Source organism: Sutcliffiella horikoshii (assembly GCF_044809035.1).
GTDB classification, from domain to species: domain Bacteria; phylum Bacillota; class Bacilli; order Bacillales; family Bacillaceae_I; genus Sutcliffiella_A; species Sutcliffiella_A horikoshii_G.
The window spans coordinates 2,690,812-2,748,482 of the sequence record NZ_CP085237.1; the positions used below are offsets into that span (position 1 = coordinate 2,690,812).

Annotated in this window: 59 protein-coding genes, 2 pseudogenes and 2 other annotated features (2 of these 63 only partly in view); of the genes and pseudogenes, 7 read left to right on the plus strand and 54 right to left on the minus strand. The window is 39.8% G+C overall.

What is annotated here, in order from left to right; genetic code table 11:
• The 9 genes from LG307_RS14055 to LG307_RS14095 form a co-directional block, all read right to left on the minus strand.
• Positions 1 to 196: the beginning of an NAD(P)-dependent alcohol dehydrogenase gene (locus LG307_RS14055; protein ID WP_404443055.1), read on the minus strand. 773 nt of this gene lie to the left of the window's left edge; the window shows 196 of its 969 coding nt (coding positions 1-196); it begins with the start codon at positions 194 to 196; the stop codon falls past the left edge of the window.
• Positions 197 to 509: 313 nt separating this feature from the next.
• Positions 510 to 1,850 (minus strand): dihydrolipoamide acetyltransferase family protein, encoded by a 1,341-nt coding sequence (locus LG307_RS14060; protein WP_404443058.1) that lies wholly within the window; start codon positions 1,848 to 1,850, stop codon positions 510 to 512.
• 221 nt (positions 1,851 to 2,071) lie between these two features.
• On the minus strand, positions 2,072 to 3,055 hold the full coding sequence (locus LG307_RS14065; protein ID WP_064098284.1) for an alpha-ketoacid dehydrogenase subunit beta: 984 nt from the start codon (positions 3,053 to 3,055) through the stop codon (positions 2,072 to 2,074).
• 12 nt (positions 3,056 to 3,067) lie between these two features.
• Positions 3,068 to 4,060: a thiamine pyrophosphate-dependent dehydrogenase E1 component subunit alpha gene (locus tag LG307_RS14070; RefSeq protein WP_404443061.1), complete on the minus strand. Its 993-nt coding sequence runs from the start codon at positions 4,058 to 4,060 to the stop codon at positions 3,068 to 3,070.
• Between the two features lie 60 nt (positions 4,061 to 4,120).
• On the minus strand, positions 4,121 to 5,545 hold the full coding sequence (gene lpdA / locus LG307_RS14075; protein WP_404443064.1) for a dihydrolipoyl dehydrogenase: 1,425 nt from the start codon (positions 5,543 to 5,545) through the stop codon (positions 4,121 to 4,123).
• 16 nt (positions 5,546 to 5,561) lie between these two features.
• Positions 5,562 to 6,689 (minus strand): butyrate kinase, encoded by a 1,128-nt coding sequence (gene buk / locus LG307_RS14080; protein WP_404443067.1) that lies wholly within the window; start codon positions 6,687 to 6,689, stop codon positions 5,562 to 5,564.
• A gap of 76 nt (positions 6,690 to 6,765) precedes the next feature.
• A complete protein-coding gene (bcd, locus tag LG307_RS14085) occupies positions 6,766 to 7,869 on the minus strand; it encodes a branched-chain amino acid dehydrogenase (protein WP_404443069.1) in 1,104 nt (367 codons plus the stop codon).
• 50 nt (positions 7,870 to 7,919) lie between these two features.
• Positions 7,920 to 8,819, minus strand: a complete 900-nt coding sequence (yqiS, locus tag LG307_RS14090; protein ID WP_404443072.1) for a phosphate butyryltransferase — start codon at positions 8,817 to 8,819, stop codon at positions 7,920 to 7,922.
• Between the two features lie 135 nt (positions 8,820 to 8,954).
• Positions 8,955 to 11,006, minus strand: a complete 2,052-nt coding sequence (locus LG307_RS14095) for a sigma 54-interacting transcriptional regulator (protein ID WP_404443075.1) — start codon at positions 11,004 to 11,006, stop codon at positions 8,955 to 8,957.
• Positions 11,007 to 11,193: 187 nt separating this feature from the next.
• Here LG307_RS14095 and LG307_RS14100 point away from each other — a divergent pair, with 187 nt between their 5' ends.
• The gene (locus tag LG307_RS14100) at positions 11,194 to 11,436 is read left to right on the plus strand and encodes a DUF2627 domain-containing protein (RefSeq protein ID WP_404443077.1); all 243 of its coding nucleotides are present in this window, start codon (positions 11,194 to 11,196) and stop codon (positions 11,434 to 11,436) included.
• 27 nt (positions 11,437 to 11,463) lie between these two features.
• Here LG307_RS14100 and LG307_RS14105 read toward each other — a convergent pair whose 3' ends face one another.
• Complete coding sequence (locus tag LG307_RS14105; protein WP_404443080.1) at positions 11,464 to 12,189, minus strand: glycerophosphodiester phosphodiesterase; 726 nt, start codon at positions 12,187 to 12,189, stop codon at positions 11,464 to 11,466.
• Positions 12,190 to 12,281: 92 nt separating this feature from the next.
• Here LG307_RS14105 and LG307_RS14110 point away from each other — a divergent pair, with 92 nt between their 5' ends.
• Positions 12,282 to 12,437 carry a YycC family protein gene (locus LG307_RS14110; RefSeq protein WP_404443083.1) on the plus strand — a complete coding sequence of 52 codons (156 nt, stop codon included), beginning with the start codon at positions 12,282 to 12,284 and terminating at the stop codon, positions 12,435 to 12,437.
• Positions 12,438 to 12,569: 132 nt separating this feature from the next.
• Here the strand turns inward: LG307_RS14110 and spo0A are convergent, their stop codons facing one another.
• The 15 genes from spo0A to accB all read right to left on the minus strand — a co-directional run bounded on the left by spo0A (position 12,570) and on the right by accB (position 28,168).
• On the minus strand, positions 12,570 to 13,358 hold the full coding sequence (gene spo0A / locus LG307_RS14115; protein WP_404443086.1) for a sporulation transcription factor Spo0A: 789 nt from the start codon (positions 13,356 to 13,358) through the stop codon (positions 12,570 to 12,572).
• Between the two features lie 273 nt (positions 13,359 to 13,631).
• Positions 13,632 to 14,927 carry a SpoIVB peptidase gene (spoIVB, locus tag LG307_RS14120; RefSeq protein ID WP_404443089.1) on the minus strand — a complete coding sequence of 432 codons (1,296 nt, stop codon included), beginning with the start codon at positions 14,925 to 14,927 and terminating at the stop codon, positions 13,632 to 13,634.
• A gap of 278 nt (positions 14,928 to 15,205) precedes the next feature.
• Positions 15,206 to 16,912: a DNA repair protein RecN gene (gene recN, locus LG307_RS14125; protein ID WP_404443092.1), complete on the minus strand. Its 1,707-nt coding sequence runs from the start codon at positions 16,910 to 16,912 to the stop codon at positions 15,206 to 15,208.
• A gap of 22 nt (positions 16,913 to 16,934) precedes the next feature.
• A complete protein-coding gene (gene ahrC, locus LG307_RS14130) occupies positions 16,935 to 17,384 on the minus strand; it encodes a transcriptional regulator AhrC/ArgR (protein ID WP_404443095.1) in 450 nt (149 codons plus the stop codon).
• Between the two features lie 101 nt (positions 17,385 to 17,485).
• Positions 17,486 to 18,322 carry a TlyA family RNA methyltransferase gene (locus LG307_RS14135; protein WP_404443097.1) on the minus strand — a complete coding sequence of 279 codons (837 nt, stop codon included), beginning with the start codon at positions 18,320 to 18,322 and terminating at the stop codon, positions 17,486 to 17,488.
• Between the two features lie 6 nt (positions 18,323 to 18,328).
• Positions 18,329 to 20,221, minus strand: a complete 1,893-nt coding sequence (gene dxs, locus LG307_RS14140) for a 1-deoxy-D-xylulose-5-phosphate synthase (RefSeq protein ID WP_404443100.1) — start codon at positions 20,219 to 20,221, stop codon at positions 18,329 to 18,331.
• Between the two features lie 22 nt (positions 20,222 to 20,243).
• On the minus strand, positions 20,244 to 20,843 hold the full coding sequence (locus LG307_RS14145) for a hypothetical protein (RefSeq protein WP_404443103.1): 600 nt from the start codon (positions 20,841 to 20,843) through the stop codon (positions 20,244 to 20,246).
• A 770-nt stretch (positions 20,844 to 21,613) separates the two neighbouring features.
• Positions 21,614 to 22,498, minus strand: coding sequence for a polyprenyl synthetase family protein (locus LG307_RS14150; RefSeq protein ID WP_404450464.1), 885 nt, complete (start codon positions 22,496 to 22,498; stop codon positions 21,614 to 21,616).
• 12 nt (positions 22,499 to 22,510) lie between these two features.
• Complete coding sequence (locus LG307_RS14155) at positions 22,511 to 22,747, minus strand: exodeoxyribonuclease VII small subunit (protein WP_404443106.1); 237 nt, start codon at positions 22,745 to 22,747, stop codon at positions 22,511 to 22,513.
• Entirely contained in the window at positions 22,744 to 24,096 is a 1,353-nt protein-coding gene (gene xseA, locus LG307_RS14160; protein ID WP_404443108.1) for an exodeoxyribonuclease VII large subunit, read from the minus strand. Before xseA ends, LG307_RS14155 begins: the two co-directional genes overlap by 4 nt.
• 84 nt (positions 24,097 to 24,180) lie before the next feature.
• A complete protein-coding gene (gene folD / locus LG307_RS14165) occupies positions 24,181 to 25,056 on the minus strand; it encodes a bifunctional methylenetetrahydrofolate dehydrogenase/methenyltetrahydrofolate cyclohydrolase FolD (protein WP_404443111.1) in 876 nt (291 codons plus the stop codon).
• Positions 25,057 to 25,083: 27 nt separating this feature from the next.
• Entirely contained in the window at positions 25,084 to 25,485 is a 402-nt protein-coding gene (gene nusB, locus LG307_RS14170; RefSeq protein ID WP_404443114.1) for a transcription antitermination factor NusB, read from the minus strand.
• Positions 25,486 to 25,866: 381 nt separating this feature from the next.
• Positions 25,867 to 26,271, minus strand: a complete 405-nt coding sequence (locus tag LG307_RS14175) for an Asp23/Gls24 family envelope stress response protein (protein WP_404443117.1) — start codon at positions 26,269 to 26,271, stop codon at positions 25,867 to 25,869.
• Between the two features lie 21 nt (positions 26,272 to 26,292).
• On the minus strand, positions 26,293 to 27,645 hold the full coding sequence (accC, locus tag LG307_RS14180) for an acetyl-CoA carboxylase biotin carboxylase subunit (RefSeq protein ID WP_404443119.1): 1,353 nt from the start codon (positions 27,643 to 27,645) through the stop codon (positions 26,293 to 26,295).
• Between the two features lie 16 nt (positions 27,646 to 27,661).
• A complete protein-coding gene (gene accB, locus LG307_RS14185) occupies positions 27,662 to 28,168 on the minus strand; it encodes an acetyl-CoA carboxylase biotin carboxyl carrier protein (protein WP_404443122.1) in 507 nt (168 codons plus the stop codon).
• A 1,062-nt stretch (positions 28,169 to 29,230) separates the two neighbouring features.
• Here accB and LG307_RS14190 point away from each other — a divergent pair.
• Positions 29,231 to 30,211 carry a nuclease-related domain-containing protein gene (locus LG307_RS14190; protein ID WP_404443124.1) on the plus strand — a complete coding sequence of 327 codons (981 nt, stop codon included), beginning with the start codon at positions 29,231 to 29,233 and terminating at the stop codon, positions 30,209 to 30,211.
• 54 nt (positions 30,212 to 30,265) lie between these two features.
• Here LG307_RS14190 and LG307_RS14195 read toward each other — a convergent pair whose 3' ends face one another.
• The 16 genes and pseudogenes from LG307_RS14195 to lysS all read right to left on the minus strand — a co-directional run.
• On the minus strand, positions 30,266 to 30,937 hold the full coding sequence (locus tag LG307_RS14195) for a SpoIIIAH-like family protein (protein WP_404443127.1): 672 nt from the start codon (positions 30,935 to 30,937) through the stop codon (positions 30,266 to 30,268).
• A gap of 4 nt (positions 30,938 to 30,941) precedes the next feature.
• Positions 30,942 to 31,610 (minus strand): stage III sporulation protein AG, encoded by a 669-nt coding sequence (gene spoIIIAG / locus LG307_RS14200; RefSeq protein WP_404443130.1) that lies wholly within the window; start codon positions 31,608 to 31,610, stop codon positions 30,942 to 30,944.
• Between the two features lie 6 nt (positions 31,611 to 31,616).
• The gene (gene spoIIIAF / locus LG307_RS14205) at positions 31,617 to 32,240 is read right to left on the minus strand and encodes a stage III sporulation protein AF (RefSeq protein WP_404443132.1); all 624 of its coding nucleotides are present in this window, start codon (positions 32,238 to 32,240) and stop codon (positions 31,617 to 31,619) included.
• A gap of 12 nt (positions 32,241 to 32,252) precedes the next feature.
• Entirely contained in the window at positions 32,253 to 33,425 is a 1,173-nt protein-coding gene (gene spoIIIAE, locus LG307_RS14210) for a stage III sporulation protein AE (RefSeq protein ID WP_404443135.1), read from the minus strand.
• 25 nt (positions 33,426 to 33,450) lie between these two features.
• Positions 33,451 to 33,840: a stage III sporulation protein AD gene (spoIIIAD, locus tag LG307_RS14215; protein WP_404450465.1), complete on the minus strand. Its 390-nt coding sequence runs from the start codon at positions 33,838 to 33,840 to the stop codon at positions 33,451 to 33,453.
• A 16-nt stretch (positions 33,841 to 33,856) separates the two neighbouring features.
• Positions 33,857 to 34,060 (minus strand): stage III sporulation protein AC, encoded by a 204-nt coding sequence (spoIIIAC, locus tag LG307_RS14220; RefSeq protein ID WP_010194848.1) that lies wholly within the window; start codon positions 34,058 to 34,060, stop codon positions 33,857 to 33,859.
• A gap of 219 nt (positions 34,061 to 34,279) precedes the next feature.
• Positions 34,280 to 34,795 carry a stage III sporulation protein SpoIIIAB gene (gene spoIIIAB / locus LG307_RS14225; protein WP_404443138.1) on the minus strand — a complete coding sequence of 172 codons (516 nt, stop codon included), beginning with the start codon at positions 34,793 to 34,795 and terminating at the stop codon, positions 34,280 to 34,282.
• Positions 34,792 to 35,724 (minus strand): stage III sporulation protein AA, encoded by a 933-nt coding sequence (spoIIIAA, locus tag LG307_RS14230; RefSeq protein ID WP_404443141.1) that lies wholly within the window; start codon positions 35,722 to 35,724, stop codon positions 34,792 to 34,794. Before spoIIIAA ends, spoIIIAB begins: the two co-directional genes overlap by 4 nt.
• A gap of 77 nt (positions 35,725 to 35,801) precedes the next feature.
• On the minus strand, positions 35,802 to 36,083 hold the full coding sequence (locus tag LG307_RS14235) for a YqhV family protein (protein ID WP_404443144.1): 282 nt from the start codon (positions 36,081 to 36,083) through the stop codon (positions 35,802 to 35,804).
• A gap of 117 nt (positions 36,084 to 36,200) precedes the next feature.
• Positions 36,201 to 36,911 carry a nitroreductase family protein gene (locus tag LG307_RS14240; protein ID WP_404443147.1) on the minus strand — a complete coding sequence of 237 codons (711 nt, stop codon included), beginning with the start codon at positions 36,909 to 36,911 and terminating at the stop codon, positions 36,201 to 36,203.
• A 109-nt stretch (positions 36,912 to 37,020) separates the two neighbouring features.
• Entirely contained in the window at positions 37,021 to 37,434 is a 414-nt protein-coding gene (locus LG307_RS14245) for an RrF2 family transcriptional regulator (RefSeq protein WP_404443149.1), read from the minus strand.
• 112 nt (positions 37,435 to 37,546) lie between these two features.
• Positions 37,547 to 37,837, minus strand: a complete 291-nt coding sequence (locus LG307_RS14250) for an RNA polymerase alpha subunit C-terminal domain-containing protein (RefSeq protein ID WP_404443152.1) — start codon at positions 37,835 to 37,837, stop codon at positions 37,547 to 37,549.
• 97 nt (positions 37,838 to 37,934) lie between these two features.
• Positions 37,935 to 39,572: a methionine--tRNA ligase gene (gene metG, locus LG307_RS14255; RefSeq protein ID WP_404443155.1), complete on the minus strand. Its 1,638-nt coding sequence runs from the start codon at positions 39,570 to 39,572 to the stop codon at positions 37,935 to 37,937.
• Between the two features lie 55 nt (positions 39,573 to 39,627).
• Positions 39,628 to 39,899, minus strand: a binding site (T-box leader).
• Positions 39,900 to 40,095: 196 nt separating this feature from the next.
• Positions 40,096 to 40,827, minus strand: a complete 732-nt coding sequence (locus tag LG307_RS14260; protein WP_404443158.1) for a class I SAM-dependent methyltransferase — start codon at positions 40,825 to 40,827, stop codon at positions 40,096 to 40,098.
• 30 nt (positions 40,828 to 40,857) lie between these two features.
• Entirely contained in the window at positions 40,858 to 41,313 is a 456-nt protein-coding gene (locus LG307_RS14265; RefSeq protein WP_404443161.1) for a GNAT family N-acetyltransferase, read from the minus strand.
• Between the two features lie 152 nt (positions 41,314 to 41,465).
• Positions 41,466 to 42,788, minus strand: a pseudogene (gene lysS, locus LG307_RS14270) (lysine--tRNA ligase); the annotation flags it as partial.
• A 216-nt stretch (positions 42,789 to 43,004) separates the two neighbouring features.
• Positions 43,005 to 43,271 (minus strand) — a binding site (T-box leader).
• 151 nt (positions 43,272 to 43,422) lie between these two features.
• On the opposite strand from lysS, the gene mraY reads away from it, so the two are divergent.
• The gene (gene mraY, locus LG307_RS14275; protein ID WP_404443163.1) at positions 43,423 to 44,379 is read left to right on the plus strand and encodes a phospho-N-acetylmuramoyl-pentapeptide-transferase; all 957 of its coding nucleotides are present in this window, start codon (positions 43,423 to 43,425) and stop codon (positions 44,377 to 44,379) included.
• A 264-nt stretch (positions 44,380 to 44,643) separates the two neighbouring features.
• On the opposite strand, the gene LG307_RS14280 is transcribed toward mraY, so the two are convergent.
• The 13 genes and pseudogenes from LG307_RS14280 to LG307_RS14340 all read right to left on the minus strand — a co-directional run bounded on the left by LG307_RS14280 (position 44,644) and on the right by LG307_RS14340 (position 54,186).
• Entirely contained in the window at positions 44,644 to 45,795 is a 1,152-nt protein-coding gene (locus LG307_RS14280; RefSeq protein ID WP_404443166.1) for a PstS family phosphate ABC transporter substrate-binding protein, read from the minus strand.
• A gap of 129 nt (positions 45,796 to 45,924) precedes the next feature.
• A complete protein-coding gene (locus LG307_RS14285; protein ID WP_404443169.1) occupies positions 45,925 to 46,518 on the minus strand; it encodes a kinase in 594 nt (197 codons plus the stop codon).
• Between the two features lie 38 nt (positions 46,519 to 46,556).
• Positions 46,557 to 47,018 carry a hypothetical protein gene (locus tag LG307_RS14290; RefSeq protein ID WP_404443172.1) on the minus strand — a complete coding sequence of 154 codons (462 nt, stop codon included), beginning with the start codon at positions 47,016 to 47,018 and terminating at the stop codon, positions 46,557 to 46,559.
• Between the two features lie 15 nt (positions 47,019 to 47,033).
• Positions 47,034 to 47,999 (minus strand): zinc-binding alcohol dehydrogenase family protein, encoded by a 966-nt coding sequence (locus LG307_RS14295; protein ID WP_404443175.1) that lies wholly within the window; start codon positions 47,997 to 47,999, stop codon positions 47,034 to 47,036.
• The gene (locus LG307_RS14300) at positions 47,977 to 48,747 is read right to left on the minus strand and encodes an alpha/beta fold hydrolase (protein WP_404443177.1); all 771 of its coding nucleotides are present in this window, start codon (positions 48,745 to 48,747) and stop codon (positions 47,977 to 47,979) included. The genes LG307_RS14295 and LG307_RS14300 overlap by 23 nt, the downstream gene beginning before the upstream one ends.
• Positions 48,748 to 48,822: 75 nt before the next feature.
• Positions 48,823 to 49,239 carry a flavoprotein gene (locus tag LG307_RS14305; protein ID WP_404443179.1) on the minus strand — a complete coding sequence of 139 codons (417 nt, stop codon included), beginning with the start codon at positions 49,237 to 49,239 and terminating at the stop codon, positions 48,823 to 48,825.
• Between the two features lie 41 nt (positions 49,240 to 49,280).
• Positions 49,281 to 49,727: an NUDIX domain-containing protein gene (locus LG307_RS14310; RefSeq protein ID WP_404443182.1), complete on the minus strand. Its 447-nt coding sequence runs from the start codon at positions 49,725 to 49,727 to the stop codon at positions 49,281 to 49,283.
• A gap of 15 nt (positions 49,728 to 49,742) precedes the next feature.
• Positions 49,743 to 50,219 carry a GNAT family N-acetyltransferase gene (locus LG307_RS14315; RefSeq protein WP_404443185.1) on the minus strand — a complete coding sequence of 159 codons (477 nt, stop codon included), beginning with the start codon at positions 50,217 to 50,219 and terminating at the stop codon, positions 49,743 to 49,745.
• 108 nt (positions 50,220 to 50,327) lie between these two features.
• A complete protein-coding gene (locus tag LG307_RS14320; protein ID WP_404443188.1) occupies positions 50,328 to 50,774 on the minus strand; it encodes a hypothetical protein in 447 nt (148 codons plus the stop codon).
• Between the two features lie 80 nt (positions 50,775 to 50,854).
• Positions 50,855 to 51,319, minus strand: coding sequence for a cell division protein (locus tag LG307_RS14325; RefSeq protein WP_404443190.1), 465 nt, complete (start codon positions 51,317 to 51,319; stop codon positions 50,855 to 50,857).
• Positions 51,320 to 51,637: 318 nt separating this feature from the next.
• Entirely contained in the window at positions 51,638 to 52,360 is a 723-nt protein-coding gene (locus LG307_RS14330; RefSeq protein ID WP_404443193.1) for a hypothetical protein, read from the minus strand.
• Positions 52,361 to 52,401: 41 nt separating this feature from the next.
• Positions 52,402 to 52,950 (minus strand): annotated as a pseudogene (locus tag LG307_RS14335) (DUF3267 domain-containing protein).
• A gap of 384 nt (positions 52,951 to 53,334) precedes the next feature.
• Positions 53,335 to 54,186 carry an SDR family oxidoreductase gene (locus LG307_RS14340; RefSeq protein ID WP_404443196.1) on the minus strand — a complete coding sequence of 284 codons (852 nt, stop codon included), beginning with the start codon at positions 54,184 to 54,186 and terminating at the stop codon, positions 53,335 to 53,337.
• 189 nt (positions 54,187 to 54,375) lie between these two features.
• On the opposite strand from LG307_RS14340, the gene LG307_RS14345 reads away from it, so the two are divergent.
• The 3 genes in view from LG307_RS14345 to LG307_RS14355 are tightly spaced (at most 22 nt apart) and all read left to right on the plus strand, a layout consistent with a single transcriptional unit that may run on beyond the window.
• Positions 54,376 to 55,812, plus strand: coding sequence for a spore germination protein (locus LG307_RS14345; protein ID WP_404443199.1), 1,437 nt, complete (start codon positions 54,376 to 54,378; stop codon positions 55,810 to 55,812).
• 22 nt (positions 55,813 to 55,834) lie between these two features.
• Positions 55,835 to 57,004 (plus strand): Ger(x)C family spore germination protein, encoded by a 1,170-nt coding sequence (locus tag LG307_RS14350; protein WP_404443201.1) that lies wholly within the window; start codon positions 55,835 to 55,837, stop codon positions 57,002 to 57,004.
• 5 nt (positions 57,005 to 57,009) lie between these two features.
• Positions 57,010 to 57,671 carry the 5' portion of an endospore germination permease gene (locus tag LG307_RS14355; RefSeq protein WP_404443204.1) on the plus strand. The gene runs 445 nt beyond the window's last position, so the window shows 662 of its 1,107 coding nt (coding positions 1-662); the start codon lies at positions 57,010 to 57,012; the stop codon falls past the right edge of the window.

Here is a 57,671-nt window from a genome sequence, read left to right on the forward strand (position 1 = left end):
TCTTTTTGGGACGAGTCAGCCCAAAGAACAATTTAACAGCAACCGGCTCCGCTTTTCGCAATCGCCAGTCTGCTGCATTTACCGCTGTCGCCACTATTTTAACTAGTATTTCATTATCTTTTGGAACAGGTTTATCGACCTCTTTCAATTGAAGTACTTCTGGTGGACCATATTTGGTATACACAACAGCTTTCATGTGCTGCCTCCCTTGGATCAGAGTTTTTTATTTGCCTGCAATCATTGTATGTTGATTCACAGGAAAATAAGTCAGCCTGTGAAAAATCTCCCGGTCCATATGGCGTCCAAAAAGCTTTTCGGGCGATTCAAGAGGTCTTTCGGGCGATAATTCGGAAAAACGGGCGATTTTTAAAATTTACTGGCGAAAATGGACGGCAATCGGGCGATATTTTGATTTTACGGGCGATTTTCACGAATAATCGGGCGAAAGCAAAAAAACCGACAAAGCCTTCCACTCAAGGAAGACTTTATCGGTCGTCGGTTCCAAACTATTAATAAATCGACGTATTCTCTTTAGACATTTTCTCGATGATTTCTTTGACGCGAGCTAGGAAGCGTCCGCATACAAGACCATCAAGTACTCGGTGATCAAGAGACATACATAGGTTCACCATATCACGAACAGCGATCATGCCGTGGTCCATTACTACTGGACGTTTCACGATGGATTCCACTTGTAGGATTGCCGCTTGTGGGTAATTGATGATACCTTGCGATTGCACAGAACCGAATGAACCAGTGTTGTTGACAGTAAATGTTCCACCTTGCATTTCTGCGGATGTTAATTTACCAGCGCGAACTTTATTGGCAAGTTCTGTGATTTCACGCGCGATACCTTTGATTGTTTTTTCATCAGCATTGCGGATAACCGGCACATAAAGTGCGTCGTCAGTTGCAACGGCGATGGAGATGTTGATGTCTTTCTTCTGGACGATTTTGTCGCCAGCCCACATAGAGTTGATTTGCGGGAATTCTTTCAATGCTTGCGCAACAGCTTTTACGAAGAATGCGAAGAAAGTAAGGTTGTAGCCTTCTTTTTTCTTGAATTCGCTCTTCAGGGAGTTGCGGTATTCTACAAGGTTTGTAGCGTCCACTTCAATCATGGTCCAAGCATGTGGTGCTTCGTGCTTGCTGCGCAGCATGTTGGCAGCGATCGCTTTACGAACGCCTGTTACAGGGATTTCGATGTCGCCTGCTTCCACTGGTACGTTTACTGGTTGAGCAGCCTTTGGTGCACTTGCTGCTGCCGGTGCAGATGGAGCCGCTGGTGCAGCTTTCGGAGCTTCCGCTGCTGGAGTTTGAGTTGCTGCCGGCTTGGAATCTGCAGTCGGGATGTTACCGGAATCGATCACCGCTTGGATGTCTTTTCTTGTAATACGTCCGCCTGCTCCACTTCCTTTTACTTGCTCAAGATCTACATTGTTTTCTTGTGCAAGACGAAGTACTGCTGGAGAGTAGCGACGTTTGTTTGGTGCGTCTGCATCTTCTTGTACAGCTGGTGTTGATGAAGCTTCGGATTTCGCTGCGGATGCAGCTGCTGGTGCACTTTCTTCTTTCGGTGCGTCAGCAGTTGCTTCAGCTGCTCCGCCACCTTCTGTTTCGATATAGCAGATGATTTCTCCTACTGCTAGTGTGTCACCATCTTCTGCTACAAGTTCTTTGATTGTTCCTGTAAAAGAAGATGGGATTTCTGCGTTAACTTTATCTGTCATGACCTCTGCTAACGGGTCGTATTTGTTTACTTTGTCGCCAACGCTAACGATCCAGCGGCTGATTGTTCCTTCAGTTACGCTTTCTCCAAGCTGTGGCATTGTAATTTTTTCTACTGCCATGATGAGAACCTCCTTTAATCGGTGGGCTCTGTTGAACTTTGCAGTTGATCTCCATTCCAGGAGCTTGCTTTCCGCGGGCGGTCCGGGAGCCTCCTCAGGCTACGCCTTGCGGGGTCTCCCATGTCCCTTCCTCCCGCAGGAGTCAAGCTCCTTCCACTACGATCAACTGCAAGGAAAATCAACATTACCATTCATTCACTCTTCCACTTAAAAATCAGATTTTAGTATTGAGCTAGCTCACGCATTGCTTTTTCTACTTTGTCCGGGTTAACCATGAAGTATTTTTCCATAGTCGGTGCATATGGCATTGCAGGTACATCTGGTCCAGCAAGGCGCATGATTGGTGCATCAAGGTCGAATAAGCAGTTTTCTGCAATGATGGCAGATACTTCACTCATGATGCTTCCTTCTTTTGTATCTTCTGTAAGTAGAAGTACTTTTCCTGTTTTAGAAGCAGCTTCCATGATTGCTTCCTTATCAAGCGGGTAAACCGTACGTAAATCCAGGATGTGTGCCGAAATTCCGTCTTGTGCAAGACGCTCTGCCGCTTGCAGTGCAAAATGTACGCATAGACCGTACGTGATAACCGTGATGTCTTCGCCTTCGCGTTTTACGTCTGCTTTACCGATTGGCAGTACGTAATCATCTGTAGGTACTTCTCCTTTGATCAGGCGGTATGCACGTTTATGCTCGAAGAATAGAACTGGATCTTCATCACGGATTGCCGCTTTCAATAATCCTTTCACATCATAAGGAGTGGAAGGCATCACAATTTTTAAACCAGGTTGGTTTGCGAATACTGCTTCTACGGATTGGGAGTGGTAAAGTGCACCGTGAACTCCCCCGCCATATGGCGCGCGAACAACTAGCGGACAAGTCCAGTCGTTGTTGGAACGATAACGGATCTTCGCCGCTTCTGAAATGATTTGGTTGACTGCAGGCATGATGAAGTCAGCGAATTGCATTTCTGCAATTGGACGCATGCCATACATTGCTGCACCGATTGCTACACCTGCGATTGCTGATTCTGCAAGAGGTGTGTCGATAACTTTATCTTCACCGAATTGATCATATAGGCCCGTAGTCGCTTTGAATACTCCACCTTTTCTTCCAACGTCTTCCCCAAGTACAAATACTTTAGAATCACGTTCCATCTCTTCACGGATGGCCATTGTTACTGCATCTATATAAGAAATAACTGCCATGATAGTTCCCCCTTACTCTGCGTAGACATGCTTCATTGCGGATTCAGCATCTGCATATGGAGCATTTTCTGCGTATTCTGTTGCGTCGTTTACTTCTTTTGCAATTTTATCGTTGATTTCTTTTTCTTTTTCATCTGTTAGAACGCCTGCTTCTTTCAAGTAAGCTGCAAAGCTGATGATTGGATCTTTCGCTTTTGCTGCATCCACTTCGTCACGCTCACGGTATGCACGGTCATCATCGTCACTGGAGTGAGGAGTCAAACGGTAAGAGATTGCTTCTACAAGAGTCGGGCCATCTCCACGGCGACCGCGATCTGCTGCTTCTTTAACTGCCGCATATACTTCAAGTGGGTCGTTTCCATCTACTGTAATACCAGGCATTCCGTATCCGATTGCACGGTCTGAGATTTTTTCACATGCCACTTGTTTTTCGTAAGGAACAGAAATTGCATATTTGTTGTTTTCGCACATGAAGATAACAGGTAGCTTGTGAACCGCTGCATAGTTAGCGCCTTCATGGAAGTCCCCTTGGTTGGAAGAACCTTCACCAAACGTTACAAAAGTACAAAGGTCTTTTCCTTCTAAACGGCCACCGAGTGCCACTCCAACTGCGTGTGGTACTTGTGTTGTTACAGGTGAGGAACCTGTTACGATACGGTTCTTCTTTTGACCAAAGTGACCAGGCATCTGGCGTCCGCCAGAGTTTGGATCTTCCGCTTTTGCGAAACCGGAAAGCATTAATTCCTTTGCTGTCATACCGAAAGTAAGAACAACTCCCATGTCGCGGTAGTATGGTAACACGTAGTCTTTTTCACGGTCTAATGCGAATGCTGCTCCTACTTGAGCTGCTTCTTGACCTTGGCAAGAGATAACGAATGGGATTTTCCCAGCACGGTTTAGTAACCACATGCGCTCGTCAATGCGGCGCGCTAATAACATTGTTTCAAACATTTCTAGTACGTTTTCATCTGTAAGCCCTAGAGCTTGGTGACGATTTTCTGCCATTTAAGTTTACCTCCTATATGTAGAGAGTAGGGAGCGTAACTTAGCTCCCATATCATTTTCTTAAGAATGTATTGCTTTCCCATCCACTGCAAGAGCAGCTTCACCGATTGCTTCGGATAGGGATGGATGCGGGTGAATAGTGTGTCCGATTTCCCACGGAGTTGCGTCAAGGACGCGCGCTAGGCCAGCTTCTGATATCATGTCCGTAACGTGCGGCCCGATCATGTGGACACCTAGTATGTCATCGTTTTCTTTGTTGACAACAAGTTTTACAAAACCGTCAGACTCTCCGTAAACAAGCGCTTTTCCGATTGCACGGAAAGAGAACTTACCTGTTTTTATTTCAAATCCTTTTTCTTTTGCTTCTTCTTCCGTGTAACCAACAGATGCCACTTCAGGGCTCGAGTAGACACACTTAGAAATCATGGAATAATCGATTGGAGCAGGATTTTCGTTTGCAATATGCTCCACAGCTACGATTCCTTCATGAGAAGCAACGTGTGCAAGCTGCAAGCCGCCAATTACATCACCGATTGCGTAAATGTGGGACTCTTTTGTTTGGAAACGGTCATTGGTTGTAATGAACCCTTTCTCTACTTGAATGTCTGTGTTCTCAATGCCAATACCTTCCACGTTAGCTTGGCGCCCAACAGATACAAGCATTTTTTCAGCAGTAAAGGATTTCTCTTCCCCTTTATGCTCGGCTTTGATCGTTACAGATCCATCTGCTTTTTCAAGAGTCTCTGGTAATACCTTCGCACTTGTCACCACTTTGATGCCACGCTTTTTCAAGAGACGTTGCATTTCTTTGGAAACTTCCTTATCTTCTGTAGGCAATACGCGATCAGCATACTCAAGAACAGTTACTTCTACTCCGAAATCATCTAACATGGATGCCCACTCGATACCGATTACGCCTCCACCTACAATGATGATGGATTTTGGAAGTTCCTCGAGTATTAATGCTTCATCAGAGGTCATGACTTGCGCGCCGTCAATTTCAAGTCCAGGAAGTGAACGTGGACGAGAACCTGTTGCAACGATTACGTTTTTCGGGATTAACATCTCGTTTTCGTCACCATTTTCAAACTCAACGGAGATTGTCCCTGGCATCGGAGAGAAGATAGAAGGCCCTAAGATTCGGCCAGTTCCGTAAAATACATCGATTTTCCCTTGCTTCATCAGGTGCTGTACGCCGCCATGAAGCTGGTCGATAATTTTTTGTTTACGCTCTTGCACTTTGAAAAAGTCCAGCTTCACTTCACCTGAGATTACGCCGAACTCTTCACTGTTCTTGGTTTGAGCAAATACTTCTGCACTGCGAAGTAACGCTTTACTTGGGATACAACCTGCATGCAGGCAAGTTCCGCCAATTTTCTTCTTTTCTACTACTGCTGTTTTTAAGCCAAGTTGAGATGCACGAATAGCCGCGACATACCCGCCTGTTCCGCCACCTAGGATGACTAAATCATATTCTTGTGCCATTATTCCTTGCTCCCTTCTAGCTCTGTACTACTTTTGTATCTACGACCGTTCCTGGATATTCTTTTGCTTGTTCTTCACCACGTAAAACGCGCAATGCACCTTCTGTTAGAGCCTGCAATTCGTTCTCGCCCGGATGTACAATGACATCTGCAATCCAGCTGATTCGCTCGGATATCTGTTTGACAAATCCTTTTCCATAAGCAAGTCCGCCAGTCAAAATGATCGCATCTACTTTCCCTGCCAGAACAGCACTTGCAGATCCGATCTCTTTTGCAACTTGATATGCCATTGCATCAAATACTAAAGCGGCTTTTTCATCACCTGCTTCTATCATTTGTTCCACTTTAACTGCATCATTTGTGCCAAGGTATCCTACAAGTCCACCTTGTCCTACTAGCTTTTTCATGATTTCATCACGGTAATAGTCACCAGAGAAACATAATGAAACAAGATCACCAGCTGGAACCGTCCCGGCACGTTCTGGGCTGAATGGGCCGTCTCCATGAAGCCCGTTATTCACATCGACAACCCGACCGCCAATATGCGTACCTACAGTAATCCCACCACCCATGTGGGTTACGATAAGGTTTAAATCTTCATACTTTTTACCAAGTTCCTTTGCCACTCTGCGTGCAACTGCTTTTTGGTTCAGAGCATGGAAGATACTTTTGCGCTCAATTAAAGAGAAACCTGTGATACGTGCGATGTCAGAAAGTTCATCCACAACAACGGGATCGACGATAAAGGACGGGATATTTAGGCCAGTTGCTATCTCATACGCGATGATTCCACCTAAATTGGATGCGTGCTGACCTGCAAAGCCAATCTTTAAATCATGTAGCATTTCTTTGTTAACTGCGTATGTTCCGCCTTCAATTGGACGAAGAAGTCCACCGCGGCCACACACTGCGCTAAGCTTGGAAATATTGATTCCTTCTTGATCCAATGTTTCAAGAATGGTGGTCTTTCTGAATTCATATTGATCAAAGATACTTGCAAAGGAATTAATCGTTTCGCTATCGTGACGTAATGTTTTCTCAAAAACAGAGCGTTCATTATCAAATACGCCGATTTTCGTTGATGTAGATCCTGGGTTGATGACAAGTATGCGATATTCCTTTTCTAACACTGTTGAAACCTCCATTTCAGACGGACGGCAAACGAGTGACTATTAGGTTCACCGCGTTTGCCCCTTCTGAGAAACTTAATTTAGTTATATATTAGCGTCCGTTACGACGGCTTAAAATATGATGTCCGTTTTGTAAAAATTGACTGCGAGAATTTTTCATTCTTTCAATACGCTCTTCAGCAAGACGATCTGCTGCACGGTAAGTTGGGATACCGTCACGTTTTGCAATTTCAATAACTCTCTCAATGTTGTCGTAAATTCCTTCTACTTTTTTCATTGCACGCTCACGGTTGTAACCGTAAAGTTCATCCGCTACGTTAATAACCCCACCTGCATTGATTACATAGTCAGGTGCATATACGATGCCCATTTCATGGATGATATCGCCGTGCTTTGTATCAAGCAATTGGTTATTAGCTGCACCGGCAATTACTTTTGCTTTTAATTGAGGAATTGTTTCGTCGTTGATTGTCGCGCCAAGTGCACATGGAGCATAAATGTCGCATTCAACACCATAGATGTCATTGATATCTACTGCTCTTGCACCGAACTCTTCCACTGCACGGTTTACTGCTTCTTTATTAATATCGGTTACGATAAGCTGCGCCCCTTCTTCGTGAAGGTGACGGCAAAGATTGTATGCTACGTTACCTACACCTTGGACTGCGACAACTTTACCTTCTAATGAATCAGTTCCGAATGCTTCTTTCGCTGCAGCTTTCATTCCGCGGTACACCCCAAATGCTGTTACAGGAGATGGGTTACCAGAAGATCCGAAAGCAGGTGATACGCCAGTTACATAGTCTGTTTCTTCATAGATTAAGTCCATGTCAGCAACTGTTGTTCCAACATCTTCTGCTGTGATGTAACGTCCGTTCAATCCTTGGATGTAACGGCCGAAAGCGCGGAACATTTCTTCGTTTTTGTCAGTACGAGGGTCACCGATGATAACTGTTTTACCACCGCCTAGGTTTAATCCAGCTGCAGCGTTTTTGTATGTCATTCCTTTTGCAAGGCGAAGTGCATCCTCAATTGCTGCACCTTCGTTTGCGTAAGTCCACATGCGTGTACCGCCAAGTGCTGGCCCAAGTGTTGTATCATGTATCGCAATAATTGCTTTTAATCCTGATTGTTTGTCTTGGCAGATCACCAATTGCTCGTAGTCGTAAGTCTCCATATATTTGAAAATTTCCATGATAAAATTCCTCCCCAAGATAGTAAATGATTTTAGTTTAAGAATTTGATTTATTTAACAGAACAAACTGCAAGTGCTAGTGAGTTTAGTTTACTCTCCGCGGAGTCAGCTCTGGATGTTAATACGATTGGTGCTTTAGCGCCGGCAATGATTGCTCCGACTTTTGCTTTTGCAAAGTAAATCAAAGATTTATATAGAACATTCCCTGCTTCAATGGTTGGAACAAACAGGATGTCTGCTTGTCCTGCCACATCGCTTTGGATTCCTTTGTGTTCAGCAGCAAGTGCTGAAACGGCATTGTCCAATGCTAGTGGGCCATCAATGATGCAGTCCTTGATTTGACCTCTATTATTCATTTGTGTAAGTAAGGCTGCATCAACTGTTGCTTGCATTGCTGGGTTTACAACTTCCACAGCCGCCAGTGGAGCCACTTTCGGAAGTTCAATCCCTAATGCTCTTGCAACTTGAACAGAGTTTTGAACAATCTGCACCTTTTGTTGAAGGTCAGGTGCCACATTCATTGCTGCATCTGTTACAAAGATTAATTGTTCATAGCCTGGCACTTCAAATGCGGCAACATGCGATAAGACATTCCCTGTACGCAAGCCATATTCTTTATTCAACACTTCTTTTAGAATAGTTGCTGTCGGGACATTTCCTTTCATCAATACATCCGCATCGCCGCTTGATACAGCTTTCACTGCAAGTTCTGATGCCTTTTTAGCACCATCGGCGGACACTATTTTCAGTGCTGGATGTGATGTGTCCACATTATGTGCTTTCAATAATGTTAGTATTTTCTCCTCATGCCCAAACAGAATAAAGGAAGCCAACTGTTTGTCTAAGGCATGAGAAACCGCTTCGATCACTTCTTCATCTTCGGCAGCTGCAATTGCTACTACTTTAGAAGTGAGTTGGGTTGCTTTGGTGATAAGTTCCTCTAGTTTCATTTTCTCAACCCTTCCTTTCTACTCCAATATTATCTATGCAAGAAGCGTGCCAACTTCATTTTAATGAAAACGCTTTATTTTATCGGATAAAAATACGCAAAAATATTCACACCATGCAAATTCTTGCACGCAACATTATTCAATCATAAATTTTTCCATTTTATAATAAAGGTTCCTGATGGAAACTCCGAGCTCTTTTGCTGTCTTGGTTTTGTTTCCTTTATTCTTCTTCAATGTCTTCTGAATTATTTTCGCTTCATATCCTTCTAACATTTCCGCTAAAGTGTAATCACTGCTAACAGCTTCAGTAGAATCCTGCACCACCTTGTCTCCATTGGTAGCAAGATCTGGAATATGTTCCGTGTCGATAAACACTTCGTTAAATTTCATGAAAATAATGGCTCGTCCGAGAACATTTTCAAGTTCCCTTACATTTCCCGGCCAATCGTATGCGGCAAGGTGATTGATTGCACGGGGAGTCAATCCCTCCACATTCCTGCCGTAATCCTGATTAATCTTTCTGATAAGATGTTCACTCAACGCCTCTATATCTTCTTTTCTCTTCCGAAGCGGAGGGATGTGGATAGGCATCCTATTTAATCGATAATAAAGATCTTCACGGAAGGACCCGTCCGCTATTCCCTTTTCAAGGTTAACATTCGTGGCAGCTATGATCCTGACGTTAATGGATATCGCTTTCGTACCACCAACACGCATGATTTCATTTTCTTGTAGAACCCTTAATAGTTTAGCTTGTGTATTAGCAGACAATTCTCCAATTTCATCGAGGAAAATACTACCGTTGTTCGCTTCTTCAAAAAGCCCCTTTTTCCCACCTCGTTTAGCACCAGAAAAAGCACCTTCTTCATAGCCGAACAGCTCACTTTCGAGTAAAGATTCAGAAAGCGCCGCGCAATTCACTCTAATGAACTTGTTGTATTTTCGATTGCTTGCGTTATGAATAGCATGGGCAAAAAGTTCCTTACCTGTGCCTGACTCCCCTCGCAATAAAACAGTGGCTGGCGTTTTAGCCCCCAACTTTGCTTGTTCTATGGCAAGGCTCATTTCCTCTGAGGATCCGATGATATCTTCAAAAGAATATTTCGCTTCAAGCGTTCTTATAATCTGCCTTGCACGGTCCAACTCAGTGGTAAGCGTCTGAATCTCAGAGACGTCATGGATGACACCCACACTTCCCTTTAACTTGCCGTCCACTATGATGGGCGCAACATTTACAATAACCTCTTTTTTCGATGGACCAACCTTTAAGTTCACCCCACGGACAGCTCTTCTGGTTTCAAGTACCTTCATATGCATACTGTCACCTTCATAAATGTCTGCTGTCGCTGGCTTCCCGATGATTTGTTGTTCCTCAAGCCCGGTGAGCCTGGAGTATGCAGGGTTTATCATCAAACCCCTACCGAATTCATCTACTACAGAAATGGCTTCATCGGAGGATTGGATGATTGCTTCAAGCATGGTCTGTATCCCTTTAAGATTCGTTACTTCCTCTGCAAGGTTCATAACTTCTGTAATATCTTTAAAAACAGCAAAAGCTCCAATTACCATCCCATCCTCATCAATAAGGGGAGATCTTGTGGTAATGATCTTTTTTCCATTTTCAAGCAGCATTTCTTTGTTCTTTTCTACCTTTTGCGTATGTATCACATCTTGCAATCTGCTTGTCGGAACATTTTCCAAGATATGTTGACCAAGCATATGCGCTTTTTTAATTCCTACTATTTTTTCAGCACTCTTGTTATAGATAATGACCTTCCCGTATTGATCGACCACCATCAATCCATCATGCAAAAGATTGAAAATGAGATCACGTTTATGGGATTCGTATTTCATTTTAGCAATCAGTTCTTCTTTTTCTTCCACCAACGTCGCTGTAATGTGAGCTACCGTTCCCGGCACAAGAACCGTTTTCGGATTCTTAGCCTCACGAATTTCACGAAATACTTCGTCTGAACCAGTCGCTTCAATGATGATGTCAATCTTCTCAGACAGGAAATCCTTCCAATCTTGTCCGACTGTTATCCCCATGTCTTTGGCAAGCTCCAAGCCAGGTGCCGCCTGGTTAATGTCGACTACAGCAAGCAAATCAAACATTCCTGAATGCGTTAACATTTTTAAAATCGCAGAGCCACCTTTACCAGCACCAACCACTAATATCGTCTGCATATAAAACCCCTCTACACCTGAAACATATATTTCGCATATCTAGTAAATTGAAAGAAAATTCACAGTCTTCTTTAAAAGGTATGAAATTTCTTGCACACTTTTATCTTAAATCACTTTTCTCTTCTATGCAAGATAATTTCTGCTATAATGGAAACGGAAAGTTTTGAAAGTGAGGGCACCAACTGATATGCAACGTATAATGGCTTTAATAATTTTATTGATCCCAGGAATTCTTGCCGTATATGGAATAAAACTAATGCGTGATATGGTATTTAATATTGCACACCCATTAATCCCTTCATTAACCTTACAGTTCATTATTGGATTCTTATTTTTCTTAATTGGATTATGGTTTGTCGCCGGATTTATATTTCATCGCGACCGCAAGCGAAACAATGTACAAAAGAGATTTCAGAAAAAACAAGAATAAAAAAACCGGCTGTCGATGCAGCCGGTTTTAATTTTGATATTTTAACTGTACAGCTTTTTTAGGATAATCCGTGAAGAACCCTGCACACCCCTCATCAAACAATCTTTTCATCACTTTCTCATCGTTAACTGTAAAAGGCCTGACAGGAACCCCCGCATGTTGGGAGCGCTGAATGATGCTCGTTGTTGCAGCTTTGATATGCGGATGAATCCCACTGCCTCCAACCCATTTAGTATAATCCCACGGCTTATAAATACCTTCCATATATAAGATAGCCTTTTCTATGTTTGGTGCTAATGTATTCAATCGAGCAATGCTGTAATGATTAAAGCTTGAAAAAATAATTAAATGATCCATTTTGTATTTGTCTACCAATGCGAGCACTTTTTCCTCCATACCCGCGTAAGGAAGGACGCTGTTTTTTAATTCAATATTGACAATCGTCTGCTTCCTTGATGCCCACTCTAACACCTCTTCTAAAGTGGGGATTTCTGCATGTTTATATTGTTTCTTAAATTTATGTACGGCATTTAATTGTTTTAATTCACGTAAGGTTAAGTCTTGCACAAATCCTTTTCCATCTGTTGTTCTGTTTACTTTTTCATCATGTATGACAACAGGATTGCCGTCTTTACTTAATTGGACATCTAATTCAATGCCATCTGCCCCATCTTTATATGCCTGTTCAAAGCTGATCATCGTATTTTCCGGATGAGTTCCAGCGGATCCCCTATGGCCGAATATTTTCGTCATTTTTTCACACCTTTCTTCTTGAAACATGTCAGAATTAATTGTAAACGTACGTATTATTTAGTAAAATTTTTAAATGAAGCGAGGTGAACCATATGCGCCCATTACAAATTTCCGCTGAAACAGCCCAAAAGCTTGCTAAGGCTTTAGATGTCCCCATGGAACAAGTTATGCATTTACCACAGCACATCCTTATTCAAAAGCTTGTAGAAATTGAACGTAATGAATCCAGAAATAATAATGAAGAGTAATCATCACTTTTATTATACAAAAATAAATCCTGCTCATTGTAAAGCTTTCATTAATATGTAACATAAACAAACCCAACATACAATTTTGCATGTTGGGTTTTCGTATGCTAATATTTCTTATTTCTTACCCTCTCAAGAAGCTCTGTGCTCTAATCTTAATTTATCGGCTACCATCGCAATGAACTCACTATTTGTAGGCTTTGCTTTTGTCATAGACACTGTATAACCGAATAGAGAAGAGATGCTGTCGATATTTCCACGCGACCAGGCAACTTCAATTGCATGGCGAATAGCACGTTCTACACGGCTCGCAGTGGTATTATATTTCTTAGCGATATCAGGATACAGAACCTTTGTGATGGACCCTAACAGCTCGATATCATTATATACCATCGAAATCGCTTCGCGTAAGTATAGGTAACCTTTTATGTGAGCAGGTACTCCAATTTCATGAATGATGCTTGTAATGTTCGCATCAAGATTTCTACCTTTGGATTCCGGGCTGGAGGAACGAACAGAAGAACTGGATCTCTTAAGGATAGGGGAGCTCTTTCCGCTTACTTGACGGATGTTGCCTACAAGATTCTCCATATCAAATGGTTTCAAAATAAAATAGGAAGCCCCTAAGTCTACCGCTTTTTTCGTTACATCTTCCTGGCCAAAAGCCGTTAACATGATAACATTAGGAGATTTCTCGAGATTTAACCCTCGCATTTTTTCCAGAACTCCCAAACCGTCGAGATGAGGCATGATAATGTCTAGCACTAATACGTCCGGATTTTTATCTTGAAGCAACTGAAGACATTCTTGACCATTGTGAGCTACCCCTACAACTTCCATGTCCTCTTGCGCTGAAATATACTCTTCCAATAGACCGACCAATTCCCGATTGTCGTCAACGACACATACTTTAATTTTCATATAACTAGTTTCCTCCTCAGTCCCTATACTTTCTACAAAGCATGAAGCCTTTAATTTTATTCTAAATGTTAAATTCGACAATGCAACCTCTTTTCCTTTAAAAAATTTAAAAAACCGTAAAAATTATATAAAATCTTTATTTTTCTCCAGAATACTCTTAAATTCGACGAAAACCGCAATCTATTACATTTATTGGATGATTTGTCGAATAATCTTTGTTCATTCCATCATAACGCAAACGGAATCAAAACAAAAGAAAAAAAGCGAGCTGAATTAGCCCACTTTCTTCTCTTTGTCATTCTGATAAATATCAATTCCCGCTTCATTTAGCATCCATTCAATATGAACGCCATAACCGCTTGTTGGATCGTTTACGAAAACATGTGTTACGGCTCCGATTACTTTACCGTTTTGAATAATAGGACTCCCACTCATTCCTTGAACAATTCCCCCTGTTTTCTCCAATAGTTCAGGGTCCGTAATCTTTATGACCATGCCTTTGGTGGCAGGGAATTTTTGCGGAATGCTGCTGAGTACTTCTACATCAAATTCTTCCACCTTATCACCATCGACCACTGTCAAAATTTTCGCTGGTCCTTCCTTCACTTCTGATGATAATGCGATTGGCAAGGCTTTATCCATAATGCCGTTTTCGATATCTTTATGCAAGGTACCAAATATCCCGAACGGACTATTTCTTGAAATATCACCTATGGCTGAACGGTCGCTTGAAAATCTTGCAAGCTTTTCTCCCGGAACCCCATTACTGCCCTTGTCAATGGAAGTAACCGTGGATCGAACAATTTGTCCGTCTTGGACAATAATTGGCTTCTTTGTATCCATATCGGATATTACGTGCCCTAACGCTCCATATTTCATGGTAATCGGATCATAAAATGTCATGGTTCCAATACCTGCAGCAGAATCCCTTATATATAATCCAATTCTGAAGGAGCTTTCTTGCTTGTCTTTTAAAGGAATTAATTTCGTCTCAATGGTTTCTTTATCTCGTGTGATGACAACATCAAGGGGGTTTCCGGTTACACCGGACTCTTGTACGAATGGAGCAACGTCACTCATCTGTTCAATGGTTTTCCCATTAATCTTGGTAATAATATCACCAACCTGAATGCCTGCAATCTCTCCTGGTGATCTCTTGCCTTCTTCTGTGTCTACTTGGTGATGACCTACTACTAATACACCTAAAGTATTTAGTTTCACTCCGATTGATTGACCACCCGGATACACTTTATATTCAGGTATGACATTTACATTGACTTGCTTAACCGGGATACCTGCGAGTTGTAATACAACTTGCCCTTCTCCGGCCTGCTTACCTTGAAATGCTAACGTTTTATTGGTTGCCTCAATCCCGAGAGAGGAGGAAGAATCTTCATCAACTTTGGCAGTCACCGGAACAGATGACTGGAAATGTAATCCTTGACCTTCAAACATCGTTATTTTATTCGGGATTTGGACATACTCATTAAATGGTTGACTTACACATAATACCATGACTGAAACAAGGAGAAATACACCAACAATTTTTCTAATTATATCTTCTCTCAAACATTTTCACTCTCCTCGGTCCTATCCCACACCATTCATGGCTACATTATATAATTTTGCCTTGTCCGGCTACATTTATAACAACGATATTAATTTAAATGCTACCCATTATGGATAGTTATGTAATTTTAGGAGAATGGGGATAAATTTTGAGTAAATAAGGATGAGGGATTTTATGCAAGAGAAATGTTGAAACACATAAAAATTGCAGATTCTTAACAAAAAAAATTAAAAAACCGTCCACAACTACAAATGTGAACGGTCCATACTCTTATTCTTTAGCCCTGCTTAATACTCCCCGCTATCTCCAATAACTCACGGGCATGCTCCTTCGTCAAAGAAGTAATCTCGACACCAGAAATCATCCGGCCAATTTCACGGACCTTTTCGTCCTGATCCAACCCACGCACCTTCGTTTTTGTGCGCTCACCGGATACTTCCTTGCTGATGAAAAGATGGGTGTCTGACATAGCCGCGACTTGAGGTAAGTGGGAGATACAAAGTACTTGCGAATCAACCGAGACCTGATATATCTTCTCGGCGATAGCCTGTGCCACCCTGCCGCTGACTCCTGTATCAACCTCATCAAAAATAATGGAAGTGATTCCTTGATGTCTGGAGAAAATACTCTTCAAAGCAAGCATAATCCTTGAAAGCTCTCCGCCAGAGGCGACTTTTGCCATTGGCTTTAACGGTTCTCCCGGGTTTGTAGTAAGGTAGAACTCCACAACATCCACACCATTTTTACCAAACACGACCTCACCGGATGCCTTTTCTTTTTTCACATCCATGTTCACATCAAAGATCGCTTTTTCCAAATACAGATCTTTTAGCTCTTTATGGATGCTTTTCATCAATTTCTCGGAAGCTTTTCTACGTGCATCAGTTAGAGATTTTGCTTCAAGTGCAAGATCTTGTTTGAGCGACTCTAATGACTCCTGAAGTTGATGTATGTGCGAATCACGGTTTTGGAGCGTCTCTAGTTCCTCTTCTATCTTAGAAGCATATTCCAAAACTTCAGCAACCGTAGAGCCGTATTTCCGTTTTAGCTGTTTAATCTCATTTAACCTTCCTTCAATAAAATCAAGACGGTTTGGATCAAATTCAAGCTGATCTATTTCATCTCTAATGCGGTAAGAGAGCTCTTCCAATTGATAATAAGAATTAGAGATAATTTCGTGAACATCTTTAAGTTTTTTATCGATTTCCTCCAGACCCTCGGATTCAGACATGGCTTGTCCGACCCAATCAAGCCCCTTTTGTTCACCATGCATCGCATAGTAACAGTTGTTAAGCGATTGATATAGACGTTCGTAGTTGCTGATTTTATTTCGTTCCTCGAGCAGCTCATCCTCTTCATTCACGGTTAATTGCGCGTTGCTGATTTCTTCTGCCTGGAACTGCAATAAATCAAGGCGATGCGCAACCTTTTGTTCATTTTCTGTGAGTTCTAGCAACCTTTTTTCGACGTCCTTAAAAGATGTATAAATATTTCTATATTCTTTAAGTTCCTTTTGCACAGCCACTCCGCCAAACTGATCTAAAAGAGATAGGTGCAAATCTGGGTCCATTAGTTCTTGATGTTCATGCTGCCCATGAATATCCACCAATGTTTGCCCGACTTCCCTTAACAGGGCAATGGTCACAAGCTTGCCGTTAACACGGCAGACACTTTTGCCGGTTGCATGGATTTCTCGTCTTAAGACGACCATTTCATCTTCAATTTCTATACCAAGTTCCTGACAAACTTTATAAGCAGGATGATTGGTATCCTCAAGAAGGAATAGCCCCTCCAACTCTGCTCTTTTTTCACCAAAACGGACAAATTCGTGGGAGCCTCTTCCACCTGCCAATAAGTGAATGGCATCGATGATTATGGATTTACCTGCTCCGGTTTCCCCTGTTAAAACGGTTAGCCCCTTGTCAAAAGAAACTGAAAGGGATTCAATAATAGCAAAATTCTTTATGGTCAACTCTGCAATCATACCATCACATCCTCGCGTGATTTTATAACATATTTATAATACGATCGGAAAGTTCTTTTGCATCCTCCGGCGTGCGGCAAATGATTAAACATGTATCATCTCCGCAGATTGTTCCGAGGATTTCCGACCAATCCAGGTTATCAATCAATACACCAATAGCATTGGCATTACCTGGCATTGTTTTCATGACAATCATGTGGCCGGCGATGTCTATTTTAACGAATGCATCCATTAAAGAGCGTTTTAGTTTTTGCAAAGGATTGAACCGTTGATCTGCCGGAAGGCTATATTTATATCTGCCGTCTAGAAGCGGAACTTTTACGAGGTGAAGTTCTTTGATGTCTCTTGAAACAGTAGCTTGGGTTACATTGAACCCCAAACTTTTTAAACGATCGACAAGCTCGTCCTGTGTTTCAATTTCGCTATTTGTAATCAATTCTCTGATTTTTATGTGTCTTTGGCCCTTTGTCATGTTGGCACCCCTTAAATGATCTATATACCTTTTTTACCTAGCTTTATGTTAATGGAAACCTTTCAATATGTAAAAGAAAAAAGGAACAACCATCGTAATAGTTATTCCCCTTTTTCAACCTTCAATTGTTGGTGAGCATCTGCAACAAGATCCGATACAGAAGTGCCGAGATGGTTTGCGGCATTTTCTTCTGAATGCCCGTTCCACTGCAGATGAAGGAGGAATTCAATGTTCCCCTCTCCCCCTTTAATTGGAGAGTAAGAGGCATTCATCACGTCATATCCTTCCTTCAAGCTGAAATCAATGATTTTCTCCATCACCGCTTCGTGTGTCTTCGGTTCGCGGACAATACCTTTTTTCCCGACCTGGTCTCTTCCTGCCTCAAACTGAGGCTTAACAAGAGCTACCACGTTGCTTCCTGAAACAAGCAGAGTTTTTAAGACCGGTAAGATTAATTTCAGTGAAATAAATGATACATCGATGCTTGCAAAATCTGGCATACCTTCGTTCAGATCCACCGGAGTAACGTACCTGAAATTTGTTCGTTCCATCACGACAACTCGCTCATCTTGACGAAGTTTCCACGCAAGTTGATTGTACCCCACATCAAGGGCGTAGCTTAGCTTTGCACCATTTTGCAAAGCACAATCGGTGAATCCGCCCGTAGAAGCACCTATATCTAGAAGTATCTTGTCTTTCACATCCAAGTCAAAGACTTTTAACGCTTTTTCTAGCTTTAATCCGCCTCGACTTACATATGGCAAGACATTGCCTTTTACCGTCAAAGGTGCATCCATTGCTACTTTTTCTCCTGGCTTGTCCAGGCGTTGTTCATTTGAATATACAAGTCCTGCCATAATAGAGCGCTTCGCTTTTTCCCGTGTTTCCACAAGCCCACGCTCCACTAAAAGTACATCTACTCTTTCTTTTTTCGCCATATATCCTTAAGCCCTTTTTTGTTTTCTTCTAGCTGCAATCAATTTAACGTTTTCTACGACTTTTTCTGTTGTTAAATCTATTTCCTGTAGCAGCTCCTTCACGCTTCCATGTTCAATAAAGCGATCAGGAATTCCCATTCTTACAACACGGTTCGTATAGCCATGATCGCTTGCAAACTCAACAACCGCACTACCGAATCCGCCTTGAAGAACAGCTTCTTCAATCGTTACAAAAGGAATGCCTGACTTGAAGAGGTCATGCAATAACGCCTCATCCATCGGTTTAATGAATCTTGCATTCACCACTTTCACCGACAGGTTTTCTTTTTTAAGATAATCAGTAGCTTCAAGTGCCATTCCAATTGTCGTTCCGAATGTCAAGATGACCGCGTCAGTTCCCTCTTTCAGAACCTCCCATGAACCAATTGGAAGCTCTTTTAATTCCTCATCCATTTTGACGCCTAAACCGTTGCCGCGCGGATAGCGAAGCGCAATAGGGCCATCATCATATTTATTAGCTGTATACACCATATGCTGGCCTTCGTTTTCATCTTTTGGCATCATAAGCACCATATTTGGTAAATGTCTTAAAAAGGCGATGTCAAAAACACCTTGATGCGTTTCGCCATCTTCCCCAACCAAACCGGAACGGTCAATTCCAAAGAATACATTTAAGTTTTGTCGGCATACATCATGGACGACTTGATCGTATCCACGTTGCAAGAAGGTAGAATAGATTGCTAAAAATGGTTTCATTCCTTGTGTTGCAAGACCTGCAGCCATCGTGACAGCATGCTGTTCTGCGATTCCCACATCAAACATACGGTTTGGGAATTCTTTTGCAAAAGTCTCGAGCTTGGACCCAACAGGCATGGCAGGTGTTAAAGCAACGATTCGCTCGTCTTCACGCGCAAGCCTTCGGACCGTTTCACTCACCACACTACTCCACGCAGGCGGTCCGCCAACAGGCTTAAGGAAATCACCTGTGTCAATTTTATATGGACCGGTTCCGTGCCATGTACCAATTGTGTCCAGTTCAGCAGGCTCATAGCCTTTTCCTTTTTTCGTAACCACATGAATCAAGACAGGCCCTTCTGTCTTCTTAGCATATTTAAGATTTTCAATTAAATCGTTATAATTATGTCCATCAATAGGTCCTAAGTACGTAAAACCTAGTTCTTCGAAAAACATCCCGCTGACAACGAGGTATTTCAAACTGTCTTTGATGCGCTCAGCCGTTGACGCCAGTTTCCCGCCAACTGCAGGTATTTTCTTAAGAAGCACTTCCAGTTCGTCTTTTACCCAATTGTATTTACCGGCCGTACGCATTCTTCCAAGCGCGCTGTGCAAGGCTCCGACATTTGGTGCAATGGACATTTCATTATCATTCAAAATGACAATCATGTCTTTCTTTTCGTGCCCGATATGATTCAAGGCTTCCAGTGCCATTCCGCCAGTCAGAGCGCCATCGCCGATAATCGGAATAACATATTCGTCGGTACCTTTAATGTCTCTCGCAGCAGCCATTCCCATCGCTCCGGAAAGAGAGGTGGAAGAATGTCCGGTCTCCCAAACGTCATGCTCGCTCTCATTTCTTTTCGGAAACCCACAGAGACCTTTGTATTTACGCAAAGTACCAAAATCACAGGCTCTTCCAGTAAGGATTTTATGAACGTATGCTTGGTGCCCAACGTCCCATAAAAACTTGTCTCTAGGGCTGTCAAATACTTTGTGAAGGGCAACAGTAAGTTCAACCACTCCAAGATTAGGCCCTATATGGCCGCCTGATGTGGAGAGCTGTTCAATCAGAAAACGTCTGATATCTTCACTAAGGCTCTCCAATTCCTCTATAGACATCTTCTTTAAAAATTGCGGATTTTCAATCTTTGTAAGATCCAAAAGGGATCACTCTCTTTCCTTGCTAATTTCGCTTATTTTTACGCTTTTTATTTTCTTTCAACACAACGATGTTAAACTTGTCTTCCAGTATATAAAACAGCCTTCCCACTTGGAACAGGATTGGTGTCGAGTATCGAATTGCCATGGACTTTCCAAATGCCTTTCCTCCAACAGTAACCGCCGCGACAACACTCGTGAATACGACTGCTACAATATAGTGAAACAAGGAGTCCTCTGTTTGCCCCACTGATATGGTGAAGGAAATGACAACGATTGCTGATGCGGTCCCGCTGATAATCCCAGAAATATCGCCGATAACGTCATTACAAAAACTTGCAAACCTATCCGCATTCCTGACAATCTGAATCGCCTGCTTGGAACCGTTTACCCTTTCTGCCGCCATGGCATGAAACGGAATTTCATCTGCTGCCGTAGAGGCAATACCAAGCATGTCGAAAAAGATCCCGATGAAGACGATGATAAAGACAATGACCATTCCCACTGCCCATGTTACTCCTGAAAGCAGGTAGGTGGAAACGATTGAAAAAATAGCCGCTAACACGAGTGTGATAACGGCGATAGCTAAACTCCAATTTATTGCATCTTTCCATTTATTAACCATAGTATAAAATCCCAACTCTATATAAGTAAGCTTTTGTAGTTATCCTACATTTTATTATAGACAATAATTATTAATCCACCAAACTTCAATCGTTTATTATGTAAAAGTGGTCATGCATTGAGTAAAAACTGCGGCTTAGGTCCAGTAGGTTTTCCCAAGCAAGTACCAGATGTCGCCATACTGGCGGTTTCCCTTTAAACCTGCCTTAGCCGTGTCGCCAGCGACTAGACTGGATTACCACTTAGTCCGCACTATAATCCCCAATACATGTCTTAATTTCAGAACAGTCTAGGAGTTTTCCTCTACAGCCCTTAAACCTTGTCTTAGCCTCTTTTGCAGAACGGATTTCATATGGAATACATAGATAGATTCACTGGCCTAGCGAATAGATCCCATACCATAATCCCCTCCGACTCCACTCAAGGCAGGCTACGCTGTTTATGTCCAACCCAGTTAGACATATTACAGGTTTATCACCATTCCACCACTTGCTCCCCTAGGGGATAAACAAGGATAAGAATGGGCCTCCACGGAAGTAGGGTCTTCGCCCACATGCCATTGTGGATCGCCCTACTGCCTTAACTCCCAGCATCAACCCAAGGCTGGGCGCCTCAAGCCGACACAAGGAACTTCATCGATGTGCCCTTTAGCGGATTTTTAGGCCCGCCTTCAGAAAAGGTGGACTGACTAGAATACTGCACCACTCATTTGTACCATATACTATACCACAAAAAGAGGAAATGCTCAATTTTAGCCGCTCTTTTTGTCGATTAATGGTCCCTTTTGGCAATTAAGTCGCAAAGTTGCACCAAAAGATCCGACTCCAACGGAATCTCACCTAGTATATGTTTTGCTTCTTTTATATGATATTCCAGTTTTTCTTTTGCGCCATTCATTGTTAAAAGGGACGGATAGGTTACTTTTTCATTTAATGTATCAGAACCTACCGGCTTGCCGATTTTAGTCGCATCCCCTTCGATATCGAGTATGTCATCCCTGATTTGGAATGCAAGGCCCAAGTGGTCTGCGAAAAGTTCTAACTTGGCTATCTGTTCCTCTGTAGCATCGCCTAGTATGGCGCCTGCCACTATACTGTAGCCGAGAAGTTTCCCAGTTTTATTTCTATGTATATATTCAAGGTCTTGAAGCGAAAGTTGTGCTCCTTCTCCCTCCATATCCGCAACCTGTCCTCCAACCATCCCTCTTGGCCCTGAAGCTTTTGCTAATTCCTTCATGAGGGTGACAACTTTTATGGAATCAACGCCATGGTTCAACAAATCTTCCATCACTTCAAAGCTGTGCGTCAACAGGGCATCCCCAGCCAAAATGGCCATTGCCTCGCCGAAAACCTTGTGGTTCGTTGGTTTTCCCCGTCTGAAATCATCGTCGTCCATACTCGGAAGATCATCGTGCACTAAAGAGTATGTGTGGATCATCTCCACCGCACAAGCAACTGGCATTCCGAGTTCTTCTTGTTTACCAAAAGACTTCAATGTCGCAAGTACTAACAGTGGTCTGAGTCTTTTCCCTCCTGCTTTTAGGGAATAGTTCATGGATTCAATTAAAACTTCCGGTGCTTCAACAGAATTCATATAAGAATAGAGGGCATCCTCCACCAATTTCTTTCTATCTTTCATAAAAGTTTGTAAATCCATCACCTGTGACAATTAAGCTTCATCCTCCTGTACTTGGAATGACTCCAACTCGCCGTTTTCTTTTAAAATATGTTCCATTTCTTCCTCTACATGTGAAAGCTTGTCGTGGCAAAGCTTGGACAATTTCATTCCTTCTTTATAAAAAGAGATCGCTTCTTCCAATGGAACATCTCCTTCTTCCAGCTTTTCCACAATAGTCTCCAACTCTTTCATTGCTTCTTCAAATGTAACTTCCTTTTTTTCAGTCATTTATGTTTTCGCTCCTTTACTTCTTGAATTTCACATTCCAACCGACCATCTTGAAGGTGAACCTGTATGGTATCTCCTTTTTCCGCCTGGCTGACATTTTTTATAATGGTGCCGTCTTCCTGGTAAGCAAGGCTGTATCCTCTGTTCATAATCTTAAGGGGGCTTAACGCATCCATTTTAGATATTTTATGTTGAAATTCCCATTGTTTCTTTTGTAACGTTTGTTGCATCTGCTTGGTTAGCAACTTCGTCCGCTGTTCTAGTGTAAGCTTTTCTGCTTCCCATTGCTTTTTCGGGTGGTTTCTAGCAAGCCTTCCAGATAACTGCTCCCAGTTTACATGCTTACGTTCCACCATTCTTTTCATGGCCGTTTCTAAGTCATCCATGGTCCGATCAAGGTCCTGTTGCTTTTGCGCATAAAGATTTTTAGGGAATCGGAACGCATATGATTTTTGCAGTGCTGTCAGCCTGTCCTTGTAATGCTGCATCAATTTGTTCGAAGCCCTATGCAACCTAAATTTCCGGTCTGAAAGGCGCTCCATCAATTCGTTTATATGCGGAACAGCCAATTCTGCCGCTGCAGTTGGGGTCGGTGCACGCATATCCGCTACAAAGTCCGCAATCGTAAAGTCTGTTTCATGACCTACTGCAGAAATGATCGGCAACTTAGATGCAAAAATCTCTCTTGCTACGATTTCTTCGTTAAAGGCCCAAAGTTCCTCAATCGACCCTCCACCACGCCCCACAATAAGAACATCGAGTTCAGGCTGAATGTTTGCGGTTTGAATTGCCTTTACAATGGATGGTGCTGCATTTACCCCTTGCACTAGAGCAGGAATAACGATTATTTTCGTCAATGGATATCTCCTTTTCAAGGTGGTGATGATATCCCTGACAGCCGCTCCCGTTGGCGAGGTGATGACCCCTACAGCACGGGGGTATTTTGGCAACGTTTTTTTGTATTCAGAGGCAAACAAACCTTCCTGGGAAAGTTTCTTTTTCAACTCTTCATACGCTAAAAACAGGCTGCCGACACCATCTGGTTGCATTTCTTTTATGTACATCTGATAGGAGCCATTTGCTTCATAAACCGTTATTTCTCCACGAACAAGCACCTTCATCCCTTCTTGTGGTTTGAAGGCAAGGTTGCGGTTTTGACCTGCAAACATGACAACCTGAAGGCGTGCGTTTTGGTCTTTAAGCGTAAAGTACATATGCCCTCTGCTATGTTGTTTGAAATTGGATATTTCCCCTTTTAGCCACACATCTTGCAAATGAGGGTCCACATCAAATTTTCTTTTTATGTATTTCGTTAGAGCAGTAACCGTTAAGTACCTGCGTTCACTCATATAAGTTAACTCCTTTTTGAAGCATGGTAATACGAAAAAAAGACGGAAGAACCTTAAGTCCCATCCATCTTCTAAGATACCATATTAACTGGAAAACGTCTTGTTTTCACTTGCCTCGTTTTGGGCTGATTGTAACGTATTGTGTAAAAGCATCGTAATCGTCATCGGACCTACCCCTCCAGGTACAGGTGTGATAAAGCTTGCTTTTTCTTTCACCGCTTCAAAATCCACATCTCCACACAGTTTGCCTGTATCAAGCCTGTTGACTCCAACATCAATTACTATTGCCCCATCCTTTACATATTCAGGACCGATTAGTTTGGCACGTCCAACAGCCGCAATCAAAATATCAGCCTGTTTAGTAATGGAAGCCAAATCCTTGGTGCGAGAATGACAATACGTAACGGTAGCATCTTCTTTCAGCAGTAATTGACCGACCGGCTTGCCCACAATATTACTTCTTCCGATCACGACAACATGCTTACCGGAAATAGAAACATCAAGGGATTTAATCATTTCCACAATTCCATAAGGCGTACAAGGAAGGAATGATTTTTGATCGATCATCATTCTACCGATATTAACAGGATGAAACCCATCCACATCTTTATTAGGGGATATATGTTCAATAATAGCCAGTTCATCAATATGATCAGGCAAAGGTAACTGCACCAAAATGCCATGAACAGAAGCATCGTCGTTAAAGTAGGTTATCCTCTCCAACAGTTCATTTTGTGTAATAGAACTAGGATACTTTTCCAAAATACTTCGAATTCCTGCTTCCTCACAAGCCTTCTGTTTCGCTCTAACATAGGATTGAGATGCTGGGTCTTGTCCTACTAAAATTACAGCCAAGCTTGGTTGGATATTCTTTTCTGTATGTAGCTCAGAAACCTTTTCCTTAATAAAAGCTCTCTTTTCCATTGCAAGATCTTTACCTGATACTATTACTGCTGACATGAATAGCTCCCCCTTTTATGCTACTACTTATGCATTATTTTCAATGGTAGTTTTTACTTTAGAAAGGACGGCGTTGATGAATCCGCTTGATTTGTCATCACCAAATGTTTTGGCAAGCTCGATTGCTTCATTCATGCTGACATTTACCGGGATTTCTTCAACAAACATCATTTCAAATACAGTCATGCGAAGAATGGTACGGTCCACTGTACCAAGACGAGCAAGTGACCATTTTTCCAAGTGGGCTTTCAACGTGGAATCGATTTCTTCCTGATGCTCTTTCGTACCAAGCACGATACTGGTTAAGAATTCATCTGGTTTTTCTCCTTCTTCTAATACGTTTGCGATTGCTTCGTCCGGCGCTATGTCACTTATATCCATTTGAAAAATGGCTTGAAGCGCCTTTTCTCTTGATTCACTACGTTTCATTGTTCGATCTCCTTATCGTGCCTATACTAGTATAAAAAGATAATAGCACATTTTTATCAAAAAACACATGTTTTTCATTCGTTTTTTACCTTATTTACATACAAAATTATCACATATTCATTAAATGTTCGGAATTAACCGTTTTCATTCTATGCTCTGGGGGAGCTTGAAAGGTGTAATTCTTCTATTTAACTATGTCAGTTTCATCTTTACCGAGATAATACCCCACTATACTTTTCAATAAAGTCTAGTTAAAAGTAGCGACTAAAATTGTACCTAATTATGTGGGGGAACACAAGGGAAACTTGGGACCGTACCTTTCTTTAGCAAAAAAAATTGTAGACACCCTTCTAATGAGAGTGCCTACAAGGTGGAGTCATATTAAATTTCTTGTTCTACTTCTACATCATTTTTTTGTGCTTCAAACTGTACTCCGACTACGTGAATATTAACTTCTGTGATTTCCAAAGCAGTCATATTCAACAATGCTTGACGGATATTATCTTGTACTTTTTGGGCAACTGTCGGGATGGAAATACCAAACTGCATCACACAGAATACATCCACTTTAATGCCTTCTTCAGAAAGATCGACTTTTACGCCTTTTCCGTGGTTCTTTTTCCCGAGTCTCTCTACCACACCGGCAGCAAAGTTACCGCGCATCGCCATAACGCCTTCCACTTCGGAAGCAGCAATACCAGCAATAACTTCAATGACTTCTGGAGCAATTTCGACTTTGCCAAGTGAATTGTTGTTTTCCATTTCCAATAAGTTTCTTTCGCTCATAATTAACCCTCCTAAAAATAGTTAAGAATTCATGACATCATATTTCTCAAGAAATTTCGTATTAAAGTCCCCATCTTTGAACTTTTCGTGATCCATTAGTTTCAGATGGAAAGGAATCGTAGTATGAACGCCTTCAATAATAAATTCGCTTAACGCACGTTTCATTCGTGAGACAGCTTCTTCACGTGTTGCTCCATAAGTGATTAGCTTTGCCACCATGGAATCGTAATATGGCGGTATGCTATAACCGGGGTAAACAGCGGAATCCACCCGAACTCCAAGACCACCTGGCGGAAGGTACATCCCAATCTTCCCAGGAGAAGGCATAAAGTTCTTTTCAGGATTTTCAGCATTGATACGGCACTCAATCGACCATCCGTTGAAAACGACATCTTCTTGCTTCAGAGATAATGTTTCCCCAGATGCGACCCGAATCATTTCTTTTATTAGATCCACCCCTGTTACCATTTCGGTTACAGGATGCTCTACTTGGATACGGGTGTTCATTTCCATGAAGTAGAATTTTCTATTCTGATAGTCATAAATAAATTCTATCGTACCTGCACCCATATAGTCCACTGCTTCAGCAGCTTTTACTGCCGCATCACCCATTTGAGCACGAATTTCTTCGTCTAGTACAGGTGACGGAGTTTCTTCTACAAGCTTTTGCAGACGGCGTTGGATGGAACAATCACGCTCACCCAGGTGGATGGTATTCCCGTGACCATCTGCCATTACTTGAATTTCGACGTGGCGGAAATCTTCAATGAATTTTTCTAAATACACGCCTGGATTACCGAAGGCAGTTGCTGCTTCCTGCTGTGTAATGGAAATGCCTTTTTTTAGTTCTTCTTCATTTCTGGCAACACGGATACCTTTTCCTCCACCGCCTGCCGTAGCTTTAATGATAACAGGATAACCAATATCATTAGCAATTGTAATGCCATCGTTAATATTTTCAATGATCCCTTGAGAACCGGGAACAATGGGAACACCAGCTTTACGCATCGTTTCACGCGCAACATCTTTCGTACCCATCTTGCTAATCGCTTCAGGACTTGGCCCTACAAATGTAATGTTACATTCTCGGCAAAGCTCGGCAAAATCTGCGTTCTCCGCTAGGAATCCGTATCCAGGGTGGATGGCATCCGACGCCGTAAGTTTTGCCACGCTGATGATGTTGGTAAAATTAAGATAGCTGTCTTTGGAAGTTTTCGGTCCCACACAATACGCTTCATCTGCCAACTGCACATGAAGGGATTCTTTATCCGCTTCCGAATACACCGCTACTGTCTCGATATCCATTTCTTTACATGCACGAATGATTCGTACCGCTATTTCTCCTCTATTGGCAATCAATAATTTTTTTATCATGAGTGTCGCCCCCTCCTTATACTGTTTTTACAAGGAATAAAGGTTGACCATATTCTACTAATTGGCCATTATCAACCAGAACCTCGACAATTTCGCCTTTGACTTCTGCTTCTATTTCATTAAACAGCTTCATCGCTTCTACGATACAAACGACAGAGCTTTCGCCCACTTTGTCCCCTTCTTGCACATATGCCGCTTGATCAGGTGATGGAGAAGCATAAAATGTTCCAACCATCGGGGATGTGATTTTATGTAAGTTTGCGTCTTCCTGTTTAGGTGCCGCTGTTTCTTGTTTAGTTTCTGCAGCTGGCGTTTGAGCTTGCTGAACAGGTGCTTGTGGTGCTTGAGCCTGTTGTGGTGCCGCTTGTGGTGCTGGTGCAGCTACTTGTTGGGTGCTCACGACAGTTTGCGCCGCATGCTTCTTCATTTTAATTTTGGAACCTTCATTTTCATACGTGAATTCATCTATATTGGATTGGTCAATCAACTTAATAATTTCTCTGATTTCTTGGATCTTTAACATATTTGGTTCACTCCTCGGTCCTTTTGATGATTAGTTGCTGCCTAGCTGTTGATTTGTTGTTGCCTGGCTGTTGCTATGTACATTTTAACAAAGTAGTTCATATTCATCATACGATACAAGCTCCTGAAATTCAACTAAAAATAGTAATAGATATTATTACCTAGTGCTAAGTTCGGGTGTTGCGGTGAATTTCTGGTGAGTGTTGCTTTGTATAAGTGAATGAAAACGCTTTAGTTATTATTATAGGGGATTTTGGGTGTGGTGGATAGGGGGTTAGGGAGATGCAGCACTCATTTAGAGTGGGAGATGTGGAGGTTGTCCGAAGATTTGCGGATTTTGACTGAAGTTTTCGGAAAGTTGACCGAAGATTTTGCGTAGTTGACCGAAGTTTCAGGAAAGTTGTCCGAACCAATTTTTTAAGTGGCCGAACATCTGAAATTCTTGTCCGAACTACTACGTCTAATTGTCCGAACCCATGTATAAATCAGTATAAAAATGTCCGAAGTCACGAAGAGTGTGGCCGAACCATTTTAAACGCGATTAAAACACCCTTATTTCTTTTGTTCTTCACAAATTTTACGTTAATTCCCACAAAAGTTAAGCAGCACACTGTCACCAACGTCTGATTTTCGCTAAATGTCCGAAGTTTTCCGGAAATTGACCGAAGATTTTAGAAAGTTGACCGAAGTTTCTACATAGTTGACCAAAGTTTCCCGAAAGTTGACCGAACCAATTTTCCAAATGACCGAACACCGCGAATTCTTGTCCGAACGACTACCTCTATTTGTCCGAACACTTCTCCAAATCAGGACTATAATGTCCGAAGTTACGAATAATTTGTCCGAACCAATTTAATCACCCCAAAAACACCCTCATTTCATAAGTTTTTCCGCGAATTCCACACGATTTTTCATCAAAAGTTCAAAAGACTAATTTGCTAAAAGCTTTCAACTAAACCCCTTCTCCCAAAATAAAAAGATTTTAAAAAAATTGTCATATCTTGCAGGAGTAACCTTCCACTTTGTCAAAACTTATTACATAAATAAAAGGAGTTGTATGCCTATGATCATATTGAAAGAGCGTGAAATGTCTTTGAAAATCAAAGTATTAGAAGCTTTAAGTCGGCGCCTGCCTGCCTCACACCACATGTTGCCGAGAATACAATCAGATCTTGGGAAAAACATAGCTGGTTTTAAAGGAGAAGAGTCACTCAACTACTACTTGGAATTGTTACCCGACACAGCGGGAGAGTTTTATGTTTTACAAGATATAAGGCTACCATTTAAAATGCATCACTTTCAAATTGACACACTTTTAATCTTTCCTACTTTTCTCCTCATATTAGATGCGAAGTATATGAAGGGAACCCTCGAGTTTGACCCAGCCTTTCAACAACTCATTCAAAAAATCACCGAAAATGAAGTCGAGAAAGCTATCACCTACTCCGATCCTATTATCCAAGTGCAGACCCAACTCAGTAAATTCAAAACCTGGCTAAAAGAGTTGAAAATCCCACCTGGCCCTAGTGAAAGTTTAGTAGTTATTGCGAACTCACGGGCAGAAATTAGATGTATTTCTCACCCCAATCTCGTAAAAAACATGGTAGTACGCAATTCAGGCGTTGAATCAAAAGTTAAAGAATTCACACAAAAACACACTAAATTAATTTGGGATGCAAAAGGTTTGCGTAAACTAAGCTCGCTTATTATCAAAAAGAACGAGCCTATCACCTTTATAGATCTGGAGAAAGATTATGGGGTAACTTCGAATTGTATACTCAAGGGTGTGGAGTGCCCGAAATGTCTTAATATTGGTTGTGAGAAAGTATTTGGTACTTGGCTTTGTCAAAAATGCAACAACACTTGTAGAGATGCACATCGGAAACTTTTAACAGATTATAAGTTATTAGTTGGCCCTACTATCACTGTTTCCGAGTTTCAAATGATAACAGGAATAATAAATGAACGTACTGCTAGACGTTTATTGCTTTCATCTGGTCTTTCATATGCTGGTAACACAAGTCAAAGAGTCTACTATCTATAACAAAAAACCGAAACCCCCACTATCCCAGGGCTTCGGCACTTTGCCTAACTTATATTATTCGCCGCCTTCTTCTGTTGCTGGTGGGAAGTCGAATGCGATGTCTTCGTTACGTACGTCTTTGAATTCTTGGCGTACCATGTGATAGATATCGTTTGCCATTTGAGGTGAGTGTGCTGCCGTTTTGACTGTAATTTTGATTTTTCCGTCAGTTACGCGAACAAGTGCATCATCTACGTCCTTGTGGGAACGGATGGTGGATTCTAGGATCAGTTCTTTTTCAGAGATTTGAGCAAGTTCGTTGTATTGGTCGACCGCTTTGGAGATTTCTTCTGCCGGAAGGTCTGTACTTGCCATCATTTCTTTTAATTCTGCACGGTGAACGCTGCGAAGGTTTTCCAGTTCATAGCGCATTTCTGCTAATGTCTCGTCTGAAGAGATGTATTTGACTACAGCACTGCCATCTTCCTCTGTAGCTTCTTCCCCTTCAACGCCTTCTGCACCTTCTGTTCCATCAGTTTCTTCTGTTCCTTCTTCACCATCAGTTCCAGCTGCTTCGCCTTCTTCACCGCCGTGATTTTCAGCGGTTTCCGTGGCTGCCGGTTGTTCTGTGGCATCGTTTGCCAGTTGTTCGCCGGCTTGTTGATCACCGATAAAGTAGTAAGCAGATAAGACAAATACTAGACTTAGCATGGTTAGTAACCAGACAGTTTGTTTTTTTAATAACATGGATTTATTCCCCCTCGGTTTTTTTCGGAAGTACGGCCACTTTGTGCTGTGGTACGTCTAGCACTCTGGTGACAGCTTCCAATATCATTTGTTTAACATGTATATTTTCAGCGCCCTTAGCTACAATCAGAACTCCGCGTATGACCGGTTTTTTGGTTTCGGTTACCACCGGAATTTCTTGTTCATTCTTCCTGATGACGAGGACTTGTTCTTCTTCTGAGGTATCAGTGACATCGCGTTTCCCACCTTGCTGGTCAGTTTCGACGGTTGTTTGCTGTGAGGTGGTTGTGTTTGTCTGAAAGACTTTCTTTTCGGAGGCATCGATATTTACGACGACAGAGACGTCATTAACTCCGGTGATTGCTTCCAGTGCATCTTTCAACTGATTCTCAAAGCTTGCCTCGTAATCAGAGATAGTAGAAGGTGCGTTGGCATCGTCATTGTGTCCAAACACTGGTTCATCTTCTGTTTCTTGCTGTTTCATGGCTGGCAAAATGCCGCCGTCTGGAGAGTTTGCAGTATCCTCTCCAAAGAACAGATTTCCGAATAAAATGGTCCCTACACCAATGACGAGTATGACCGTCATGTATTGGTATTTTGCTTTTTTATCTTTTGACTGATTGTTAAGCAGAGATTTTAGCCATGGAATGAATGCCTGGTTTTTCTTTTCCACCTTGTACTAATCCCCCCCTTCGACTGCTACTGAAATATTGGTTGGTTGTAGTTGCCAACGATCTGCTAGGAAATTTGCTATTTTTCCTTCTTCTTTTGAGGAAGGAGCTGGTTCCTTTTGTCTGGAGGTGTCAATTTGAACAGGTGTTACAACTTGAATGGCTGTCTCTTCTTCTGCTTGTTCGAGTAGAATCACAACGGACTCTATATTTTCCTCTATGGGCATTTCTGTAAGCTGGTCCTCATTTTTCACGACAATTTGTAAGTCTTTCACGGTTAAACCATAGCTTCCCTTCAACTCCTCCTCCACATCTTCTTTCATTAGGACAGCCGCTTTATTTAAAATGTATGCAGCATGGGAGGCTTGTATTTCTTTTTTCTTCATTTCTATTAAATTTTCTGTGTTTTCTTTTGATGTGTAAGAAGAATGCGTGGTCATCTTAGCAAAAAGTTCATCCATATCTGTTGATAACAGCTTTAGGATGGGGGTAAGAATGACGATGATCAGAAGAAGACCAATCACTAGTTTCGTATATTTCTGCATGGAAGAATTCGGAAGCAACATTTCTACCACGGTTGCTAAAAGGATAAATAGAATAATACTGGTTATCCATTCCGTTAAGTAACTCATCGTATTCCCCCCTTACCTGACCATGACGGTTATATTTCCAGCTGCAATGATGACCGTAATGCTTAAAAAGAACATAAAGGATACAATGGCCAGCGCAGCAAAAATATAGATAATACTTTTGCTGATAATATCGAGACATTTAATGACGGTCCCACCACCTAGAGGTTGAAGCAACGCCGCAGCAAGTTTATAGATAATTGCTATAGAAAGAATTTTTACTGCCGGGAATGCAGCCAGTAAAATTAGCGTGGCAACACCGAGGATCCCGACTGTATTTTTCAGTAATACAGAAGCTGTGATAACGGTATCTGTCGCGTCTGTAAACATTCTGCCAATCACAGGAATAAAGTTCCCGGTCACAAATTTGGCTGTTCGAATAGCGATCCCGTCTGTCACCGCTGCCGTTGCACCTTGTACGGAAATAACCCCAAGGAATACGGTTAAGTAGATACCTAGAATTCCGATGCTTACATTTCGCAATAATTGTGCAAGCTGGGTTACTTTGTAATGCTCACTTAGTGTGCTGACAATGCTTAAGATTGCTGAAAGAAACAAGAGCGGAAGCACGACATATTGGATCAGCAGGCCACTCGTATTCATTAAAAATAAAATGATAGGATGAAAGAAAGCTGCCGATACCAAACCGCCTGATGACGCAATAAGAGCGATAAGCAGTGGAACTAAGGCAATGATGAACCCTGTCATAGCGGTAATTGCTTCTAGTGTGTAAGAGATAACAATGTGGAAACTGTTGAGCGCAATGATGATCAGGACCATGAACACGACACTATAGGCCACTTTACTGACCGTTTTTTGCTCAAAAGCATTTTGTAGCGTTTGTAGGAACATGCTGAAGATCGTTAGTAAAATAAGGCTTCCTAATAATTTTCCGTTTGCAAGCAGTTCATGGAATAAGTATTTCAGAAAGCCCTTTGACCATTCTTCCATGGAAAAGGACTTGTCCCCTTTTACAAATTCCATAAAAGATCCTTTTTGGCTTTCTGGCAAAAATCCACCATACTCGTCCATGACTTCTTCCCAGTACACCTTAATTTCTTCTACATCAATCCCTTCAATCTGTTCTGATACCAATTCTGACGGCGTAGAGGGCGAGGCTTGTACTACTTCAAATGGAAGGAAAAGTAGGATCAACAGGGCTGCAATGATTGCAAAAAAGAGTTTCATTGATATGCTCCCCTCTGTAGGTATTTTAAGAAGGAATGAGATTAATAATGGTTTCGATGATGACAGTCAAAATGGGAATCGCCATCGCCAAAATTAATATTTTTCCGGCTAATTCAATTTTAGATGCGATGGCACCCTGGCCGGCGTCCTTTGTAATTTGTGCACCGAACTCTGCGATATAGGCGATTCCAACGATTTTGAGAATGGTCTCGACGTAAATCAAATTTACATTGGCATTAATGGCAATCCGTTCTAGCATGCGGATGACATCAAATACTTGCTCTACTAAAAATATGAAGATGGCACAACCGACAAATACGACTAACATGAAGGCAAATGTCGGTTTTTGCTCTTTTACTACTAACGCAAGAAACGTGGCGATTAAGCCAAGACCTACTATTTGGAGAATTTCGATAGGTCAACACCCCTTATCATTGGAACAGGAATACTGATTTGATTCTTTTGAATAGATCGTCGACGATGCTTGCTACCATAAAAAGAATGTAGATGAATCCGAGTAGGGTTACCCAGTGTGCGTATTCTTCTTTGCCGAGTTGTTTCAGCACGGTGTGCAGGAAAGCTACGACGATACCGATGCCGGCGATTTTAAATATTACGTCTACTTCAATGCCCATGGACGCTCCTCCTATTTTTTGCGGTTTGCTTTGTTACGTTCACGCCGCTGTTCCTTTCCGCAAATGACTTCGCTTTCCGCGGGGCGACCTTGAGCCTCCTCACAACGCTTGCGGGGTCTCAACATTGTCGCTACTCCCCCGCTGGAGTCTTCGTCATTTGCTCCAATCCACAGCTAGAAGACTTCAATTATTAACAGCTGCCTTCTACTTTTTGTCCGGTTAAATCAGTAAAATTACCAGCAGTAATCCTGATAGGACTCCGAGGCTTTTGACCATTCGTTCGTAGCGGTTTTGTTTGTCGCGGGCATCCAGTTCTTCGCGTTCAAGGTGTGTCAGGGCCAGTTGGATGTGCTTTTGTTGGGTGTAGCGATCATGTTGCCCGAGTGTTTCGCCGAATTGTTTCATGATTTCGAGTTCAGCGGTTTTATATGCAGTGTTTTTCCATACGTCATCCAAACTTTCTTGCCAGGCTTCTTTTACGGTAAGACTTGCTTTGTCCAATTTATTGGAGAAGCTTTCAAAGAACCAGGAAAGCGGCTTTTCCAGTTGTTTGGCGATGTTTTTTGTCGCATCCGCAAGAGGTGTGTGGCCATACATAATTTCAGCTTCCAGCGACTGCAATGCTACCTTTAGCTGTCTTAACTGCCTGGGTCTTTCTGTCAGGTGCCTGGCTGCTTCAAACCCTGCCCAGGAAGTTGCCACTAGGATTAAGACTGCACCAATTAGTTTAATCATTTCCTCACACCCTCTTCCCGGTAGATCTCCTCGCCATGTTCATTCACTATTCGCTTGATGGAACCGGGGCCGTTTGACCTGGACAGTTCCACAAATCGTTTTACTGCCCGGTACGATAAGATTTCCCGAAGACTCGGTCTGCTTTTCAGCTCATCAAATGAAAAAGCATGTACCGACATGAGAAGCCCCACTCCTGCATTAACCGCTTCCATGACTGCCTCACTGTCTTCCATTCTGCCAATCTCATCTACCACGATGACATCTGGACTCATGGAGCGGATCATCATCATCATGCCTTCTGCTTTTGGACAGCTGTCAAGCACATCTACCCTTTGTCCCAAATCATGCTGAGGAATTCCGTGGACACAGCCCGCAATTTCAGAACGTTCATCCACGATTCCCACCTTGCATGATGCCACTCGCTTTTCCTCACTCCCTGTACTCATAATTCTAGCCAGATCCCTAAGCAACGTCGTTTTGCCGGTTTGCGGAGGTCCTATCACCATTGTGCTGAGCCATCTGCTATTTTCGTATAGATATGGAATTAACGGTGTGGCAACTCCAATTTTTTGTTTGGCAATACGGATATTAAAGGAAGATACGTCTCTAATTGCCTTCACTTTCCCCTGCTCTGTAATCACTTTTCCAGCCAGTCCCACACGATGTCCGCCTGATATCGTGATATAACCTCGTTTAAGCTCTTCTTCCAGTGCATAGATGGAATGCTTGCTAATTTTATTTAAAATGTGCATGGCATCAGTTGCTGTCACCATATATGCCGGAAAATATGGAGTTCCGTCTACAATCAATTCCAAAGGCCGATTTACCCGAACTCGGATTTCTTCCATCCTCTCCAGTAACGGTGGTGATAGTGTATCAATCACACCGGTAATTTCGGGTGGTAATACGGTAGTAACACTTGCAAGCATACATATCCCCTTCTTGTCCTATTGTTACTTACAATGTATGCGCCCTTGGACAATATATAACAACGGAATACAATTTCTCATTTATAGATGCCAAATAAGATAAATCCCAATCCAATGGCAATATATATCATTTTAGAAAACGAAATCTCGTCTGCCATGCTAATCAGACCAATCATCATGGTGGATATAAAAATGATCGGTCCCACTACCGCTAACATCGAGTTCACGACAACAGCTTTTTTCACATCATTTAAGCTGAGCATGATAATGGCAGCAGTAATTTCTAATAATCCGGAAAAGATTCGAATCCCTGCCATGGATAGAACAGATGGATCAAAGTGACTGAATAATTTTTTCAATAGAATTCGTCCTCCCTCTTGCAACTACACAACTAGAGCACCTTGTACAACCTATGCTGGGAAGATTAAAAGAAGAAGTAAAAAAAACGCATCCTCCATAGAGAATGCGCACTCTTATTATTCAAATTTATTCCAATTTATAAGCTCATCAAGTGGAAGACGAGTTTTTTCAAAACCTGCTTTCGCGCCCTTGCCTAGGGAGATTAACATGATAGCCTCGTAGTTTTCTGGTACATTGAATTCTTTTATGAATTTTGTTTCATCGTATCCGCCCATCGGAACGGTATCATAGCCTTTTGCTTTAGCTGCCAGCATTAACTGCATAGCGACAAGACCACCATCTATGTGAGCAATTTTCGCTAAGCGTTCTTTTGGAAAAGATCCGTAACCATCCAAAATGCTGTTAACGTACATGTCTTTCACGTCTTCCGGCATTCTTCCCTTTTCAGCAATTGCACTATAAATACGATCGGCATTCTTGTATGCTTCTCTGTCTCCAAGTACAGCGATGACCACGGAAGCATCGACAATTTGTTGCTGGTTATTAGCGATTGGCAATAAACGCTCTTTTTCTTTTTGATCTTCAATAACTAGAAATCTCCAAGGTTGTAGATTACTAGATGATGGAGCAAGAGTAGCTGTTTCTAAAATCTCCAGTATTTCACTTTTATCCATTTTGAATTCAGGATCATATTGACGTACAGAGCGGCGTTCTTTGGCAACAGTCAGAAAATCTGTATCCTCTAACTGCTTTGGAGCCTCTTTCGTAGTGTCTATTTCTTTTACTTTATTTAAATATTCTTCTTTACTCATCGTGTTTTTAGACATATTCATTCCCCTTTAACTGTATTTTATACAAGAACAGTATAGGTCTTTAACTGTTCCTTTGTCAACTACAGTTAATCATGACAAAATAAAAAAGCGAAACAGCAATGTTTCACTTTTTCATTAAATCAGCTATCGTCTTTTGTTCTAATCCCGTTACAACCCAGCCTTCCATTTCATCACGCAGTTTACAGAGGGATTCGCGCGTAGTGGGAGCAAAACATTCTTTACTTTCTACATTAAAAAACCCTTTAGGAAACGTTTCTGCTTTCATTGCATCATATACTTCGGACAATTTGATTTCACTAGGGTCCTTTACAAGAAAATAGCCACCATCCCGGCCTTCTTTCGCTTGTATCAATTCAGTTTTGACCAGATGCCTTAATATCTTTCTTAAAAATTCAGATTTAGAATCAAGTTTCTCAGCCAATTTTCCGCTCGGACATAGGCCTTCATTATTAGCAAGCACCACAAGTGCCTGAATCGCCATACTAAACCACTTTGTACTCGTTACCTTTTCAGCCATTGTTTCACCTCTTCATCTACCCTTCATTCTGAAACATCTCCCATAAAAAGTCAAAGTGTTTAGGAAGCTTTGTGGGTAGGTTGGTGACGAGCGACATGAAAAAATTGAATTGTTACTCTTTAAATGATAAGCCCACGTCTTCTAATGAAGTTCTCATAATTGGTAAGGAAGCTGGTCCAATACCATGCATTTTCAGAATTTCTTTCTCCGTGTACTTAGAGAGCTTTTGTAAACAATCAATCCCTTCGTGTATTAAGGCTCTTCTAGCAGGTGAACTTAGTTTCGTCAGAAAGCCATTATCTGGTTTGTTCTCTTTATCGCAAGTAGGACAACTTGGACAATCACTACTTTTGTAATACTCATGGCCGTTTTCACAAACTCTTAAGCTTCTTTCTGTTTTCATTATTGACCACTCCTAATGATTATGGTGTACCTAATATAACATAGATTTTTCTCGGGATAAGGGGATTTGTAAGTGCCAAGAGCTAAAGGAAAATTGATTATAATAATGCTTCGTTCGTTAATCTCTCCAACTCTTCGTCTATTCTCTTCACATCAATTCTTTCAAAAAGTGGTTTTATACCTTGCAGATTGACAGATATAACTTCTATTTCTTCCCATCTAAGTTTTTGCAATCCCATCATCACTTTAACTTTTTCACTGGATAAAGGTAGAAAAGGATTTAACAACTGAATGAGGTTTGCAATGATGTAGACACAATTAGCCATTGTCTTATCACAAGAAGCTTTGTCTTCTTTAATTTGAATCCAAGGCTTTTGCTCATCAAAGTATTTATTGGCATACCGCACGAATTCAAAAACTTGCTCTAAGGATTTTTTAAATTGACCCGTTTTAATTAACGTGCCAACTTCACTATATAGTCCCCCCACCTTAACCTTGATTCCTGAATCAATCTTCCCTATTGGCGATGTTCCTGCGTAAGATTTCTCGATAAACTTCAATGTTCGATTAACAAAGTTTCCATATGCTCCTAGCAATTCGCTGTTATGACTGTAGATAAATTCGCGCCATGAGAAGTCAGTGTCTCTATTTTCAGGAGCATTAATCGTTAGAAAATAGCGGATAGAGTCTGCATTGTATCTTTCCAACATATCTGGAACCCAAACAGCCCAGTTTTGGCTTGTCGATATCTTTCGTTTTTCAAGTGTTAAATACTCATTGGAGATGATGTGTGTTGGTAGAGCTGGATGATCAATACCCATTAAGATGGAAGGCCAAATGATCGAATGAAAAGGGATGTTGTCTTTTCCATGAATATAATAGGAAGTGGTCTCTTTATTCCAAAAGTCTTCTATCTTTTCATTGTGTTGTCTTGCCCATTCATTACTGGCTGTCAAATAGCCTGCCACCGCTTCAATCCACACATATATTTTCTTCCCTTCAAAACCTGCTATCGGAACCTCAACCCCATTAGGTAAATCGCGAGTAGCTGCTCGATCTGGCACACCATCATTTAGATATCTTTGTGTGAGGCTACTCGCATTCTCTCGCCATCTATTTTCTTTTTTAGCATCTTCCACTAAAGCTTCCAAACGTTTCTGGAACTTACTAAGGGAAAAATAAAAATGCTCGGTTTCTTTTATAGAAGGCTGGTTCCCACATATCTTGCATCTCTTTTCTAATAAATCCAGTGGATCTAGAATGGTAGAACAATGATCACATTGATCTCCTCGTGCTTTCGCGCCGCAATTTGGACATAACCCTTCAACAAAACGATCTGGTAGAAATTGTTGATCTGTCTCACAAAAGGCCTGCTCAATCGAATTCTTGTATAGGTAACCATTTTCTAGAAGCTGTGAAAATATTGCTTGAACGGATTTATGATGGTGTTCTGCATCTGTTCGTGTATACAAATCATAGGTAAAACCTAGCTTTCGGAAACTCTCCGAAAATTCTTGATGATAGCGATTGGCTATTGCTTCCGTTGTAGTATTTTCATGATTGGCTCTTATGGAAATCGGCGTCCCATTGCAGTCACTTCCTGAAACATATAAAACCTTTTCTCCTCTTTGTCGGTAATACCTTGCTAAAATATCTCCAGGTAATAATGCTGCCACATGCCCTAGGTGTAAGGAACCATTTGCATAAGGCCATGCGCCACCAATAAAAATAGTCATCTTCTTATCCTCCTAAACATAAATAAAAAAACCCCGCCCATAGACAAAATAATTGTCTAAGGACGAGGTTTATCTCGTGTTACCACCTTAATTTACTAGTAATTCGCATTACTAGCCTCCATAAGTACGGAGTGAAAGAAAGGCTCACTCTTATACTCTGACATTTGTAACGAGTGCCAAATCTCGTCAAAGTCTATTTCTACATTAGAAAGTCGTCTTTGCTGCTCCAAGGCCATTTTCAATCAACTATTCTCTGCTTCTTTTCAGCTACCGAAGCTCTCTGTAAGAAAATGAAGGCTGATTTACTTTCCTTATCATAGCGTTTCATATTTATTTTTTCCTTATTATGACACACAGGACAGAATTGTAAAAGATATTTTCGGATATCCATTGTAAAATAATTATATCCATCGTAAAGACACTTATATCAATTGTAAAAACAATTTATCCATTATAAAAAAGATATATCCATGTTTACATCAACTTTATCCATTATAGCTAAATTTTAGACTTGCGTTCCACCTTATTTCCCACAAGCAAACGCCAAAACTACTGGTATCCGCTGCCTTCTAACAAATTCTTCTTCACTAGCAAAATGTTCTCGTTTTGGTGTTCCTTCGCGTAAATCTTGAACAGTAAAACCAGCTTGTCTAAGTGCTGTGAAATATTGTTCGATTGTGCGATGATACTTAACCACCACTTGATTAATCCAAGGCTCTTTCCTTTCACCATCACGGAAGTAATCATCCACAATCCAACTCCCACGCTTATCTCCAGCTTCCTTACTGGCAAAAGATGAAGTTGTAAGCGGATGTTGAATGCTGAATACAAATCTCCCATCCTCTTTCAGGGTTTGATAAACATTTTGAAACAGGCGGTCAATGTCTGATACGTAATGAATAGCGAAACGAGAGGTTACGAGATCATAAGACTCGCTAGGAAAATCATACGATTCCATTGTTTCATTATGTATAGTGGCATCCAGTTCAAGTAAGTTAGAGCGAGCTGCTTCTATCATTTGTTCAGAACCTTCGACTCCAGTGTAGTGACCTGCACCTAGGTGTAATAGTTCTTTTCCAAACGAGGCATCCCCACACCCTAAATCTAAAATGGTCTTGTTTTGAATGTCCCCTACTAGCTCGTTCATAATGGGACCTTCAATTGCATTATTGGGACTGTCTTCTCTATTTCTTCTTTTCATATAATTTGTAAAAAAATCCGCCTGATCGTAAACACTAGCTCCTCTGAATTCCATTAAAACATCTCCCTTTTTCAATAACAATCTCTACCTATGCCCATCTTTCCTCGCTTGAATATATCCATAATACGCACAAGTCCCATTCTTGGCTAAGTCTTTCACCTCAAAACTGCACTTCTCATAGAAACGGAAATTATTAGCAGAGGTATGGGCAAACCAATCACCGTGAGGAAGTTTTTGAACACACAGTTCTACTATTTTCTTCCCGATACCTTTCCCGCGATATTCGGATAAAACAACTAAATCCACTATGTTAGCAACCATTATTTGGTCTGAGATTACTCTAACCATCCCAATCATCTTGTTCTGATCCCAGACTGTAAATGCCCAAGTTGAATTTTTGAAAATAAGCGAGAACTTCTCTTTTTGCCAAGACGGTGTATTCCTCGCCCAACCTGCATCTTCAAACAAAGCTTCCACATATTCAGCAGGAACGCCTTCTGTTCCTTCTCTTATTACTAAACCATTGAAAAATTGGTACATATTTATCCCCCTTCAACAAAAAACTTATAAACAATTAACGATTCCCCTGGCTTACTTCTTGATACCAATTATTTCAAATTCTGAATCTATACACAATATAAATTTCATAAAAAAAGCTTCCCCTTATTCGGATAAGCTTCCACAGGTATAATTTATTTTCTAGTTAACGGAAATAAAACACAGTCCTTAATCGTTTCACAATCGGTTAATACCATTAATAATCGCTCAATCCCAAACCCCCAGCCGGAAATTGGCGGCATCCCATACTCCATCGCCAATAAGTAATCTTCATCCATTTCCATGGCTTCCGTATCACCGCCACTTTTCAACATGGCTTGGGCCTCTAATCGTTTCCTCTGTTCAACAGGGTCGACTAATTCCGAATAGGCATTGATGATTTCAGCACCATTTACTACTAACTGAAAACGATCTGTTATTGCTTGGTTGTCATCATTTGCTCTGGCTAATGGTGATAAATCTATTGGGTGGTTAACTAGAAATGTTGGTTCGATTAATTGTGGACGACACACTTTTTTGTATAGAAGGTCAATAAATTTCCCTTTCCCTAAAGTTTTAATATCCTCTCCTTCTAAATAAATATTCCTTCGTTTTGTTTCTTCATATAAGCTTTTCACATCTGGATACAAATCAATATCAATGCCTGTATCCTTTAAAATTAATTCTCTAAACGACACTACGTTCCATTCCAATGAAAAATCAATGGATTGTCCTTTTATACTAATAACTGTTGAATCAAATGTTTGCTTAAGAACATAGACAACCATTTCCCGCATGAGTTGCATCGTATCTTCATAGTTCCAATATGCTGCATAGCCTTCCACCATGGTGAACTCTTGGAGATGTTGAGGGCTGATTCCTTCATTTCTAAAGCATTTGGCAAATTCGAATACTTTTGTAAAGCCCCCTACTATTAGCCTTTTTAAATAAGTCTCTGGAGCAATACGTAGATTCAGTTCCATATCCAGCGAGTTATGATACGTTTTAAACGGGCGTGCTAAAGCACCAGAGGAAGTATGTTGCAATACAGGTGTTTCCACCTCCAAGAAATCTTTTTCTTCTAAAAATCTACGAACGGCACGCACTAATTTTGTTCGCATCAACATACGGTTTTGGGTTTCTTTTGTCATCATCAAATCAATATATCGTTGTCTATAACGTGTATCAGTATTCGTTAAACCATGCCATTTTTCCGGTAGTGTGTGTAACGCTTTCCCGAGCAGCACGTAGTTTTCGATACGAAGCGTTTTTTCATTTGTTTTCGTGGAATACATCTTTCCTTCTACACCAATGAAATCACCTATATCGAAATAGTTTAGGAAATCACTCATCGCCTGCTCCCCAACCTCGTCTTTTTTCAGAAGAAGTTGCAACTTACCTTGTATGTTGGAAATGGTGATGAAACTGAATTTACTAAACTGACGGATCCCCATGATTCTTCCAGCTACCCGAACCCCAGATGTCCCATCCTCAAGTGAAGACGCTTCGTATAGCTCGTAATTTGTCTGGTACTTGTCAGGATATACTGTAACCCCCTGTGACTTTAAAGCCTAATTTTTCCATTCTAAGGGCTGTTTGTTCTTGACTCATTTTTTATCAACTCCCATTTTATTTTTGTAGCCTATACTAGTTTTCTAAAAAACAAAAAAACTCCCACCCCCAAGATTATTCATCTTGAGGACGAGAGTTTGTTAACTTCGTGGTACCACCCCAGTTTGCTGACATGTTGCCATATCAACCTCTTCGGGTACTTCAGTTTTCAGCAAAGAATTATACCCTATCTCTATAACGGGAGATCCCGTCGCAGTATCACTAAGAAATCTTAGATCCGTGCAAAGGCTCCGAGGCTTTTTTCATTAAGATCATTATTGCTTCTTCTCACCTACCGAAGCTCTCTGGAAATCATATATCTTAATTACTCTTCTCTTCACAGCCGTATATTCCGTATGTTTTTTAGAATATTAGCACAAATAAATCTTTTAGGCAATGTCCTACCACTAAATTATTACACTATTTTGATTGAAATAGAGGAAATGATTAAGTTCTTTAGAATTTATTAGAGATGACGAAGAAAAAAGGAGTAATGGAAGAGTGATTGATCAAATAATTCCAGCGCTAATTGCTTTTATAGTTGTTGCCATTTTATCCCCGCTATTTATCGCCGCCTTGAGGAAACTTAAATTGATTCAACCAATAAGAAAAGAACTACCTTCCGATCATCAATTAAAGAAAGGTACTCCGTTAATGTTTGGTATTATTCTGTTTGTTGGGATTATACTATCGATTCTTTTTTCGCCTACTCCTTTGATGTACTTCTTGGGTATAACTTATATTCTTTTTAGTTTTATTGGGTTTTTGGACGATTTTTGGAAGGCTTCGCGTCAAGATCCAGGGGGAGTATCAGGCAAGACTAAACTTATTCTTCAATTTTTGTTCACAGGTACATTACTTTATTACGTCATTGTCGAATTAGGCATAGACACCGAAATTAATATTTTCAAAGACATTACCTTGGATTTTCCAATGGTGTTATATGTCATTGTCATTACCTTATTCGTCGTAGGATCTGCAAATGCCATTAATTTCACGGATGGATTAGACGGTCTTTTAGGAGTTGTAGCGATCCCTACATACTTTTTCTTTTTTGTGATTTCAGATAAAACAGAGGTGCAACTTTTTAGTTTAGTTATGATTGGTTGTTTACTTGGCTTTCTCATCTATAATATATACCCTGCAAAGGCATTTATGGGTGATACGGGATCATTAGCTATAGGTGGATCTCTATCCTTTCTTGCCGTCCTCGAGAAGGTCGAAATTCTAATTCCGATTTTGTTCTTTATATATTTTGCCGAGCAACTGTCTGTTATTTTACAGGTTTCCTCATTTAAACTTACGCATAAACGCATCTTCAGAATGACACCAATTCACTATCATTTCGGCTTAAAATATGGCTGGTCCGAAACGACTATTGTCACGGTATTTGGATTTATTTCTTGGATTTGCGTTTTTATTTGTTTAGCTTATTGGAGATTTCTTCTATATCCATAAATGAACTTATAATTATTCCGATGATGATGAGAGGTAACCAGGCAATGCACAATGCAACGCAGAAATACCAAGGGCAAAAGTCTGCCACAAGGTAAATGAAAGCACCAAGCAATACCCCGATGATCACATAAATGATGAGGATTTCCATACTGGTCAGCGAACTCCTTTTTAGTAGTATAAAAAGGTGTACTTGCAGGGGTTCTTCCATTAGGCAAAAAAATAAATCCAGCCTTCTTTGCGGCTGGATTCTTTTACCCACTCAAATTACTTATGATATGGAACATACCCCGACTTTTCTACAAGCAATTGGCCTTCTTCCGATTTGATCCATTCTAAAAATGATTCAAGATTAGGATTTGTTGCACTGGAAAGATGCACGGCATAAAACGGACTGACAAACGGGTAGGTATCCTTTTGTATAGATTCGATGGAAGGTGCCACTCCCTCCACCTTTAAGTGCTTAATTTTATTGTTTTGCACCATCGTTTCCGAGAAAAAACGGAACGAGAAACCAATGGCATTTTTCCTATTTTCATAGTCTAAGGTTTCTTCAATGATTCCCCCCATACCAGATACTCGCTGGTCACTTGGCGGGTCCATTAATCGTTTGGTTCCCATTACTTTTCTAAGCATCTGCTGACTGCCACTGTCTTCTGGTCGCTGAAACGCTAGGATTGGCTCATCGTTTCCTCCAAGTTCTTCCCAATTCGTGACTTCACCGGAGTAGATGTTTTGAATATCCTCCACAGTAAGATTAGTAACAGGATTATCTTTATGTACAAAAAAAACAAATGCTTCTTTTCCAACCGGTGTTAACACCAGCTCGACTTCTCTTGCCATTGCTTGAGACTGGATAGAGCTTGGTGGCTCTGGAACAAAAATCAGCTCTCTTTCTTCTTTAAGGAGACCTGCCCAAGCACCTGAGGTCTGGGTGGATTGCACTTCACTCATAGTAGAATCATACGTGTCTTTAGGATAAACTGCCTGAGCGAAGGAAGCAAACACAGGGTATAATGCTGTTGAACCATCTAGCTTTAAAAGAGGTTTCTCTAGCTGCATGGATGCTTCTTTACCCAAATCGGCAACACGATCATTATTTTGGAATGGCTCATATTGGGTTAAATCAACATCCTGGGTACTCATAATTTTCAGAGAATGTTGATACCAAGCTCTCCCGCCTTCCACTGTGGCAAAAAGCACAAATATACTAATTGAGCATATAAACGTGTACTTCACGGCCTTTTTAACAAACTGTCCCCACACCCCTAAATTTACGAAAATGAGCAGTGTGAGCACAAATGCAGCTGATACAAGGCCATATAGATCCTTGCCAGTGGAGATTAATAAAATGATTGTTCCATAAAACCCAAAATATAAAATAGCAATTGACATGATAAGCGATCCAAGAACTCTCATAGTTTTCCCCTTTGTAAAAATGTTTTAGTTAAACTCCCCTTTAGGGTAATTTTACACTAAAACAGTAAAAGTATCCATATTATTTAGAATATTACCTGAATTATTTATATTTAATTCAACAGGCATGGTTTATGTCTTGATAATGATGTCCGCATTATTTAATGGGCTAAAGGTATTCGTGTAATATTCTTCAGCCTTCCAATATCTCTTTTTAAATTTTTCCCGATTAAGTTTTGTTGCTTCTGATTCACTCGCGAATCTTTTTTCACGAGGACAATCCAAAAATAAAATCTGGTTATAACAGTCTTTCCATTCATGACGTTGAAGAAAAACACCTTCAATAATAAATAACCCGACTTTCGGTAACTTTATTGTTCTAGTTTCATAGCAGTCAGTTGCATTATTATAGTATGGTAATTCAACATGATTACAGTCTCTATGTTTTTCAAAGAAGTTGTTTCTTAACCATTCAACATCCCACTGGAGATAGAAATACTCATACCACTCTTCAAATCCCGTATTATAACGTTGACTTCTATTAACGATGTAATCATCAATATGAAAGATAAAGAATTCAGTATCTTCTTTTTTTAAGTGTTTACTTAAATGTTCTACAAAGGTTGTTTTTCCAGAACGACTTAGTCCATCAATTGCTAATATGTATCTTTGGTCAGATTTAGCTAATGAGATTAGGTTTGAAATATCATAATCATAAATCAACATGGTTACCCTTTCCGATACTATATGTTTTGTATATCATTTTACTTCCTATAATGTAGATTTCTTACTAACTGCGGGATTGCTTCGTTAATATAATCAACCATCTCAGATATCTTCACCAAATAAACTCCATCCTTATCCGGAGGAGGCACAGTTATAGAGCTTTCATCATCTTTATATATCTCATTAAAGAGATAAATCTTCTCATTATATTCTTGCTGTATGTAATTCTTATGTTCTTTTCCCATTCCGATAATTACATCAAACTCATCTATAAATCTCCGATTAAATTGCGTTCTATTAAATCCATCCGTACTAATGTTTAATTGTCTCATCCTATCAAAATGAATAGAGGAAAACGCACTCAAATCGCTATCTGCTTTAAAGCCTGCTGATGCAACGTCAATATTGGTTATATTGTTTTGTTTTAAAAAATGCTTCATACAAAATTCAGCTGTAACACTTCTTGTGAAGTTATCCGTACACAGGAACAAAACTTTCAAGTAGTGCCCCCCTCTCTACATCTTAATTAAAATCTTTCCTTCATAGTTGCGACTCTCGATTAGTTTGTGTGCTTGAGCTGCATCCTTTAAATCAAACACCTGGGCAATAGGAAGCGTAATCTTTTCTGAAGCAAAAAATTCTAAGACTTTCTCTGCTACATCAGCTAATCTTTCCGGATCATGTTTTCTCGTTGTACCTAAGCTAAACCCTTTGATGTTTCTACAACTGCTATGAACATCACTTGTTTTAAAGCTTCCTGGTTTGCCACTACTATTCCCAAATTGAACAAGAGTGCCATATAAGGCTAAACACTCTAGGCTCTTACTTGTAACCTCACCAGCAACTGAATCAAAGATGACATTAGCTCCTAAATTACTGGTTAACTTTAAAACTTCCTCTACAAACGTTTCATAGGTACACACAACGTCTGCACCTAGATTTTTCACGTAACCTTCTTTATTAAGATTTCCAACTGTTCCGATAATTTTCTTTACACCAGCTAGCTTGGCTAATTGTACTAGCATGGACCCTACCCCGCCTGCAGCACTATGTATCACGATGGTATCAGTTGTTCCTACTTGTCCAATTTCATGAATTAGTAGATAGGCTAAAATAGATACGGTTGGTGCTGTTGCAGCTTGCTTGAAAGAAAGACTGTCTGGGATTCTAAAAACCAATTGTTCATTTGCTACAACATACTCTGCATATGAACCACCTTTTGGGAATGCTATTACCCGATCCCCAACTGAGAATAGTGAATCATCCGTAACTTCTTCAATCGTTCCAGCAACGTCCAATCCAAGTGTGAATGGAAACTTACCTTTCCCCTTATTCCCTATGCGTTTTTTTATATCTCCATAATTTACACTCGTATATTCTGCTTTTATTAAAACTTCTTTTTCACGAATTTTTGGTATTTCGACCTCAGTATACATGAGAACATCTGCATCACCGAATTCATTTTGAATGACTGCTTTCATCTATTACTCTCCCCTTTAAATTTAATTTGCGTTGCAGCTGATCCAACTCCTCTAAAAATTCAGTGACAGTTTTAATGAATCTGTTATAATCTGGTTTCCATAATTCGTGACCTGAATCTGAGAACTCAACCACGTTCACATTACTCAAATAATTTATGTATTTTTCCGTAGCATTCTCTTTTAATAAGGAGTTGTTTGTCCCACCCTTTATAACTAGAACCGGACACTTTATCCGCTGAAGATCCTCCCATAATCCAACCTCTTTTGAGTCTCTTTGGATGCCTCTAACGACGTGTCGACGATCTTCCTTCATAAATCCCTTTGATAAAACCGTATCAACCCAAGACTCCGGAATAGAAGGATACTTAGCTGGATAATCGCATATAATTATTCCTTTGATATGTTTAGGAGAATTAGAGGCATGTTTAATTGCGTATGGTACACCCATTGAATACGCCATCAAACAATAGCCTTTAAGATGACTTTCATTTATCACTGCTTCGATATCTGAAACGTGATCTTCCAAGCTGTAACCTTCAAGGGGAGCATCACTTTTCCCGTTACCCCTGAGACTGAGTGATAAACAATGTCTAGGTGATAGAATTCTCATTTCATTCTCAAAATGTTCAGCAAAACCTAAAGCTCCAGGAACATATACTAATGGCGTCAGGTCAGGAGAATAATCAGTTGATTCAAGATAATGAATGGATATATCTTTGTTTAAAGTGTAACAATCCTTCACAGACATAATATCTCCCCTTTGTAATATAGAAGTAATTCTACTAGCTGAAGTTTCAGCAAATAAGGTTTGCCCTCTCTCTCCCTAGGTCAATTGTATTTTCCTTATGTTATCTAATGAAATCCCTGCTTCTATATAACTTCTTATAAGTTTCCAATTTTCAAAGCTTTCTTTCCTAAAGGTTTGGAAAAATAAGTGTGCAGAATTTATACTTTTACCTTTAAAAGTCATAGTTGCAGATATAATTACCATTATTTCGTCTGTCCTCAAAGGGATAATAGAAATCTCATTTAGTTCCCACTCTGCATTATTTTCCTTAGCAAAAAGGAATCCTTGTTCCCAACCAATTATCGACTCTTCAAATCCAAAATCAATAATGTCTCCATCTTTAATCTCTCTGGCTTTATAATCCTTTGATATTAACTCCCTCATCCTATCTAAAGAGGAAGAACGCCAAGCATCTAAATATATATCTAGGAACTTTCTAAATGTATTATCCATAATTAAAATCCCTCCCATTTTAATATTCACTATCATTTGTTCTAAATATAATCAAATATCCTGATATCCACAGAATCAAAGTAGCCTAATTTTTCTTTTAAGTCCCAAAGCCTTATTTCTGAGGTTTCTCCATTTTCTATAAATGGTTGTAGCTTTTTCATTTCCGAAAAATAAACTGGATTGAATTTAAATTCTCCACTAATTGCTTTTTGAGATTTTAATAGCCCTTTAAATGTTAGATCACTTACCATTTGACCAGTTTCCTCAAACAGCTCTCTAATCGCACATTCCTTTGGAGTTTCCCTTCCTTCTCTACGTCCAGCCGGTAATTCCCATTGTTCCCGCCATACGTTGTAACACATTAAATATTTACCCTCACATTTAATAACCGCAAATGAACCAGCTAATGGCAGATAATTAACCATATCCTTCTCAGACATCCTAATGAAATCTACAAATTCTCTTCCATTATTCTTTGTTAGATTCAAATAGATTCCTCCAGGTTAATTCAATAATATCTCCATTTTTCTACTCTTTGTAGCCATACCAATTGATTCATAGAATCTAATTGCAGAAGGATTCTTTTCTGATACTCCCAATTCAACACTCTCAACTTTCAAGCTTTTCCCAAAATCAAACACATATTGTAAAAGACTTTTTCCGATACCTTTCTTTCTATGTGTTTTGACAACACATAAACTGTTTATATATAGTATTTTCCTCGCATTCACAAATGAGTTTTCAATTATTTCTTCTTCCTTCATTACAACGCTTCCGACAATTTCAATACCTATGGTTGCCACAAAAATATGCTGTCTCGCATCAGCTAGCTGGCTTTCAAAGAACTCTTGACCTACTGGAATAGAATTCTTTTTGTATAAATCCGGTCTTTCACAAACATGTAATTCATGAACCTGCCTGAATAAGGGTGATAGAGAATCGTAATCACTTTTTGTAGCTTCTCGGATTGATATATCCATATTTACATATTTATCTCCTACCTCTCAATAAATATTGATTAAAACATGTTGTTCCAGGCTAATGCCCTATTAGGGAGCAAGCATTAAACTATGACAATTAAAGTGAATTTACAATTGTCCTGAAAACTCATAGAATGCATTTAGTACATCATCGCCTAAGGGATGCGCAAATTCTTGGGTTTTTAAGGGTAATACACCTTGATTTTCAAGTTCGTTTAAATATCTCTTAAATCCGTTATCAATAGCTTCTATATACTTTACTAAATTAAATTGATATTTATAAATTTCGTCTTTGGGATATTTGGTTATATGTTCAATAAAAAGGATTACACCATCGCTAGAAAATCTATAATAATCCGAATTCCCATGACAATCTAATTCCGCTTCGTTGACTTCTCCTCTATAAATTTGTGCAAGTGTAATTAAGAAATGTGGAATAGCAATAAAACCTACACCCGATTTAAAACTAAACAACTGTGTTCCATCTGAAACGTCAATCTTAATATCGCCGCCTTCGAAACGGATATCAATAGAACATTTATATATAGATTTCATAAATTCCAACCCCATTTTCATTTTATACTTCAACAAAAGTGTAGTTCATTCTAGAAGTGTTTCCGCCCATCTATGAACCACTATTCAAAAATGTCTTCGTTTTCAGCAATCTTTTTTAATTCCTTTGCACGCGAAATAATGAACTTTCTCATATATCTCTCTAAAATCAACTTGTCGGCAGCAACGCCAATAATACCGAATGGTGACTTATATTGAAATTTATCTATCATCATGGTTCCGCCTGCCGCTTCGGTAAATTGATGGGTATGTACAAAGGACTGGAAAGCTCCCTTCACCATAATGTCTACAAATTTATAGGGTGGTTCCATTAATATCACTTCAGCTGTTAACCTTTGCTTAATACCAAAGTGGGTAGCTTCCCAGGTGACTGTATCTCCCTTTTCTAATAAGCCTGCTGTCACTCCACCAACAGCTCTTTCCTTAGTTTTAGAGGTTGTTTGAATATGGATATCTACGTTCCTTGCTAGATCAAAACATTTTTGAATAGGTGCTTTAATAAATTGTTGATGCTCAATCAGAGGCATTAAACCTTCTCCTTTTCACAAGTACTCACTAACATTATAATTTTATTTTATGTTTTTAATTCTTTTTAGAATCTCTGAAACACACACTGCTATACTCGCATTTAACATTATTAATATAGAACCTACCATTGTGGTACTTTCAGAATCAGAAAAAAAAATTCATTACAAAAAATATAAAACTAAAGAAAAATACGATAATGCCAAAGACAAATAAAAATCTTTCCATAAACTCACTCCAACTGTTTAATCTTCATCTTTCTTAAAGAGTTTCTAAGAAAAGAAGATAATCTCATTTACTGCCCTTATTTTGTATAGAATTTACTTCCCTGTAGTAATAGCAGTTTCACTGATAATTGAACTTAGTTTTAAACGTCCCATCCACTTTTCCGATTCACTTAGACTTCTCGAAATTCCGTTTATTTCTTCGTGGTATTCTAAACCTTCAACAGGAGCGTAACCGATTTCTAGTTTTGCGATTCTATGTACAATCATTGCCCATTCGGCATCCGTCATTTTTTCTTTAGAATAGTCATTTATATATTCTGCACTTTCTCTAGAAAATAAGCAGGAACCAGCTGTTATATCAACGTTCATACCCAACTCAAGAGAACAAATTTTATTTGTAATTTTTTCTGTTTCAATCCATTCCTCCGGATGTGTTTTCATGGCTCTTTCTGAACGCCCCAAAATAAGATAGTCACAACTCGGTAGTTTTGAGGTCAATAATTTCAGCCCATCAATATGGTATGCTCCCCAAGTTAGAAGTCTGTCGAGGTCGCAATAATGATAATAATCACTATGCCCCGTGAGTCCCAAACTGAGCGCTTCTCTTCTTGCTGCAGCTGCTCCTTTTTTAGGAATTACTTTTACATTAAATTTACTTTTTTGAATTTGTTCCAATAGTGTATTAGACGATTCATCACTTATAGTTACATAAAGCTCTGAATAGATGTCCTCAAATTCTTTTTGTAATTCTTTAAACAGCTTAATATTTTTGCCTGTTGGGTCATGTGTAACTGTTAGGAGTGCTATATTTGGCAATATATTCACCTCAAATTTATTAATTTAGTGGCCCATTCATTTTATAAAATGCCCTTCCCCACCCTCACATACCCTCTGCAAAAAAGCGTGTTCTTTGGTTTAAGTGCAATGAGAACTGAATTGATGATATCTGAGGCAGAAATCAACGTGTTGAACCAACTTATGAATAATAAGATTAATTTCAAATCTCCTGAAACATAGAACGATAGAATGGCAGGCACAACTGATAATACAACAAAAGGCAAGCTCATAAAGACCCAAAATCTAGCTTTAGAGAGGATGGCATTTGTATTGATCCAAAAAAAAATACCGCTAAAAGTTAGGCTTATATCACCTTTTTGCTTTATGACCAAAATGTGTAAACATTCATGAAGAATGAAGACTAAGATACCAATTAAGATGAGTCCAAAAATATGTATACTTAAGAATCTTATGCTGAATATAGATGGTATGAATACAAGGATTAGCTAAAGAAGGTATACAAACTTCATATAATGTTCTCGGTACCAAATATTTTGTATAAAAGGAGTCCATTCTGCCGAATCTAAACCCTCCTGTGATAAGTGGCGAAACCACAGTATCATAGCCATTCACCCTCCTCGCAGCATTATTAAATTAAATGATCATTAGCATTGTTTAATCTTAATTATTTTTTCTTTATTCTGAATATAGATCTGTTGCAATGTTGAGTGGATATTATTCAAACTTAAAAAGATAAACGATAACATAATAAAAGTTACAATTTCACCTGTAAAAAAAGACACTATCCCAATAATTATAAAGTAAATTCTATACCACCAATTCATTTAATAGCTCCTTTCAAGTTAGACGTATTATTCATTTCACTTCATCAACTCTACTAACCTTTTACATAATACCAATTATTTCAAAACACATTGAACATCTCAATCTTTTTTTCAAAAAAATAGACACTTTACCTATTTCAGGTAAGTGCCAACCCTTAGGTTTCCTTGCTAAAAGCAATGTAAATTTAACATTGCGAACTCTTCAAAAGATCTCGGTTTTTTGCCTGTCAAAGCAAAAAAATCATTGGTTATTGCTTTCGCTGTTCCCATTCTTGTCATAAAATATAGAGCAACGGTAACATTTACATACTCCTTATCAAGCCCTCTCTCTTGAATATAATACTTTCTATATTTAAGAAATCCTGGTTTAGCATAAGTAATTGCTCTTCCGGTTACTTTACTTAGAATTTCTGCAACCTGATAATAACTTAAGGCTTCTCCACCTGTAATTGTGTGGGCTGTATTTACATATTTCTTAGGGTTGGTTAATAAGTTTGCTATTGCAAGCCCAATATCCTCAGCATCAATAAAACTTGTCTTACTGTTTCCAGCAGGAATAAAAATCTGATTTAACTCTCTAATTTCAGGGGAATGAATACCTGATATGTTCTGCATAAAGAACCCTGGTCGAACATGGGCATAAGGAATTCCAGATTGTTCGATGTATTTTTCAATCTTATGATGTGGAGGAATTGGATTTTTCTCCACTCCCATTAGGGACAAAAATGATACTAATTTTATCTTGTGTGCTTTCATCGCATCAATAAAAGGATACAAGTCTTCAGGTTTACCAAGGTGGGGAGGTCTCATTAGAAAAACCCTATCTACCTCCTCAAGGCCTATGTTAAATGTTTCTTCATCTGAAAGATCTAACATTACAGGAGTGACCTTTTCTCCAAACATATCTTTCAGTTTTTTAACATTTGTTCCAGCAGCAACCACCTGTTCTCCCCTTCTCAATAGTTCCTGTGTAACATATTGACCTACATTACCGGATGCGCCTATTACTAATACTTTCATCAAATCCCTCTTTTTCAAGTTGGTCAGTCATATCTTCTAGTGGAAACATTATATTTCCCCAAAACTCTTGAAATATAATTCGCGTCCGAATTTTAACTTGATTAAATGAATTTGGCTCAATAAAATTGTATGTTATTTTTTAGAAATACATAAACTACTTTCAAACTTGAATGGGTATGGTGGGTGAATGTGAAAAAGTTAGGATATTCATTAAATGAACGAAAAGACTTTCTCTTAAAGGAATTTCAGTATAATACGGATATTGTATTTCGTACTCTCTCACTTAGGGGTCACGAGATAATGTTGACTTATATAGACAGAATTGTTGATACTACAGCGCTTCAAGAACATATTATTAGGCCGATTCTTCAGCTTCCATTTAAGGAGAATGGGATAGGAGTAACAGAACTATGCGATGTTATTGAAATTGCCAAAATAAAAAGCGAGTCAGATTTTAATAAGGTTATTTCCGCTTTAAATGATGGAAATACAATCATTATGATAGACGGTGAAGAAAAATTTTTGGTTGCGGACACCGCAGACTGGAAAGAGCGAACTCCAACCGTTCCACAGTCTCAGAGGGTGCTAAGAGGACCCCAAATAGGTTTTATTGAACTGGCTAATACAAATATTTCATTAATAAAACGAATCATAAAAAATCAGGATTTAAAAATAGAAGACTTTCAACTGGGGAATCGTACCAATACGAGTATATATTTACTTTATCTAGAAGATAGAGTAGACAAGGACATTTTGGAGGAAATCAAAAAGAAGCTTCAGTCTATTCAGCTTTCATCTATCATAGATGCATCTTATTTAGAGGAACACATGACAAGCGATCAAGTCACCCCCTTTCCTATTATGCTTTCCTCAGAACGACCTGATACAGTTGCAGGTAATTTGTTAGAGGGCAGAGTTGCCATAATTTGCGATGGTTCTCCTGATGTTTTGATTGCACCAGCTGTTTTTATTCAGTTCCTACAGTCTCCGGATGACTATTATGAAAAACCGTTTTTCCAATTCACAAGAATTGTTCGTATCATATCATTTTTCTGTACAATATTTCTCATTCCTTTATACATTGCTTTTACTTTATTTCATCAGGAATTGATCCCAAGTGAACTTCTGATAAGCCTGACTGCACAAAGGCTTGATGTCCCATTACCTGTAGTAATAGAAACGGTTTTATTTATGTTCATTTTCGAAGTGATTTTAGAAAGTTCCATAAGACTTGCAACAGGGATAACATTGGCTTTTGCCATTATAGGAACGATTATTTTAGGGCAATCTGCTGCGGAAGCAGGATTTGTTCAGCTTTCAACGCTGGTAGTTGTCTCTGCTACATATGTATTTAACTTCGCGATCCCTATTCATCCCTTTGCATTTGCTATTAAGCTTATTCGATACATGTTAGTTTTTCTCGCAAGTGTATTCGGTCTTTACGGTGTTATAATAGGCTCTTTTGTACTTGTTAATCATTTTTGCTCTATCAATAGTTTTGGCGTTCCCTATTTGTCACCTTTAACTCCTTTTAACAGCAAGGACCTGAAAGATACCTTCTTCCGATTCCCTTTACGAAAAATAATAGATTCTCCCAAAAAGTATAACAAGGATGACTTAAAATAATAAACAAATAAGTGAGTGATGTATGATGAAGTATCTTTATATGGTGTTCGCCTTGCTCGCTGTAACTTCTGTTTTTTGGGGAGGCGATGACAAATTGGAATTAAATGATAAGGCACTAAGCTTTGTTACTTCCATTGACTATATTGATGAGGAGTTTGTGGTGGGTATCCAACTTATCAATCCTGCAGCTATATCAGGTAAAACACAGCTCCCACACTCACCTTATATAGTATATGAAGCAAGGGGGTCAACCATTGACTCAGCAATCGATCAACTCACTTCGTATGTATCTAGGAATTTAGATATGCGCCACCTAAAAGTAATTGTAGTGGGAATGGATGCAGCAAAGCAAGGTAAGCTCCGTGAAATCATGAACTACGCTTTACGTCGTACAGAAATTCCAGTAGGAGTGGTTATGGTCTTATCTAAAGATACAAATGCTATAGACCTCCTTAATACATACTCCCCCATTGAAGGTTTTACTGCCTTTGATATTTCTAAAACAATGCGAAGGGTAGAAAAGGCCAGTTTGACCACACTAATGGAAGTGAATATAGTTACCATACAGGAAGGAAAAGATTTTACCATCCCATTCATTAGTATTATGGGTGATGTAGAAAAAGGAGGCAGCAAGGAGAATTACGAAACAACCAGTCCTGTACATTTATATTATAGTGGTATTGGTGCATTTAAAAATGAAAAGTTAGTGGTGGAGCTAAGCTATATACAATCGTTGTATTTGGCTCTGCTTGAGAAACATACTTCTGAGCTAACCGTCGTTTCTTCTTGTCCTACAGATGAGAACACATTCACTTACCGAATTTATGATGGAAAAACGAAATCAGAGAATATAAAGCAATCAGAAGGCAATCTTCAGTATAGTTTCAACATTCAAGCTACTGGTGAGATTGTACAATATAATTGTTCACTAACCTTAAACAACCCTAATAATAACAATAAAATCAAAATGGAAATCCAAAAAGAAATCAATGAAAACATTCAGGAGCTATTTGTGCTTTCAAAGGAAAACAATACTGATTTTATGGGACTTGGAAGTTTATTACGGAAAAAAAATAATCATAAATGGGAAGAAATCAAAAAAAATTGGGATGCTGAACTTCAAAAAGCCGAGATAAAGATAACAACAGATCTAGACTTCCAAAACATTGGAAAATACGACGCAACCAGGTGATTAGAATGCCCCAAAAATCTTTAATAGGTGTGCTGGAAATAGCTTTTACCATGTTCTTGTTTTTGACTGGTACTCTACTGACAATAAAAAATGCGCTTGAATTAGAAAATGATTCTTGGAGTGTTCTCCTTGCAGTGGGTGTGGGTGGCATTATTTTATTCTTGCTTTATCATACTTTATGGACCATCAATGGTGATAAGAGCCTATACGAGATATTGCAGCTAAACCTAGGTAGAATTATAGGCAAAGCAGTAGCCATTTTTTACTCGTTGTATTTTATACTTATTTGTTCTAAAGCTTTGACGGATTTTACGAATTATGTTAACAGCAATCTTCTTTATAAGACCCACCCTTTCTTCATAAAGACGAGTATCTTTTTAATACTTATTTACACATATTTAAAAGGAGTGGAAGCATTTTTAAGAAGCTCTTTAATATATGGCGCATGTATTTTACTAATTATTTTATGTATTCCTTTATTTGTCTTGATTAGCGGAGATTTTCATTTTGAATATACTCAGCCCCTCTTCATTGGGGATTTTGAAAAAATATGGGAAGTTGTCCCCTACTTACTCACCTATCCTTTAGGTGAGCTTGTAGCTTTTATGATTCTTTTACCTTTACTCAATAAAGAGGGGAAAAAGAAAATAAGGAAAGGAGCAATAAT

Bases quoted from the DNA above. Each gene is read 5' to 3' on its own strand.
- metG (WP_404443155.1), bottom strand. From the start codon at position 39,572: ATGACTATTTTTATTGGTGGCGCATGGCCTTATGCAAATGGTTCCTTA.
- LG307_RS14060 (WP_404443058.1), bottom strand. From the start codon at position 1,850: ATGGCAGTAGAAAAAATTACAATGCCACAGCTTGGAGAAAGCGTAACT.
- LG307_RS14195 (WP_404443127.1), bottom strand. From the start codon at position 30,937: ATGTTATTAAAAAAACAAACTGTCTGGTTACTAACCATGCTAAGTCTA.
- bcd (WP_404443069.1), bottom strand. From the start codon at position 7,869: ATGGAAATTTTCAAATATATGGAGACTTACGACTACGAGCAATTGGTG.
- ahrC (WP_404443095.1), bottom strand. From the start codon at position 17,384: ATGACAAAGGGCCAAAGACACATAAAAATCAGAGAATTGATTACAAAT.
- LG307_RS14065 (WP_064098284.1), bottom strand. From the start codon at position 3,055: ATGGCAGTTATTTCTTATATAGATGCAGTAACAATGGCCATCCGTGAA.
- LG307_RS14105 (WP_404443080.1), bottom strand. From the start codon at position 12,189: ATGACGAAAATATTCGGCCATAGGGGATCCGCTGGAACTCATCCGGAA.
- LG307_RS14300 (WP_404443177.1), bottom strand. From the start codon at position 48,747: ATGTCTGTGAAGGATTGTTACACTTTAAACAAAGATATATCCATTCAT.
- LG307_RS14280 (WP_404443166.1), bottom strand. From the start codon at position 45,795: ATGAGAGTTCTTGGATCGCTTATCATGTCAATTGCTATTTTATATTTT.
- accB (WP_404443122.1), bottom strand. From the start codon at position 28,168: ATGTTAAAGATCCAAGAAATCAGAGAAATTATTAAGTTGATTGACCAA.
- LG307_RS14265 (WP_404443161.1), bottom strand. From the start codon at position 41,313: ATGTACCAATTTTTCAATGGTTTAGTAATAAGAGAAGGAACAGAAGGC.
- spoIIIAC (WP_010194848.1), bottom strand. From the start codon at position 34,060: ATGGGCATTGAAGTAGACGTAATATTTAAAATCGCCGGCATCGGTATC.
- LG307_RS14285 (WP_404443169.1), bottom strand. From the start codon at position 46,518: ATGTTGATTTATGATTATGATATTTCAAACCTAATCTCATTAGCTAAA.
- lpdA (WP_404443064.1), bottom strand. From the start codon at position 5,545: ATGGCACAAGAATATGATTTAGTCATCCTAGGTGGCGGAACAGGCGGG.
- LG307_RS14340 (WP_404443196.1), bottom strand. From the start codon at position 54,186: ATGAAAGTATTAGTAATAGGCGCATCCGGTAATGTAGGTCAATATGTT.
- LG307_RS14100 (WP_404443077.1), top strand. From the start codon at position 11,194: ATGCAACGTATAATGGCTTTAATAATTTTATTGATCCCAGGAATTCTT.
- LG307_RS14325 (WP_404443190.1), bottom strand. From the start codon at position 51,319: ATGCCTCTGATTGAGCATCAACAATTTATTAAAGCACCTATTCAAAAA.
- buk (WP_404443067.1), bottom strand. From the start codon at position 6,689: ATGGAGGTTTCAACAGTGTTAGAAAAGGAATATCGCATACTTGTCATC.
- LG307_RS14070 (WP_404443061.1), bottom strand. From the start codon at position 4,060: ATGGCAGAAAATCGTCACCAAGCTCTAGGGCTTACAGATGAAAACGTA.
- recN (WP_404443092.1), bottom strand. From the start codon at position 16,912: ATGATTGCAGAGTTGACCATAAAGAATTTTGCTATTATTGAATCCCTT.
- LG307_RS14315 (WP_404443185.1), bottom strand. From the start codon at position 50,219: ATGGATATATCAATCCGAGAAGCTACAAAAAGTGATTACGATTCTCTA.
- LG307_RS14320 (WP_404443188.1), bottom strand. From the start codon at position 50,774: ATGAAATCTATATATAAATGTTCTATTGATATCCGTTTCGAAGGCGGC.
- LG307_RS14110 (WP_404443083.1), top strand. From the start codon at position 12,282: ATGCGCCCATTACAAATTTCCGCTGAAACAGCCCAAAAGCTTGCTAAG.
- yqiS (WP_404443072.1), bottom strand. From the start codon at position 8,819: ATGAAACTAGAGGAACTTATCACCAAAGCAACCCAACTCACTTCTAAA.
- spo0A (WP_404443086.1), bottom strand. From the start codon at position 13,358: ATGAAAATTAAAGTATGTGTCGTTGACGACAATCGGGAATTGGTCGGT.
- spoIIIAA (WP_404443141.1), bottom strand. From the start codon at position 35,724: ATGCTTGCAAGTGTTACTACCGTATTACCACCCGAAATTACCGGTGTG.
- LG307_RS14250 (WP_404443152.1), bottom strand. From the start codon at position 37,837: ATGAAAACAGAAAGAAGCTTAAGAGTTTGTGAAAACGGCCATGAGTAT.
- LG307_RS14155 (WP_404443106.1), bottom strand. From the start codon at position 22,747: ATGACTGAAAAAAAGGAAGTTACATTTGAAGAAGCAATGAAAGAGTTG.
- LG307_RS14240 (WP_404443147.1), bottom strand. From the start codon at position 36,911: ATGTCTAAAAACACGATGAGTAAAGAAGAATATTTAAATAAAGTAAAA.
- LG307_RS14305 (WP_404443179.1), bottom strand. From the start codon at position 49,239: ATGGATAATACATTTAGAAAGTTCCTAGATATATATTTAGATGCTTGG.
- LG307_RS14350 (WP_404443201.1), top strand. From the start codon at position 55,835: ATGATGAAGTATCTTTATATGGTGTTCGCCTTGCTCGCTGTAACTTCT.
- spoIIIAE (WP_404443135.1), bottom strand. From the start codon at position 33,425: ATGAAACTCTTTTTTGCAATCATTGCAGCCCTGTTGATCCTACTTTTC.
- spoIIIAB (WP_404443138.1), bottom strand. From the start codon at position 34,795: ATGATTAAACTAATTGGTGCAGTCTTAATCCTAGTGGCAACTTCCTGG.
- LG307_RS14135 (WP_404443097.1), bottom strand. From the start codon at position 18,322: ATGGCGAAAAAAGAAAGAGTAGATGTACTTTTAGTGGAGCGTGGGCTT.
- LG307_RS14260 (WP_404443158.1), bottom strand. From the start codon at position 40,827: ATGGAATTCAGAGGAGCTAGTGTTTACGATCAGGCGGATTTTTTTACA.
- accC (WP_404443119.1), bottom strand. From the start codon at position 27,645: ATGATAAAAAAATTATTGATTGCCAATAGAGGAGAAATAGCGGTACGA.
- LG307_RS14190 (WP_404443124.1), top strand. From the start codon at position 29,231: ATGATCATATTGAAAGAGCGTGAAATGTCTTTGAAAATCAAAGTATTA.
- xseA (WP_404443108.1), bottom strand. From the start codon at position 24,096: ATGAGTGAACGCAGGTACTTAACGGTTACTGCTCTAACGAAATACATA.
- nusB (WP_404443114.1), bottom strand. From the start codon at position 25,485: ATGAAACGTAGTGAATCAAGAGAAAAGGCGCTTCAAGCCATTTTTCAA.
- LG307_RS14175 (WP_404443117.1), bottom strand. From the start codon at position 26,271: ATGAGCGAAAGAAACTTATTGGAAATGGAAAACAACAATTCACTTGGC.
- spoIIIAF (WP_404443132.1), bottom strand. From the start codon at position 32,240: ATGAGTTACTTAACGGAATGGATAACCAGTATTATTCTATTTATCCTT.
- LG307_RS14295 (WP_404443175.1), bottom strand. From the start codon at position 47,999: ATGAAAGCAGTCATTCAAAATGAATTCGGTGATGCAGATGTTCTCATG.
- folD (WP_404443111.1), bottom strand. From the start codon at position 25,056: ATGTCAGCAGTAATAGTATCAGGTAAAGATCTTGCAATGGAAAAGAGA.
- LG307_RS14245 (WP_404443149.1), bottom strand. From the start codon at position 37,434: ATGGCTGAAAAGGTAACGAGTACAAAGTGGTTTAGTATGGCGATTCAG.
- LG307_RS14150 (WP_404450464.1), bottom strand. From the start codon at position 22,498: ATGGATTTACAAACTTTTATGAAAGATAGAAAGAAATTGGTGGAGGAT.
- LG307_RS14145 (WP_404443103.1), bottom strand. From the start codon at position 20,843: ATGGTTAATAAATGGAAAGATGCAATAAATTGGAGTTTAGCTATCGCC.
- LG307_RS14095 (WP_404443075.1), bottom strand. From the start codon at position 11,006: ATGCAGACGATATTAGTGGTTGGTGCTGGTAAAGGTGGCTCTGCGATT.